The sequence below is a fragment of the Borreliella valaisiana VS116 genome (assembly GCF_000170955.2).
GTDB lineage: Bacteria > Spirochaetota > Spirochaetia > Borreliales > Borreliaceae > Borreliella > Borreliella valaisiana.
The window spans coordinates 1-57,503 of record NZ_ABCY02000001.1 but is presented as its reverse complement, the minus strand read 5'-3'; the positions used below and the strand labels follow the sequence as shown (position 1 = coordinate 57,503).

Sequence of the window (57,503 nt, the reverse complement as noted above, 5' to 3'; positions counted from 1 at the left end):
GATTTGAATTTATTGGTAGAAAATATTAAATTTGAACATCTTAGTGTTTTTTATGATTTTATTTTATCTGTTTTGAATGCTCTTTCTATTAGCGATTTTGAACTTTCAGTTATTCTTTGTGATAATATTTATATACAAAAATTGAACAATAAATTTAGAAACAAGAATGAGCCAACCGATGTTCTTTCTTTTAATTACAATGAACATAATGAACTTACCGGAGATTTGGTTGATGGTATAAATTATAAAATACAAGGAGATCTTATAATATCTTTTGAATATTTAAAATTTAGTGCTCAAGAGTTTAATGTTGAAATTTATGAAGAACTTCAACGTGTCACTATTCATGGGATTTTACATTTAATGGGATATAAACATGAAACTAATGATTTTAAAAAGGAAGGTATGTTGATTCTTCAAGAAAATATCTTAAGAAAAAATAAAAGGGTATTTTAAATGTTGGGATTTTTAAATTTTAAAAACAAAAAGAAGGAAAAAGGAAGCCCAAAAAATGATCTTGAAGATAAGTCGAATATTGAAACTTCTTTGATAAAAAATTTTAATTCCCTTAAAGAGACTATTGTAAAAGAGATTATGATTCCTAGGATAGGGGTTATATTTGTTGATTATGCTAAGAGCAAGGACGACCTTTTAAAGGTTGTAACATCTAGCACTCATTCAAGATTTCCTGTGTATCATGGTACTATTGATAATATTGTTGGAATAATTCACACAAGAGACATACTATTGCATATGTGTAAAAAGGATTTCTATGAAATAGATTTAAAAGATATTATGCGAAAGGTGATGTTTGTCCCCGAAAGCAAAAAAACAGATTCTCTTTTGAAAGAATTTCAAGAAAATCATGTTCATATTGCAATTGTAGTTGATGAGTATGGTGGAGTTTCAGGGCTTGTAACTCTTGAAGATATTCTTGAAGAGATAGTAGGTGACATTCAGGATGAATTTGATAATGAACTTGATGAAATAGTTCGTCTTGATGATGGGTCTTATCTTTGTGATGCTAGAATTTTAATAGAGGATTTAAATGAGAAGCTTAATTTAAATTTGCCAAATGGAGACTTTGATACTCTTGGTGGTTTTGTTTATGATCTTTTTGGGAGGATTCCTTTGAAAAATGAAAAGGTTGAATACAATAATTTAGTTTTTTCGATTAAAAATATGCATCAAAGAAATATTAAGGTGATAAAGATTTCCGAGAAGGAAGGTTTATGAATTTTAATCGATTTTTAACGTTATTCCTTTTTAATTTTAGTGTTCTATTAGGCAGTGAGACTACAGCATTGGGGCATTATCAAAAAGCTCATGAGTATTATTTATCTAAAAGATATTATGATGCTATTGATGAGCTTGTTGAAGCTATAAAAATTAATCCAAATTATTATGAAGCTTATAAATTTATTGCATCAATTTATTATTCTCTTAAAATATATACTCAAGCGCAATTTTTCATAGAGAAAGCTTATAAAATGTCTAACGAAGACACTGAGTATAAAATTCTTTATGCAAATATATTATTAAAGAATGATAAAATTGATCAAGCAAAAAAAATCTATTCTGAGGTATTAGTTAAACAGAGAAATAATATTGATGCTTTGGTTGGACTTGCTTCAATTTTTGAAAAAAATGGATTATTCATAGCTGCTGCTAATTATTATTTATCTATTCTTGATTATAGTCAAAATAATTATAGTGCGTTTGAACATCTTATTGATATTTATCAAAGGTTAGGAATGCATGACAAGATTAGACATTTAATAAATAAAGTCAGGGTAAATTTTTTATCTTTTCCAGATTTTCATAAAAGAGTAGCTGAATTTTATATTAGCATTAATAATTTGGGTCTTGCCGAAAAGTATGCTTTAAATTATTTGGCGTTAATTGAAAGTTCTTATAAAGATCTTGGAGTTGTAGATGCATATAGGTTGCTTGCGCTTGTTTATCTTCATGAATTTAAATATGAAGATGCAATAGAAACATTACAGAAAGCTATTTTGGTTAATAAAGATTCTGATGAGCTATATTATTTGTTGGGGTATTCTTACTTAAAATTTGGGAATGTTGAAAAGGCTATTTTAAATTTGGAGCGAGCTAAAAATCTTAAAAAAGATTTAGAATTTTATAATATTGCTCTTGAAGAGAGTTTTTTTGTATCTAATTTTAGAAATTTTTCGAAAAATAGTTCCAATGTTAAAATTTCCAAACATTATGAAAATGAGGGTTTTAAAGCTTTCAAATCTTTAAATTTAAACAAAGCATTGTTTAATGCAAAAAATGCTGTTGATATTTGGCCTGATAATGATAGTGCTAGATTTTTGCTTTCAAAAATATATAAGCTTATGAATTTAGATGTTATGGCTTATGAGCAGCTTTTTTATTTAGTAAAACAAAGAAATTCTACTGATTCTAGAATTTTGGATTTTTATGATGTTGTGTCTTTTGATGTTAGAAAGTCTTTATTTTATAAATACGGATATAAAAGTATTTCCGATTTTAATAAACTTTACGATGACAGAATGGTTTATAAAATAGCTATTTTTACTCAAAGCGAGAATAAGTTTTTCGGAGCAAATGATTTGATATTAAGATGTGCTGAAAGGGTGCTTGAGCGTAATTTAAATATAGAAATAGTTAATTATAATTTTGATTACAATAAAAATAAAGACTATCTGATTAATAATTTTTCTGAAGGATTTTCTTATTCAAGAAATAATAATTTAGATTTATTTTTAATTTTTGATTTTAAGGCAGATATTTTGAAAAACACAGTCACTTTGGTATTGAATATTTTTTCAGGTAAAACGGGGATTAAGGTTGGTTCTTTTTCTTATAATGTGGGGGGTGTTAATTATTTAAGCAATGCTTTAAATTCTTTTTCTAAAGATTTTCATGATTATTTGCCTAAAAAAGGGAAAATACTTCAAATTAAAAATGACGATGTTCTTATTAATCTTGGACAGGTAAACGGTGTTGTAAAGGGTGATGTTTTTTTGATTCTTAAAGAGGGTGCTTTAAGTAGCGATGCTAAAGGTTCTAGTTTTATTGTTTACAAAAGATCAGATATTTTGGGGGAGATTTTAATTGAGGATATAAGTGATTATATTGCTAGAGGCACTATAAAATCTTCTACTTTTTTAAAGGATTGTATTCAAGAAGGAGCTACTGTGCTTGTAAAAAGATAGTTTGACACTTGTTATTAGTTTATGATTTAATAATTCTAGTAAGAATAAAATCAAAAAAAATCGGAGGATTTTGTATGAAATTAGCTATTAATGGTTTTGGTCGTATTGGTAGAAATGTTTTTAAGATTGCTTTTGAAAGAGGAATTGATGTTATGGCAATAAATGATTTAACAGATCCTAAAACTCTTGCACATCTTTTAAAGTATGATTCGACCTTTGGAGTATATAATAAAAAAATTGAGTCAAGAGATGGCGCTATTGTTGTAGATGGAAGAGAAATAAAAATTATTGCTGAGAGAGACCCAAAAAATCTTCCTTGGGGAAAGCTTGGAATTGATGTTGTAATTGAATCAACAGGTGTTTTTTCATCAGCAACTAGTGATAAAGGAGGGTATCTTGATCATGTAAGTCATGCTGGGGCTAAAAAAGTTATTTTAACAGTTCCTGCTAAGGACGAGATTAAAACAATAGTTCTTGGTGTAAATGATCACGATATTAATTCTGATTTAAAAGCTGTGTCAAATGCTTCATGCACAACTAATTGCTTAGCTCCTCTTGCAAAAGTGCTTCATGAATCATTTGGAATTGAACAAGGACTTATGACAACTGTTCATGCTTATACTAATGATCAAAGAATTTTGGATCTTCCTCATTCTGATCTTAGACGAGCAAGGGCTGCTGCACTTTCTATTATTCCAACTTCGACTGGTGCTGCAAAAGCAGTTGGACTTGTTTTGCCTGAACTTAAGGGAAAATTGAATGGGACTTCAATGAGAGTGCCTGTGCCAACAGGTTCAATTGTTGATCTTACAGTTCAACTCAAGAAAAAAGATGTTACAAAAGAAGAGATTAATTCTGTTCTTAAAAAGGCATCAGAAACACCTGAGCTTAAAGGTATTTTGGGTTATACGGAAGATCCAATTGTATCTTCAGACATAAAGGGGAATTCCCATTCTTCTATTGTTGATGGTTTAGAAACAATGGTTCTTGAGAATGGATTTGCAAAGGTGTTGTCATGGTATGATAATGAGTTTGGATATTCTACAAGAGTGGTTGATCTTGCTCAAAAGTTGGTAAAATAAGTAGAAATGTTTGTAAGGTAATAAAATGTCAATAAAAACAGTAAAAGACTTTGATAGCTTTGCGGGTAAGCGAGCTTTAGTAAGATGTGATTTTAATGTTCCCCTAAAAGAGGGGATCATTAGCGATGATACTAGAATTAAGTCTGCATTGCCCACAATAGAGTATCTAAAAGAAAGAGGTGCTAAAATTGTACTTGTAAGTCATCTGGGTAGACCTGAAGGCAAAAAAAATCTTAAATATTCCCTTAAACCCGTTGCTAATAGGTTGTCAGAGCTTTTAGACCAGGATGTTAAGATGCTTTCTGATTGCATTGGAAGCGAAATTGTAAATAATACTTTGCAAATGAAGAATGGCGATGTTGTATTGCTCGAAAATGTAAGATTTTATGCAGAAGAAGAGAAGAACGATAAAAATTTTGCAAAAAAACTTTCTGAGAATGGAGATGTTTTTGTAAATGATGCCTTTGGTGCGGCTCATAGGGCTCATGCTTCAACGGTAGGGGTTTCTGATTATTTGCCATCTGTTGGTGGATTTTTAATGGAAAAAGAAGATAAATTTCTTGGGGGAGTATTAAAAAATCCTGAAAGGCCGTTTGTTTCAATTATTGGTGGGTCTAAGGTTTCTTCAAAAATTGCGGTACTGGAATCACTGTTATCAAAATCAGATGTAGTTGTGATTGGTGGCGGGATGGCTTATACTTTTTTGCATTCCAAAGGATATTCTATAGGTAAATCTCTTTTAGAAGGCGAATATATTGATGTAGCTTCTTCTTTTTTAAAGAAAGCAAAAGAATTGGGTGTTAAGGTAATTTTACCACTTGATCACATTGTAGCGAGCGATTTTGACAAAAATTCTACTCCTGAGTATATTGATTCCTTTAATATTCCTGAAAACAAGATTGGTATGGATGTTGGAGGCAATACTTTAAAAGAAATTGAAAATGTTGTAAAAATCGCTAAAACTATAATTTGGAATGGTCCTCTTGGTGTATTTGAATTTGATTTATTTTCAAAAGGAACTGCTAAGGTTGCTGAAATGGTAGCATCCTGTGCAGGTTTAACTGTTGTTGGTGGTGGGGATTCTGTTGCAGCTGTTAATAAATTTAATTTATCTGATAAAATTACTCATGTTTCAACAGGTGGCGGTGCGTCACTTGAATATCTTGAAGGTAAGATTTTGCCAGGTATTAAGGTTTTGGAGAAGTAAAGTGAGAAAAACGTTTTTAGCGGGAAATTGGAAAATGCATTATACAAGTGAAGAAGCTTCTATTGTTGCAAAAAAAATTGCAACCGAAGTTAAATCTTTAAAGGATGATTGTGTAATAATGATAACACCCCCATTTACGGCTTTGTCTAAGGTTTCAGAGTGTATTAAGGATAGTAATATTCTTCTTGGCGCTCAAAACATGTCTTATATGGAAAGTGGAGCAAGGACAAGCGAAATTTCACCTTTAATGCTTTTAGAATTTGGAGTAGAATATGTTATACTTGGTCACTCTGAATGTAGATTGTATTTGACAGAAACAGATGAAATAATAAATAAAAAGATTCTTACGGGCCTTAAGCATTCTTTTAAATACTTAATTCTTTGTGTTGGAGAAACTCTTGATGAGAGAGATTCTGGAAAAACTTTAGATGTTGTCTTAAATCAGGTTAAAAAGGGATTGAAAAATGTTTCTGAATCGGATATTAAAAGAATAATTTTAGCTTATGAACCTGTTTGGGCAATCGGAACGGGTAAAACGGCAACCAAAGAAGAAGCGGAAGAGGTTCATAAGGCAATTAGGCTTGAGATTATGAAGCTTTATTCAAAGTCGGCTTCAGATAATATTATAATTCAGTATGGAGGCTCTGTTAATTCAAGTAATGTAAAAGAGCTTATGAATGAACCCAATATTGATGGCGCGCTAATAGGTGGAGCATCTTTGAAGGCCGAATCTTTTTTATCTATAATTAATAATGCTCGTTAGTTAGAGAGGTTTGTTTTGGATTTAGTTAGATTTTGTATTTTTATATTTTTTTTTATTGTTTCAATTTTTATTATCCTTTTAGTTTTAATTCAAGATGAGCAGGGTGATGGAATAGGCGGTGTTTTTGGAGGCGGTAGTTCTTCTATTTTTGGGGCAAAGTCTTCAAGCGTTGCTGTAAAAATTACTGGATTTTTTATAGCATTATTTTTTATCTTTGTAATTTTGTTATCTTTTATGAATACCAGAAGAGCAGATAATAGCTTTCTAAATGATATAAAGACAGAAAATAAGGATAGTTCAACTTTCTGGAATAATGAGAATAATGAATCAGATACTAATGTTAATGAAATTGAAGAAAAAAATTTGAAAGAAAAATAATTTAAGTTGCTTACTGTTGTGCTGTTTTATGCAAGTATTTGCGTAGAGAATTTTTTCTTTAGGTAAAATAATTTTAAATTATAACTATTATTAAATTTATCAATTTTATTGAAAGTTTATTTTACTTTTATTGTGCTTTTTTAAATAATGTAAAGCAGCGCTAAAATGATTTGATCCTAAAAATCCATTGTTTGCTGAATATGGGGATGGATGACTTGTTTCGAGAATTAGATGATTTGAGGGATCAATGAGCTTTTTTTTACTTCTTGCGAAATTGCCCCAAAGCATGAATACAATATTTTTCAAATTTTTAGAGATTATTTTTATTACTTCGTCTGTGAAAATTTCCCACCCAATGGCTTTGTGAGAAGAAGGTTTGCCCTCTTCAACTGTTAAGATTGTATTTATTAGAAATACACCTTGAATTGCCCATCTTTTTAAATCTCCGTTTGGGATGGTTTTTATGTTTAAGCTTTTTTCTATTTCTTTGAATATGTTTTGCAAAGACGGTGGGATTTTGATTTTTGAATCTACAGAAAAAGCAAGTCCATTTGCTTGGTTTTTGCCATGATATGGATCTTGTCCAATTATTACCACTTTTATGTCTTTAAATGGTAATGAATCAAAAGCATTGAATATAAGTTTTGGGGGAGGAAATATTTTCCCTTTTTTTGTTTTATATTCATGTTTTATAAACCTCACAAGTTTTTTAAAGTATTCTTTGTTAAATTCATTGTTTAAAACTTTTTTCCAAGATTCTTCAATTTTTACTTCCATTTTTGTATTATATAAAAAATAGTTTGTAATTTAAAATCTATTGAAGGATTGTTTTACTATTTTTGAAATTTAATTTTTATTATGAATGATGATGTATTAAAAAGAATAGGCGTTTTATCTGAGTTTATTACGGATGAAAAAAAAGCTAGAATTGAGGAAGTATTAAATCGCCGTACTAATTATTTAACATTTGCGCTTGAAGATATTTTTCATTCTCAAAATGCAAGTGCTACTGTTAGAACAGGTGAAATTTTAGGATTTAGCAATATTCATGTTATTGATAAAAAAAATAATTACACTTTAAATCCAGATATTACTTTAGGATCTTCGCAATGGATAAATTTAAATAAGTATAAAGATTCTAAGTTTGCAATTGATAGATTAAAATCTGATGGATATAGTATAGTGGCCACATCTTTGAATGAGCAATCAATAAATCTTGAAAATTTTCCAATTAACAATAAAATGGCGGTATTTTTTGGGACAGAGTTGACAGGGCTTAGTGCAGAAGTCTTGGGGGCTGCCGATTTATATGTAAAAATACCTATGTATGGATTTACTCAAAGCTATAATATTTCTGTAGCTGTTGGGATAGTTATGTATTCTTTATTGATTCGCTTAAGAAAAAGTGGCATTGATTACTTGTTAAATGAAGTTGAGAAGTCAAATTTGAGATTAAAATACTATAGACAAGTTGTTAAAAATTATCAATTTATTGAAAATATTATTAATTCTTAAACTTCTCTTATTCTTTTCCAAGAATTTAAAAATAGATAAAAAATGCTATCTATTATAATTATTGTTAATGTTAAAATTAGAGAACCTTTTGTAAGTTCGATATTTTTTGTTTCGGGGTAGTATTTAAATATTGTATTTATAGATATTGAAACTAATAAATTAGCAACATACCCAGAAATTAGCCTTGATAGAGGATGAATGATCCATAAAGATTTTATTTTTATTTGTTTAAAATAATTGTATAGCAAGATGTTTATATATTGGGATAGAAAAAACACATACGTTCCAATTAATATTGTTAAAATATATGTAAAGTTATTGAACAATATTTTAAAATGAATATCTGAGGTGTCTAATTTATTATTATTAAACATTATCATAAAATTAATCATAATTGTGAAAGTTATGTTTAACAAAAGACTCAATATTACGGAATTCGTTGCTTCTTTTTTGTTGTATTTTTCCACCATTAAGTTTAAAGAGAACAATGCCGATAAAAAAGTAATACCTGATAAATTTAAGGACATTTCAAATGCTTTTAGATTTCTTAATATTATAATATTTGATATTGTTGAAATGATTGCGTTGAAACAAAAAAGACCAGATTTCCCGAAAAATCGGTAAAGAATTCCCAATGTTGTATATGTAAAGATAAGCATTCCTGCCCACAAGCTTAAATCAAACAAATCTTTATTCATAGCATTTAATTGTACCAAATTAATTATCTTAGATAAAGTTAAAGTTTTTTATTTATAGAAATTAATTTTTTTATTTTTGAAGTTTTATATATTTTGCAAAATATATAAAAGGTGTTCCTAAAATTCCCGCTAAACCTTTAATTAGGTATGTGGAAATTACTATATCTAGGAAAGCTTGCTTTGGAAATACTTTAAAATAGGTTGCTATGCTTACAAAAATTATTGTATCTATTAAGCCACTTATTAATGTTGATCCATTGGTTCTGAAAAATAAAAACCTAGGAAATTTTTTTTTAATAAATTGATATAGGTATACATCGTTTAATTGGGATACTAAGTATGCAACAAGAGAGGCTAATAGTAAAGCTGGTATTGAAGAGAAAATGTTTTCTAAACTTTTAAAATTTTCTTGAGTTCTATTTGACATAAAGTGAATTTGGGTATTTGTTAATACTGCAAAGACAATGAAACTGATAAACCCAATATAAACGGCTTTTTTTGAAATTTTTTTTCCGTAAAATTCTGAGAGAATATCTGTTGCAATATATGATGATGCATAAATAATGTTGCCCAATGTTGCATTAATTCCGAATATTGTGATTTGTTTTAAAACTTGAATGTTTGATATAATAATTGCTACTGCAACCCACGCAAATAATCCGTTTTTTTTAAAAAAAAGGAATATAATAATCAAAAATGAATAAGTGGTAATTAGCATGGCAAACCATAAAATTTCATTAAACATAAAATTCTCTTTTATTAATATTGGATTTACTATTATAAAATTTTAGCTTGGTTTTTGCAAATAAGGTAGTATTGTTGTTTGCTTGAAACTATGATAAAATAGATTTAATTAGGGGATGTTTTGGATTTGACTAAAAATGCTAATATTATAAGTCGCAAGCAGAGGGAATCTCTTAAAACTTCTAAAATAAATGCAAAAAATAATAACTTTACAAGCTCAAACCTTGTAATGGCTGCTTAAGTTAGCAGAGGGTTTTGTTGAATTTGGCTTTGAGGTTCACTTATACTCTTTTAGACATCGAAGCTTGCTTAAAAATGTTTTCAAGTTGGTTTTTAGGGACTTTTATACTTGGTAGCAATTTGGCGGTTTGCTAGTATTTCCAAACCATATTGCTTAATAAAATACTAGATAAGCTTGTAGAAGCTTGTAGTATTGTTTTTAGGACGCGGGTTCAATTCCCGCCATCTCCATTTATTTCATTCTTTTTCTTATTTAAAAGTATAATTTTAAAAAAATCAAAAGCATTGCTAAATTTAGAAATTGTATAATCATAAGCATTATTTAAAGCGTCCTATCGGAATCGAACCGACATCATTAGCTTGGAAGGCTAAGGTAATAGCCATTATACGAAGGACGCGAGTTAATACTTTACTTATATAAAAAAAATCAATTTATGTCAATAAGATTTATTGTAATGTTATTTTTGGCTAGCAATTTTTTTTTTAAATAAGTACAATTAATTTAACTTAAATGTATTCAAGTATAAAAACTTGTGTGGAGGAAATTGATGGGAGAGAGAGGGGAAGTATACTCTGAGAAACTGTTTACAGAGTCTGAGAGAACTTATTTTTTTAATGTCAAGGAAAATAGAAAAGGGGATTATTTTTTAAATATTGTAGAGAGCAAAAGAAGTCCAAGTGGAGATTTTGAAAGACATTCTATTTTTGTATATGAAGAAAATATAGGCGAATTTGAATCTAATTTGCTTAAGGCAATAGCGGTTATTAAGCAGAAAGTGTCTACAGGATCTATTGGTTCTTCTGCAAGGCATAATAAAGGGTATGAGGAATATGGAGAGAGATCTAAATTAGACGATTCTAGATTTCAGAATAAATCTCATTTATCAGGTGGGCGATTTAAAAAGAAGGATTATTAATTTTTCTAATTCTTTATTTTTTTTAAATTAGTTTAAAATTTTTTCTATGAAGGCTTAAAACCCCATATTTCTTTATTGCATTTTTATGTTCTTTTGTGGGGTATCCTTTATTTTTTTTGAGTAAATATAATGGATAAATTTTATCGTATTCATCCATCAGTTTATCTCTTTTGACTTTAGCAATAATTGAAGCAGCTTTTATTTCGTCTATTATTGAATCCCCTTTGATTATTGCTTTAACAGTTTTTGCTGTTATTTTTGGGACGAATTTACCATCTACAAATACTAAACTGCAATTTAATTTTAAGTTTTCGTATGCAGTTTGCATGGCAAGAAGAGACGCGTTGTGAATATTTATTTTTTCTATTGTTATATTTGAAATCTCAGCGAATGCATAATATGAGTTTTCAAGTATTAATGAGTATAGATATTCCCTTTTTTCTTTTTTTAGCTTTTTAGAATCATCTAATTCTTTTACAAAACTAGGTTTTTTTTTGAAAACTACAGCAGCACTTAGAATAGGTCCAAAAATACAACCCCTTCCAACTTCGTCTATTCCGCAAATCATAATTTACCTTTTTATAAAAATATTTTTATTTATTATAATATGAAATTATAGATTTACCAGTAATTGATTTTTTAATTTTAATTGGGAGTTAGTTTGGTTTTAAAAAAAATAGTACTCTTGGGGTTTAAATCTTTTTTAAATAGACAAGAGTTTGAAATAGGTGAAAATTTAAGTTTTATTGTGGGCCCTAATGGATGTGGGAAGAGCAATCTTATTGATGCTGTCCGTTTTTGTATGGGAGAAGATAATTTAAAATTTTTAAGGGTTGAAAATATCTCCGATTTAATTTCTGTTTCAAAATTAGGAAAATCAAATTTTGCAGAAATAACCCTTTTTTTTAGCAATATTAATGGTGAAAAATCAACTTTAGGTGAATTTGGAGAAAATTTTTATATTCGCAGGCGTCTTTATAAGGACGGTTCAAGTGAGTATTATTTTAATAATAAAATTTTAAATTTTCAAGATTATAATAGACTTTTGAACAGGTTTCAGTTTAAAAAATCGCCTTATATGTTTATAACTCAAGGTAGGGTTGAAGACATTTCTTTGGGAAGAAATGTAAATCTCAAATTTTTAATTGAACAGGCAAGTGGAATAGATGTTCTAAAAATTGAAGAAGAAGAGGCTCTGAAAAATTTTAAACAATCTAATCAAAATTTATCATCTTTGTTGGCTTTACAAGAAAATTTAAGGCAAAAGTACGATAACATAAAGAATGTTTACCTTTTGAGAAAGAAACATCAAGATTTAAGTCAAAAGTTAGAAACTTTAGAAAGAACAATAACATTAAAAAAGCTTTTCAATATTAATTTCGATCTCAATGTATTAAAAAGCGAATTAAATTTAGATGGTTTGAGTAAATTTTTATCTTATAGTTTTAAGGAAAAGTTGGAATTTTATTCATTTAGAGAAAAAAATGTTGTTAACAATATTCAAGCATTAGAAAAGGATCTTGAGCTTACAAAGTCTAAAATTCTTGGATTAGAGTTTAAGATTCAAAAATTAGAGCAAGAAAAGACGGTAAAGGTGAATTTGGAAGATAAGTTTGTAAAGAGTAAATCTAAGTCTGAGGAGAAAAAAAATTCTATAAATAACGATTTATGTCAATTAAATAGTTTGCTTAAAGAAAAGAAAAATGAATTTTTTTCTTTAAGTGACGAAATTAATAGATATACTAAAAGTTTTTTTGAACTTGTTGATTTAATTTTATCTGTATTAAAGAGTGCCAAATCAGAAGAGCTTGTTTTGTTAAAAGAGAATATATTAAACTCTCTTAAGCTTTTTGAAGAATCATTAAGTATCAAATATATTAAAGAGATTAGAGTAAATTTAATCAAATATATAAGTAAAGATGAGAATCTTTTGGCTTTATTGAAGGATAAAATTGAACCTATTTTTGATCAAAATGTTAATTTAAAAAAGTTTTTGCTAGAAAAAAATGCTTTAAAAACAAATTTTGCTAAAGAGATAACAAATATCGATAGATTAATCGAAGAAAAGACCCTTCAATTAAATGATGTATTAGGAGAGCTTGAGTATATAGAGCTTTCTAAGTTTAAAAATTTGGACGAAATTAAACTTATAGATGGTAATTTAGAATTTTTATTTGAATCCAAGAATAGTCTTAATGAAGAGCTTAAAGGTTTGTATTTAAAGCTTGAAAATTTAAATTTAGAAAAGAGAGATATTCAACTTAAATTAAGCAATCTTATTGGTACTTCAAAGTCCAGCAATGAGCCTTTTAAGGAGAAAGATTCGAGTTCTTTAGTTTTTTTAAATGATTTTAAAAAAACTAATTATTATGAATATATAAAAAAACAGACAGAGTACGAATTTCTTTTGAACTCTAATGTAGGCATTAAGAGTGAAATAGAAAGTTTCAATATTTCTAATGCAATGTCTGGTAAATTTGAATTGGAAGAGGATCTTGTAACCAGAGAGCTATTATACAAAGAAATTGATGCAATCAATCTGGGTGATTATGTATTTTTCAATATTGATAAAGAATTTGATGAAACTAAGGATCGTTTTGAAAAAGTAAGCTTACAAGTCGAAGATTTAAAGCTTTCAAAATATTCATTACAAAAGCTTCAAAAAAAAATAAAAAATGAGATTTATAAAAAATTTAGAGAATCATTTGATGAGATTAATAAAAATTTTTCTTACTTTTTTAAAAAAATTTTCAAAGGAACCGCTATTCTTTTTTATAATGAAAATACCGATAATGTTGAGATTAGAATAAATTTTTCAAACAAATTTGTCAAAAACAATAATATGCTTTCAGGAGGTGAGAGTACTTTGGTTAGTATGGCTTTTTTATTTGCACTTTATTATTATTCTCCCGCTTGTTTTTGCATGCTTGATGAAATAGATGCAGCTCTTGATTTTGAAAATAGCAAAAAACTTTCTTTACTTTTAAAAGAATTGGGGAAAAAAATCCAACTTTTAGTAATAACCCATAATGTATATGTTTCTGAGGGTAGTGAAAATTTGATAGGCATTACACTTGATAATGGTGAAAGTAAGGTGTTTAATATATAATTGATATAATTGAACTAGATTTAAGGAAATTAACATGCAAGGTGGAAAGTTTAGTTTTAGAAAATATTTTTTGATTTTAATATTTTTAATTTTTATTGTTTCAGGTATCACTTATTTTTATTCAATGCAAATGTTAGAGAAATCTCAGAAGTTTGTTGAGGACAATTTAGACGCTAAAGTTAAATTAGTTGATATGGAAGATTTTTATTTTGATTTAAATGAATGTTTAAATATGGATGATTTTTTTATTCCGAGGCCTCATTTTTTAAATGAAGATTTAAATAAAAATTTAGTTGTTGATGGGTTGATTAAAAATAAATTCTCTGATGAAAATTTTTTCAAGGATCTTTGGATTAAAAAGGAAAATTTATTTAACATTGATATTGAGAAGGAGAATGAAAAATTAATAGATAAGATTTTAGAAATTTCCAAATGATTAAAAAATATTTGATTTATATAAGTTTGCTATTTGTTGTTTTTGAAGTTTTTCCTGAGCCAGCTTTTATAAGTCAGGGTGATTCATATGAGCTTGATTTTAGTAGTAGGGAAGTAGATATTATTGTAAATACTAATTCAAAGTTTAATCTTTATTTTAAAGATGAATCTTGGATTTATATCAAAAGCAATGAAAATGAAGCTTTTGTTAAGTTAATTGGAGAATCTTATAAGAATGGAGCTGTTTTTGCTTTTCAAACTTTTAAAAAAGAAGGCAAAATTAAGTTGATTTTCAACTACCAAAATGTTAAAGATTCTAGTGAATTTAATAAGATAATTATTTTAAAAATTACAAAAAAGTTTGAAGTTGAAATTCCATATGGTGTTGGTTTTGACGAAGATAAGGACATTAAAAGTAATAATAACAGAAGAGATAATATTAATGTAACTTCTTTAGAGGTGATTTCCCGGGCTTTAAATTTATCTTACATAAATGATTACAAAGGAGCAATAGATTTGCTTAATAAGTATAATTTTAATGATGATAAATATATTTTATTGAAGGCGGAAATTTATTATAAAAATAGAGATTATTTGAAGTCTTATGAAAATTATTTGAAATTGAAGAGCAGATGCTTTCAAAACATTGTTTTTGATCTAATTAAGCTTGGTATAGAATTAAATATTAAAGAAGAGGTCTTGGAGGGCGCCAGATATTTAGTTGAAAAGAATATTGATTTTTCTGAGAATATTTATCTTAAGATCTTTGAATTTTTAGTAATAGGGGGAGAGTATGAGTTTGCTTTAAATTTTAGTTCTCTGTACTTTCCTAAGTATATTAATTCAAGTTTTTCAGATAAATATAGTTATTTTTTGGGAAAGCTTTATGAATCTGAAAGTAAATATAAAAATTTTTTAAAGGCTTTGTATTATTATAAATTAGTTATTGATAATTACCCTTTTAGCGATTATTATGAAAAAGCCAAGATAAGATACTTATTTTTAAAGCGGTTTTTTTAGGAGATATAATATGATACGAAGAAGGCTTACTAAACAACTTGAAATAATAAAAGATTATCTTTGGGATATGAAAGAATGTGTGCTTAAAATTATAGAGGACTCTTTAATAGCCTTAGAATCTAAAGATAAAAGTTTGGCTAAAAAAATAATCAATGAAGATGAAAAAATAATAGATGATTATCAATACGATATTGAGGATTTATGTGGAAGAATAATTGCGACTGAGCATCCTGTTGCCACAGAACTTAGAGAAATTTTAGCAATTATTAAAATAATAAGTTCTCTTGAAAGGATTGCAGATCATGCTACTAAGATTGTAAGAGTTGTTCTTCTTCTTGAATCAGATTCGGGTGATTTTGATTTTCTTAATTTGTATTTTAAACCTTTAAGAGAAATGGCTGATACAGCCAAAGAGATGTTGTCTGATATTTTTGACGCATATTTTGATGGAGATTTTACTAAAATATTAAAGATAGTTAAGTATGACAATATAATAGATAAATTATTTTCAAAGCAAAAAAGTATTGTTATTGAGGCAATGAAAAAAAATCCTGAAAATTTGGATTATCTTTTAAATATATTATTTTTGAATAGTTTCTTGGAAAGAGTGGGCGATCATGTAGCAACAATTGGTGAATTGCTCTATTTTATTAGAATAGGTGAGAAAGTAAACTTAACTTAGAGGCAGTATTTTAGACTTTTTAATCTAAATAAATTTTATATAATAGAAAATTTATTATAAAAAGAATTAATGATCGCTATCATTAATTCTTTTTATAAGTAGCAGGCATTATGTATTCAAGATTTTTGTTTCCCCGGATTGTTTCTGAATGTCCGATTAAAAGGTAAGAATCATTTTTAAGATAGTAGTTAAATTTATTGGTAAGATCGTTTCTAGTTTTTTCATCAAAATAGATCATGACATTCCTGCAAAATATTAGGTCAAATTTTTTACTAAATGGAAATTTTTCATCCATTAAATTTAATTTTTTAAAGTGAACCATTTTTTTTAAAGTTTCTTTAACTTGAAATTTATCATCTTTAAGTTGATTTAAATATTTATTTTTTAAATATTTGGGCAAATTTATTATACGATCTTCAGGATAAATTCCTTCATGAGCTTCTTGTAGCACACTAATTGAAATGTCTGTTGCTAAAATTTTGACTTTAAAATCTACTTTATTATTTTCCATATATTCTTTTAGTATCATTGCAATTGTATATGGCTCCTCACCACTTGAGCAGCCGGCTGACCATATTCTAATTTCTGAGTTTTCTGATTTTAATATTTTTTCAGCAAGTTTGGGTAATATTTTGTTATTTAAAAAATCAAAATGTTTAGATTCTCTGAAAAAATAGGTATGATTTGTTGATATTTTGTCTACTAGTTCAATTAATTGAATACTTCCAGTGCTTTTTTCTAAAAAGTCAATGTATTCAGTAAAATTTTTAAATCCTTTAACTTTTAGAAGAGATGATAATCTACTTTCAATAAGCAGCTTTTTTTTTTCGTTGAGATTGATTCCAAAATTGTTGTAAACTATTTTTATTAGTCTTAAAAGTTCGTCCTTAGTTATATTTATATTGAGGTTTAATTTGTTGTGATTCACATTCATATACTCTTGATTTCATTCTCCTTTCTGATCCAGAGTGATTTGTTTTTATGCTAAAAATGTAATATGTTCTTTTTTACTTCTATAATACTTAAGCGTACAGCTTAAGTTAGATATTTCAATTGCAATAATTTTCCAATTGTGATAATTTAGTAGTTAAATTATTAGTATGCTTACTTATTAAAGGTTGTGTTATGCAAAAAAGAAGTAGAAAAGTCAAAGATGATTTAGCTGTGCTTGATTCTAAAGAAAAAAAAGTTGGTGTATGGGGTATTTTTACTCTTATCTTAATTGTTTTTGGATTTATTATTGCACCTTTACTTCCAGGTATGTTTGATAATGCTAATTCATCTAGTTTAAAATTTGGTTCTTATAAAGGTCAACCTATTTACTATAAAAAAGATAGTAAGTTTGCCAAGTATGTTAATTATTATTCAAATCTTTACTCTAGATTACAAGGGAATGCTAAAAATATTAATATAGATTACAATGTTTGGTATTTGGCATTTATGAAATATGTTGAGGATATTGCCTTTTTTGACTTAATAAAAAAATATAATTTTTATATTTCTAAGGAAATGTTGAATAAAAATTTACTCAGATCCCCTGAATATTTAGATTCTAATGGAAATTTTAGTTCTAAAAGATATAATAAAGCCTCTGATTATCAAAAAGTTAAAATTTATGATGATATGGTAGAAAATATGCTGTTTTCTAATGTGAAAATTTTTTTAAATAGTAATTTAATATTTCCCGATTCTCTTTTTAATACGATTAAAGATATGAGTACTGTAGAAAGGCAAATTTCATATCTTTCTCTTTCTTATCAAGATTTTTCTAATAAAGAGGCAATATTTTATGCTGAGAAAAATTTAAATTTATTCAAACACTTATCGCTTGCGTCCATTCGTTTTAAAAATATGAATGATGCTCGCAATGCTTATGATAAGCTAGTAAACAAAACTCCATTTGAAGAGCTTGCTAAGCTTTATTCAGATGATATAGCTAATTTCAAAGGTGTTGTTTCTTTGGATAAGTATTATTTTGATTTAGATCTTAATGTTGAAAAGAAAGAAGATCTAAATTCCATCTTTTCTTTAAGAGAAGGTGAATTTAGCAAGCCTATTAAGATTAAAAATAAAAATGAATATCAAATATATAAGGCGTTTGGTAATGTTCATGATTTTGATAAAAATTCAGATCGAGATATTAATTCTGTTAAAGATTATATTGAAACTTATGAACCAAGTGTTATTGAAGGTTATTTGGAAAATAAGCTAAATGATTTTCTTAATGATGTTAAGCTTAACAGTTTAAGTCAAGCTCTTGAAAAATATCGGTTTAGTTTAAAAGAAGAAATTGTTAATTTATCTTATAATGTTAATATATATCCCAATACTTTAAAAGAGTTGGTTGAGTTTAATAATAGTAAGTCTTTTTATGATATTGTTTTTGGATTAAAAGAAAATTCTTGGTCTAAGCCTTTTGTAGCGAATAAAAAAGCTTATTTGTTTTTCCTTAACTCAGCTAAAAAAAGATCTAACCAGCTCAAAGAAGAGATCGAAAATGAAAAACTTCTTGACAATTTTAACATTGCAAATAGCGGTTTGATCACAGATTTTTTATTGAATAAAAAAGATTTTGTTAATAATTTTAATGAGTCGTTTTTTGCTTTACAAAACTTTAGTCAAAATTAAGAAATGAATACTATGATAAAGGTTTTGGGTGCTAGTGTAATTAATTTTAGTAAAGAATTGATCCGGTTTTATAATTATTTTTATAGATTTTTGTTTTTATTCTTTTTTTTTATATTATTTGCTTGTTCCAAAGTAAGCAAAGATTTTATTGTTTTTAACAAGGATGTAAAATCTACTCCCAAGATCGAGAATTTAAGTTCTAATGTTTTGGAAATTAACAAAATGGAAGATTTTTTTGGAGATATTATAGATTTAAAAGGTTATAAGATTCTTGTGGTTCAGCAAGAAAATTTAAATTTAGACGTTTATTTTGAACAGGTAGTTTTAGCTCAAAATTTTTCAAATCTTAATGCGTATTTGTTTATCATTGGTTTTGATCCTAAAATTAAGGTTGGAACGATTCTTTTTAAAACCCAAATAGATATTGACCCAAAAAATTCTTATAATATGTATCTTGAGGATATTACGGGCGATTATGATTTTAATATAGTTGTTCAAGGATTTTTAAAAGATAAATCTGTTTTGTACGTTTTTCAAAAATCTGTTTTAAATGATGTGTCTTCTTATAAACCAATATTTTTTGAAAAAGTTAATGGCACTGTTATTATTAATAAGTATACAAGATCTTCAGCTTACGAAGAAAACAGATCAAGAGAAAGCTATCCTATTTCTTTAGAAAAATATGAAAAGGTGGGAGAAGATTTAATAATCAGCAAAATTGAAAAATATGAATATTCTCATGTTCAGGGTAAATATTATCTTTCTTATGTGAGTGAAAAAGTTGGAAAAATTGATAATAATATTTATAAAACTTTGAAAAATTTAAGCAAAGATGAAGTTTATAGATTTTTGCATGGAGTTTGGTACGACTTCCATGATTATAATAAAAAACAGGGCAAAGATATTGATGATGTTTTATTTTTGTCTTTTGAAAAGCAATCAAGTGAGATTAATCTTTTTAGAAAAAATTCTCAAGAAGTTGCAAAGATTGAATATATTTCAAAACCGGCTTACAACACCCTTAATGTTAGCGCGAAGTCTCTTTTTTCAGATTTGATAGTCTACAATTTTTGGATAAAAATTGTAGATAAAGAAAATATTGAAATCAAAATTGACACTAGTACAAATTCTTATGATAACAGTGGATTTTCAGGTGCATTTAAGAGATTTGATGAAAATATCTTAAACGTTAAAAAAAAGGATAATAATATTTATTTTATTCCTAGTGGAAATTACGTGTATAAGGACAAAATTTATGATTTTTCTTACCCCCATTTAACTTATATTGATGAGAATAAAATTTATTATGGAATTTTTAATATTTTCCCTTTAAAAAATAATTTTGTTCTTGAATATGAAATTGATATGGGTAGTTATAAGATTGTTGAATCTTTTTTTCTTGAACATAACGAGAGAGTTGTTCAAAAGCAAAAATTTTCTACAATCATTCTTAATCCTATTAAAATTTTAAAAGATGATGTAAGCTTAGTTAAAGGGCAGAAATTAAAACTTGAGCGAATAGAAAAAATAGGATAATAGTTTTTATGAAAATATTGAGAAGTGTTATAGCTTATTTTAATGTTTTATTGTTCTTTTTGATTTTAGTTTTTTTTTTATTTCCTTTTTACTTGGTTTGTAAAATTTTTTTACTTGAGCGTTATGTTATAAGATTTAGTTTTATTATGATGCGGGCTTGCATTAAGATTGGTTTATGGCTTGCTGGAATTAAAATTATTGTTACGGGTTCTGAAAATATTCCCCAAAAAAGCAATGTAGTAATAATGGGAAATCATATTGCGGCTATGGATCCTTTAATTTTTATTTATACTTTTAATAATCCATTTGTAATATTGGCAAAACATTCTTTGCTAAGAGTTCCTTTTGTAAATATTGGCTTAATTGTTATGGGCGCTATTTTCGTTAATAGAAAGAGTATAAGATCTGCTGCTGCTGCTGAGGCTAAGGCAATAAAGGTTATGAGAGAGGGTAGATCTATTGGAATTTTCCCTGAAGGGACTAGAAATAGAGGGGGAGATACTAAAGTTTTTAAAAAGGGTGCAATTAAGATGGCATTAAAGACAGGAACATCTATTCTTCCTGTTACTCTTTATAATACTAATAACTTTTTCATTAAAAATATCATTTTTAATTCTGGACTATCTGTTTATATTCATGTCCATCCTTTGATAGATATTTTAAAATTAAGTGAATATGAAAAAGAAAATCTTACTAGTATTATTAGAGATAAAATAGTTAAAAAACTTGAAACTATTAAAGTTTAATTTATAAAGCAAGGATTTAGATGAAGACTCAAAATTATGATGAAAGTAAAATAATCACTCTATCTTCCCTTGAACACATTAGATTAAGATCTGGTATGTATATTGGACGTTTAGGAGATGGTTCTAATATTGATGATGGTATTTATGTTTTAATTAAAGAGATAATAGACAATTCAATTGATGAGTTTATTATGGGTTATGGAAATGAAATTTTTATAAGAAAAGAAAATAATCTTATTGCTATTAGGGATTATGGAAGAGGAATTCCTCTTGGAAAAGTTGTTGAGAGCGTTTCAGTTATTAATACCGGAGCCAAGTATAATGATGATGTTTTTCAATTTTCTGTAGGGCTTAATGGTGTTGGAACCAAGGCGGTTAATGCCTTAAGTTCAAAATTTCTAGTAAGGTCAACAAGAAATGGCAAATCTTTTGAGGCGTTGTTTTCTAAGGGAAACTTATTGGAATCTAAAGAAATAGAATCTTCTGATAAAGACGGTACTTATGTTGAGTTTTTAGCAGATTCAGAGATATTTGGAAAATATTCTTACAGTGAAGATTTTCTGAAGAGAAGATTTTTTCATTATGTTTGTTTGAATAAAGGACTTATAATAAACTATAATAATCAAATTTTTGAATCCAAAAACGGTCTTTTAGATTTTTTGAATTCAGAAATTAAAAGTGATGATTTGCTTTATGATATTGTTTACTATTCTAGTAAAACCTTAGAATTTGCTTTTTCTCATACAAATAATTATGGGGAGACTTATTTTTCATTTGTTAATGGTCAATATACCAACGATGGAGGCACCCACCAGACTGGTTTTAGGGAAGGCTTTGTAAGAGCTATTAACGATTTTCTTAAAAAAACATATTCGTCAACAGATATTAGGGAAGGGCTTGTTGCAACTCTTTCTGTTAAAATTAAAGACCCAATATTTGAAAGCCAAACTAAGAATAAGCTTGGAAATATTGAAACTAGAGGTAATGTTGCAAAGGAAGTGCAAAAGATAATTTCTGAAATTTTGTACAAAGATAAAATACTTGCAAAATTGATTGAGAAAAAAGTAGTTGACAATGAACGACTTCGGAAAGAGCTAAGTAGTGTGAGAAAAGAAGCAAGGGAGAGAGCAAAGAAAATATCTTTTAAAATTCCTAAACTTAAGGATTGCAAGTTTCATTTTAATGGCAGCAGTGAGCAGTCAGAACAAACCATGATCTTCTTAACAGAAGGTGATTCTGCAACGGGTTCAATGGTATCTTGTAGAGATGTTTATACTCAGGCTATATTTTCTCTTCGAGGGAAGCCTCAGAATATGTTTGAAAAAAATAAATCTGAAATATATAAAAATGAAGAGCTTTATAATATGATGGTGGCTCTTGGCATTGAAGAATCAATTGAAAATTTAAGGTACAATAAGGTTGTAATAGCAACCGATGCAGATTTTGATGGATTTCATATTAGAAACTTGTTGTTAACTTTTTTCTTGACTTTTTTTGAAGATTTAATTTTAAATGGCCATATGTATATTTTAGAAACTCCTCTTTTTAGGGTTAGGAACAAAAAAAACACTATCTATTGTTATTCTGAGGAGGAAAAACAAAAAGCTATTCTTGAGCTTAAGGGGGGATGTGAAGTAACAAGGTTTAAAGGCCTTGGTGAAATTTCTCCAAATGAATTTAAAGGTTTTATTGATATTAAGAGCATTAAACTTACAAAAGTGGATCTTTTTAATATTAAAGAAATAAAAGAGAAATTGAGGTTTTATATGGGGCAAAATACTCCTGAGAGGCGGAATTTTATTATGGAGAATTTGATCTAATGGATATTAGAACTGTACTTAAAGATAATTTTTTGCAATATTCATCTTATGTTATTAAAGATCGTGCTATTGCTAGTGTTGTTGATGGATTTAAACCAGTACAAAGAAGAATTATACATTCTCTTTTTGAAATGCATGACGGTAATTTTCATAAAGTTGCAAATGTTGTTGGTAATACAATGAAATATCATCCTCATGGTGATACGTCAATTTATGAGGCTCTTGTTAATATTGCCAACAAAGATTTATTTATTGAAAAGCAGGGCAATTTTGGTAATTTGTTTACAGGTGATCCCGCTTCTGCTTCTCGATATATTGAGTGCAGATTAACACCTTTAGCTTTTGATGTTCTTTATAGCAAAGAGATAACAATTTATGAATCTTCTTATGATGGAAGAAATAATGAACCTTTGCTTTATCCTGCAAAAATTCCTGTTATTTTAATTCAGGGAGGTGAGGGAATTGCTGTTGGAATGGCAGCTAAAATATTGCCTCACAATTTTAATGAAATTTTAAATGCAGTAAAGAGCGAGCTTCTTGGAGAGACTTACGATATATATCCTGATTTTCCAACAGGAGGAATAGTTGATGTTAATGAATATGCTGATGGTAACGGTAAAGTTTTAGTTAGAGCTAAAATTGAAACTATAGATGAAAAAACAATTGTAATAAGGGAATTACCTTTTGGTGAGACTACTGAGAGCTTGATATCTTCAATTGAGAAAGCAATTAGAAAAAATTATATTAAAGTTTCAAGTATTAATGATTTTACTGCTGAGAATGTGGCCATAGAACTATCTTTGCCGCGAGGTGTTTATGCAAGCGAAGTGATTGAAAAGTTATATCATTATACAAATTGCCAGATATCAATTTCTGTTAATTTATTATTGCTTAGTGAGAGGTATCCTGTTGTTTATACCATTAAAGATCTTATTAAATTTCATGCAGCCCATCTTCAAAAAATTTTAAAAATGGAACTTGAATTACAAAGAAGTAAAATTCTTGAAAAAATATTTTATAAAACACTAGAGCAAATTTTTATTGAAAAAAAGATTTATAAACTTCTTGAAACAATTTCTAAAGAAGAAAATATTGTAAATATAATATTGTCGGAGGTTTTAAGCTATAAAGAATCTTTTTCAAGGGAAGTTTTTAAAGAAGATGTTGAAAATTTGCTTAAGATTCCAATTAGAAAAATAAGTCTTTTTGATATTGATAAAAATTCCAAGGATATTAAAATTTTAAATAAAGAATTAAAGAGTGTAAATAGCAGTATTTCTTCAATAAGGGGATATTCAATAAACTTTATTGATTTATTACTTGCAAAGTATTCTAAAGAGCATCAAAGGAAAACCGAAATTTCTTTAATCAAATCAAAGAGTGTAAAAGAAATAGCTACAAAGAATATGAAAGTTTATTTGAACTTGGCAGAAGGTTTTGTAGGAACTAGTCTTTTTGGTGGTGAGTTTATTGGAAATGCTAGTTATTATGATAAAATATTGATTTTTAGGGAAAATAGCTATGTTCTTAAAAATATTGAAGATAAGGCATTTATAGATAAAAAAAATGTATGTGCTTTGGTTTATGATGTAAATAATTCAAAAGAACAAATATTTTCAATAATTTATCTTAATAAGCTTGACAATTTTTATTATGTTAAAAGATTTAAAATAGATAAATTTATTACAGATAAAGTCTATGAATTTTTGGGAGAAAATGATGAATTTGTAGATTTTTCATTAAGCCCTAAATTTGTAGAATTTTCTACAAATAAAGACATTGTTAAAAGAATTGAAATTACGAATTTTATAGTCAAATCAAGAAGCTCTATTGGGAAGCGAATTTCAGGCAACAATTTGAAAAAAGTTAAATTTAAATAGTTTTAAAAACCTTTTTTAAATTTCATTAATATGCTAACATAGTACCAGTTTTAATGAAGGGGTTTTTATGAATAAATTTTTAATTTTTGTTTTGGTAACCTTTTGTGTTTTTTCTAGCTTTGCTCAAGCTTATGATTCTAAAAGTGATTTTAATCTGGGGGCGGGAGAAAAACTTTTGGCTTATGAAACTAACAAGAAAGATCCTATTGTACCATTTTTATTGAACCTTTTTTTAGGGTTTGGGATAGGTTCTTTTGTTCAAGGAGATATTCTTGGGGGTTCTCTTATTCTTGGATTTGATGCAGTTGGTATAGGGTTAATACTTACGGGAGCTTATTTAGATATTAAAGCTTTAGGTAATAATGCTAAAAAAGTTGCTTTTAAATGGACTTGGGGTAAGGGAATGATGTTGGCAGGTATGCTTACTATGACTGTGACAAGATTAACAGAAATTATTCTTCCATTTACATTTGCCAATAGTTATAATAAGAAGCTGAAAAATAGCCTTAATATAGCTTTGGGAGGATTTGAGCCTAATTTTGATGTCAATATAGGTCAAGCTAGTGCTCTTGGGTTTGAACTGTCTTTCAAGAAAAGTTATTAATTTTATTTTATTATAAAAATGAGTGATTGCAATTTTGTATTGTGATTACTCATTGTAATTGAAAAATCAGAGTTTTTATTTATATTTTATTTCTCTACTAAGCTCTTTTTTCATGCTTTTTTGTTTTAGTATTTCTCTTTTATCATGCAATTTTTTTCCTTTGCATATTCCTATTTCTACTTTAATTATCGATTTTTTTAAATAAAAGCTAATAGGAATTAAAGTGTATCCTTCTTTTTCTTTAAATTTTTTCAGTCTTTGTAATTCCTGTTTTCTTATTAGAAGTTTTCTGGGTCTTAATTCATCATGATTGAAGATATTTCCTTCTTTATATTTTGATACGTGCAAGTTTTCAAGCCACAATTCTTCTTTTTTTATGCTTGCAAAGCTATTATTAAATGATAATTTCTTTGCTTTTATTGATTTCACTTCGGTTCCTTGCAGTACTATTCCACAACTTATTTTCTCTTCAATAAAGTAATTGAATTTTGCCTTTTTGTTTTCAAGAAACAAATCGTTTGTCTTCAAATCTATTCCTTTGATACAATCAATCTAAAGCCAATGTTTGGAGAACTCCAATTCTTCAAAAAAGAAGCTTTAGTTGATGGATTGAGTAAGTTATTATTTTGATGAGAGTATGTTCTAATTTCTGTTATTAATGAATAAAAATTTGAATTTTCGTTATAAAAATTTTTTTCATTTTTGAATATTGCAATATCGTTAAAAGACGAATTTTGCATTAAATTCCAAAATCCAACTTTTTTTGATATTTCATTGATATTTAATGGTTTTTTGTTTGGTTCTTTTTGATATAATTCCCATTCTTGTGATATGGGAAGTCTTGCTTTGAATCCGTCGGGAAGTTTTTTAGAGTACCAGTTGGCATATTCTAATGCTGAAAAATAAGATATTCCCGTGATAGCTTCATTTAAGCCTATTTGATTAAAATTTTTAAGATAATTTTCATCCACAAGCTGTTCTTTTATTAAACTTTCTTTGTTATTTAATGTCCATTTTGGATTTTCTTTTAAAAAATCTTGATATTCATATTTTGTAACATTTTGCTCTTGAATAAGAAATTCTTTTATATTGTAGGTAGATTTTAGTGAAATATTTTTTGAATCTAATTCATAATTTTGAATTTTCTCGATTTTATTTGAGTTTATTTTTTTAAATCCAGGTAACTTTATGTTAATTTTTTCATTTTTGGAAATTAATTGAATATTTTCATTGTCTAGAGTTTTGGTTAATGTTTTAACCCAAGGCTTATCTTTTGTTAGTATTTTCAGATCTTTGTCTAAATTTTCTAAAAACCAAAAGATAGCTCTATTTTCTAAATCAAAATTTGTTTTTAGAGAGTTCCATATTTCTTGATTACTATTGTTTTGATCTATTGAATACACTAATTTGTATGAGTTTAGAAAATCTTTAAACATTTCGATTGAATTTAAGTGAGGTATTGAGTCTTTTAGAAATTTTTTAATGTATTGGGGATGTTCTTTGAGCTCACTAGATATTAATGAAAATACAGGAATTAATTTTGTATTTTCATTAATATTTTTTATTCTCACCATTATAGAGAGCTCTTTTTGTCTTTGTTTAATGATCTTTTCAGGATCAACCAGCTCTAAATTTATTTGTAAATTGTAGCTTCCAAAAAATTTATTGTGAATTTTTATGTTTTGTTCGTAGGTTTTAAATCCCATCCTTTTTGCTTTAATAATTCCTTCAGTGGCATTTATATATTTTTTAAGTGGAGTTCTGCCGATATATTTTTCGTTTAAATAGATGTAAGTATTTTCAATATTAGAATTTATTTTTAAATATGCTCCTGGATTTTTAAACTTAGGTATGATTATTAAAATTGATATTAAACTTAAAAGTAGTATTATCGTTGTAAGAAATACGTAAACTTTGGGCGATATTCCTAGAATTGGTTTTAATTTAACTTCAAAAAGCTCAATATTTGAATTCTCATCACTTTCTTTCATCTTTTAAAGTATAGAAAAGTATTTAAATAAGTGTCAATATTTTGTATGATTTAATTCTTGAGGTTAGATTATGTATTTAAGAAAATTGGATAAATTTGCATCTTTTTTGGTGTATTTTGTTGAAAAATACTTAACATATCGAAAAAGAAAAAAGTATTTTTGCAAATTAAGGGCTAAGAAACGAGGATTTTTGCTAAACTTTTTATTTGATTTTGTAGCGGCTGCAATTTTTGTCTTGGTAATAAATCAGTATTTTATTCAAGCTTATAAAATACCATCGGGTTCAATGGAAAATACTCTTCAAATAGGGGATTTTTTGTTTGTAGATAAATTTTCTTACGGCCCGGAACTTTTACCAGGATTGTTTAAGATTAATGGTTTTAAAGCCCCAGAAGAATCAGATATTATTATTTTTGAAAATCCAGAGTATAAATCAAAGGGTGTTTTTTTTGATATTTTTCAAAGAATACTTTACATGTTAACGCTATCTTTTATTGATCTTGATAGAGATGAATATGGCAATCCTAATGTTAGATTCCTCGTAAAAAGAGGCTTATTTGCAGATGGTAAAATTGTTAGATTTAACAACGGTAAGGCTTATGTTAAAAAAGAAGGCGAAGAAAATTTTATTTTAGAAGATTCTTATCGGGATTTGGTTGATCAAAATTTTAATATTAAAAAAATTGTGGAAAATGAGGACTATGGGATTTATGGTGATTTTGCTATGTTTATTGCTCTGAGCCAGTTAAATATAAATTTAAGTAGTGCTCCCGATTTTTCATTTTTTGATGTTAGAGTGATTGATAGGTTTGAGCTTGAAAGGTTGGAATATAAGTATTTATCTGCTTTTATGCCTTATGTTGATTATTATATAGAAAAAGCTATAATGAGAGATTATGGAATTTATGTTCCTTATGGATATGTTTTGCCAATTGGGGACAATAGGGATAATTCTCATGATGGTCGGTTTTTTGGAGTGATCAATAAAAATAAAGTACTTGGAAGAACCTTGATAATATATCTTCCATTTTCTAGGGTAGGATTTATTTAAAGTGGCTCCATACTTAACTTTTGAGCAAAGGCTTTTAAGAAAAAAACAAAGAAAAATTTTTTTTAAATATGTTTTAACATTTTTAATGTTAAATTTTTTTTTCACAAAGTTTGTTTTGCAAATTTTTATTATTAAAAGTAATGACATGTTGCCGACAATAACAAAAAATTCTAGTTTATTTTTTGTTGCAACACATCTAACATCTTTTTTTATTCCTTTGAAAATGAATGATATTGTTCTTTATGAAGATTTTAGGTTAAGTAATAATTTTTTATTAACTTTAATAAAAGATTTCTTTTTTTTAAATAAAATCTTTAAAAGAGCAAGCTATAAGGTCTCAAGAATAGCAGCCGTTCAGGGTGATTCTGTATATGTTAGAGGTTTGAATGTTTTGGTAAACAAAAAGGATACAGATTTTTTTTATTTGAATGGCAATTTGGTTAGCTATTACAAGTTGAATAATTTTTTTAAAACAGATGAAGTGATTAAGTGTTTTATTTTGAAAAAAAATGAAATTTTTTTATTAAATGACAATTTAAGTGTTTTAAATGATTCTAGAATATTTGGGCCTATTAATAAAAACACTATTGTTTCTTTTTTAGCATTTAAGGTAGTGGACTATAAGATTGTTAAATAAAATTTTTGTTGATGCTGATTCTTGTAATTTTAAGATAATAAAATTTTTACAAAAATTTATATTGCACAATAAATCAAAGCTTATTATAGTTTCTAATAAGTTTTTGAGTTTGGAAAAAACAGAAAATGTTGCTTTAGAAGTGGTAGACAATGTTGATGTATTTATTTTGAATTTAGCAGATAGGTACAGTCTTGTGATTACCCGAGATATTTTTTTTGCTAAACTTCTTTTGGATCTTGAGGTTAAGGTTATGAATGATGAGGGTCGAATTTTTAATATAAATAATATAAATTATTTATATTTTAGATCTAAGATTAATTTCAATTTGAAAATTAAGGTTAAAAAATATTATGATGTAGATTTTAATAAATCTAGATATGAAAAATTTATAACAAATTTTTATTCTTTATTCTTTAGTTAATTTTTTGTTTTCCAATTTCCACAAACCTTTACCCTGAGTTAATATGTAAATTGTGTTGTTTGATACGGGAATAATATCGTTAAGACCTGTTTTGCTTAGCTGGGAACCATTATAAGCCCCAGGCGCTACAGATTTTGAGGGTGCTTGTAAAGCAAAAATTCCTTCTTTGTTTTTTGTAAATTCTGCAAATCCATTATTACTTCCGATTAATATTACATCATTAAATTCTCTTGCAAAGTAGCCGTTAAATTCGCCTACTTCTTCTTGAATAAATATTGGTGTTGTGTAACTATTTGCATTTGAATATACTTTGAATTTTGTGTCTAAATTATTATAACCACCAGTCATCACTAAAATTTCAGAAAAACCCCTAATGCTTGTTTTAATGATAGGCATTATTTCTTTGGCTTGTTGATAGTCTATGCTTCTATATGTATTGTTATTCATTTGCCATATTTTAAGTGAATTTCCTGTAATTAAGTTATCCTCATTTGATACTTGATAAAATTTGTCGTTTTCAGTAGCTTGCGATGGTGTTTTGTCAATTCCTTGTAGATCAAAAATTCTCTCTTGATTGTTTTTATCTATAGCTAAAATATATGCTTCTTTTATGCCATCTTTTCCTACAGATTTTAAGAATTTATATGCTTTTAGTGATTTTTTAAATTTCAATGTCCATTCTTTTCCATTTAGCTCACAAACTTCTAGTTCCGCTTGTTTGTTTTGTGCTAAAAGATAGGTTTTCCCAGATACATTTACAATGTCATTTATAAACTCATAAGAATTGCTCAAGTCAATTTTTTCTATTTTGCCGTTTTCTTTTTTAAATAAATGCATAGCTGCAATATAGAGAGTTTCTCCTACCAGAGAAATTCCTCTTGGACTTGAACTGCCTAAAATATTATGTTCATGGTTTATTTTTTGTAGATTTCCTAGTTGGGAAAATATGGATTCGCTTGAGCATGCTATTAGTAAAAATATTAATAGGCTTAAAATTAATCTTTTTTTAAAATAGTTTTCATATTTTTGTTTCATTTTTATCCTATAATTTATTTACATTTACTGTAACTGATAATGATATAAGTGCAAAATGTGCCATTTTAGCAGAATTTCCAAATTCAAACATCATCCACCAAGATGCTGTTGCTCCAAAAGACCATTTATAGTTAAAGTTCCATAAAATTCCAGATCCAAAAGAGATTGTAGGAAGTGCATCAAAAGTTCTTAAATTTGTAATATTGTTATTTCTGTCCCCATACGTATTAAGAGAAAACCCTACATTTGTGAAAATTGGAATTTGGAATAATTCTCCTATATCAAATATATAGTTTATTGAAAATGTAATAGGCACACTATAAAAAATTTTACCTACACTTGAATCTGGATTTAATATATTAAAAGAGTGGTTAATGTCAAAGTTAAACATATATCTTAGTTCAAGCCCAATTGCTAAATTATTTAAAATATGGTATTGATATTTTATTGCCCCAATACCCCCCGGATATAAATTGGTAGAATAAGCTCTTGATAAGTCGTTGTAAAAAATAGGCATTCCAACACTTAAGTCTATTCCCAAAGTAGAGTTTGTATGTCTATCAATATTGGCTGCGGCCTCAATTTTTTTTATGTTTACACCAATTAGTAAGAATGCAATTAGTGTTATAAAAAGATACCTTTTCATTATTCTCCATTCTTTTAAAATTATTATCCTTGTTTATTATAGTTTAAAATAAATTTAATTACAATTTGAAATTTAGTGGTTTATCTTTCCTTATATTGACAATCTAAGTATAATATTAAGGTAATCTTGTTAAGTTTAAGAGGCATATTTTGAATACTGTTTTTAATGGGAAGGATTTTGCGAGTAAGTATTATTTAATGCTAAAAGAATTCTTAAAACAACACGACTTGAAAGATAAAATTGCATTAAAAGTTATTTTAGCAAATGATGAGTCTGCAAGCAAGCTTTATGTTTCAATTAAGAATCGAGTTGCAAAAGATATTGGCTTAAATGTTGAAGTAATTAAATTTTCTACAAATTTTGTTCAAAGCGATATTTTAGAAGTAATTGATAGAGAAAATAAAAATTTAAGTACAGATGGAATTATTGTTCAATTGCCTCTTTTGAAAGGTATGGATTTGAATTCTATTTTAAATGGTATAGTTTATTCAAAAGATGTTGATGGCTTATCTTTTATTAATTTAGGTAAAATGATTTTGGGTGATAAAAAAGGGTTTATTCCTTGCACGGCTCTTGCTGTATTAAAGATTTTGCGAGATGAGGGAATAAAAACATCGGGAAAAACGGTTGTTGTAGTTGGTAGAAGTCCTCTTGTGGGAAAACCTATTTCAATATTACTCTCATCAAAGCCTTATGATGCAACTGTTATTGCTTGTCACAGTAAAAGCATTTATTTAGATGTTTATTTAAGACAGGCAGACATTGTCATTTCTGCTGTTGGTAAGCCTAAGTTGATAGATAAAAGCATGTTATGTGGAAAACCTTATGTGATTGATATTGGTATTTCTGAAATTGAGACTAATAACGGAAAAATTCTCTCGGGTGATACAGATTTTGACAATATTAAAGATTATGTTAAATTTATTACCCCTGTTAAGGGAGGAATAGGGCCTGTTACGGTTCTTATGTTAATGTTTAACACAATTAAAGCTCATTTGATTAATAATAATAAGTTTGACATTTTAGATCGGTTGGAAAAATTGGTGGAGGTGTAAATGTCTGGTCACAGCAAATGGTCAACAATAAAGAGAAAAAAAGGTGCTCTTGATGCAAAACGTAATAAGCTTTTTACAAAGCTAATAAGAGAAATAACTATTGCAGCTAAAATAGGTGGGGGAGATATTGAGTCTAATCCGAGACTAAGGGTCGCTGTTAATAAGGCTAAGGTTGCCAATATGCCAAAAGATAATATTGAGAAGGCAATAAAAAAGGGTATTGGTGGTAATGAAGGAGTTGAATATTTTGAAATTACTTATGAGGCTTATGCTCCTTATGGAGTGGCTCTAATGATTAACTGCTTGACAGACAATAAAAACAGAACTTCTAGTGATGTAAAAAGTGTTCTTACAAAAGGTGGAGGATCTCTTGGAACCCCAGGTTCAGTCTCATATATGTTTTACAGAAAGGGTCTTATTGTTTACAATTTAGAAAAATATCTTGAGGATGAAATAATGGAATTTGCATTAGAAGTTGGTGCTGAGGATATTTTAGTTTCAAATAATGAAGCGGAAGTTATTACAAGTCCTGATGATTTTGATAAAGTCTTATCTTTTTTGAAAACTAAATTTAAAGAAGAGATGGCAGAGATAGCTTTAATTCCGGAAAATAAAATTTTTTTAAACAAAGAGCAAGCAGAAAAAATAATTCTTCTTGTTGAAAAGCTTGAAGACTTTGATGATGTTCAAGAAGTAATTCATAATTTGGAGATTCCAGAAGAATTAAGCTGATTTTCTAATTTTATTTAAATCTTTTCATAGTAGACTCTGTAAATTTTATTTCCAAAATCATCTGAAAAAAGAATTGAACCGTCATAATATGTGATTATATCAACAGGGCGCCCAAATTTAGAGTTATCGAACTTTAAAAATCCATGTAAAAAAACTTTGTAATTTTTTGCTATTCTGGTTTTGGGATCAATATCCAGTGTAGTTATTTTGTAGCCAATAGGGGATGATCTGTTCCATGAACCATGTTCTGCTATGAATAATTTATTAATATATTCTTTTGGAAAGCTATTTCCTTGATAAAAGTGTATTCCAAGTGGGGCTACATGTGCAGGAAGTTCATAAATAGATGGGATAAATTTAGTATTTTTGGGTGCTTTGTTATAAAAATTATAATTTTTTTGGTTTTTTCCAAACACATAGGGAAATCCAAAATGTTCTTTATGTTTGATTATTAGGTTTATTTCGTCTGGGGGAATGTTGTCTCCCAATCCGTCTTGGCCATTGTCGCTAAAATACATTTCATTGCTAATTGGATGAAAATCAAATCCAACTGAGTTTCTTACTCCAAAGGCAACTATGTCTTCGTTTTTTGTTTTTAAATCGAAGCTAAGAAGTATTGCTTCTTTTTTTGGGGGGATTTTAGCATTATGTTGGGATCCTATGTTTACTATTAATTTATTATTTTTAGGATCTACTTTAATATAACGTCCGGAGTGCATGTTGGAAGTATTTTTGGGTAAAAGTGAAAAAATTTGCATTTTCCATGTATAGTCTTTATTTGATTTTATGCTTTTATTAATTTCTTCTTTTACATTTTCAACTACATATATTTTATCGACAGAAGATATATACAATTTATTATCCCAATAAGCAATACCAATAGGTTTTTTTAAGGTTTTTGCTATGGTATAAATTTTTTTGTTTTTTGTTACAAAATATGCAAAATTGCTTCCAGACCCTATGAATATGTTCCCATCTTGATCGCTTGTAATTCCCCTTGGTTTTTCAATTGTGTTGTTTAAAAAAATTTCGACTTTAAATCCATTAGGAACTTTTAGTGTGTTTGTTGTTTCTTCTGCTGCTATAGTTATAGATGAGATTAAAAAAATAGTTATAATTAATTGAAAATAGCTATTTAGAAATTGGTTTTTCATTTATTGTCCTTTTTTTTATTTAGTGCTTTTGCTTTAAATTGGATGTTTCTGTGTAATATAATTTAATTATATGATAAATAAGATTCATGGTAAAGTTGTAGAAAAAAAAGAATCTAGTTTGGTTTTAATGACTACTGTTTTTGAATTTGAACTTTTAGTTAGTGCATTTTGCCTTGCTAATTTTAAGTTGTCAGACAAAGTTGAACTTTTTACCTATCTTTATACGAGAGAAAATGAATTGAAACTTTTTGGATTTTTGAATTCAGATGAAAGAGAAACTTTTAAAGGACTTATTGGAGTAAGTGGAATAGGTCCAAGGGCTGCTTTAAGAGTGCTCTCTAATATAAGGTATAATGAGTTTAAGGACGCTATTGATAGGGAAGATGTTGAACTTGTTGCTAAAATCAAAGGCATTGGTAAAAAAATGGCTGGTAAAATGTTTTTACATCTTCAGGGTAAACTTTTGATTAATAATGAGCTTGAATCTAATCTTTTTAGATTTAAAGAATTAGAAGAGTCGATTATTAGCATGGGATTTGACAGAAAAATTGTTAATAGTAAGCTTAAGGAAGCTTACAATTTAGTTGAATTTTCAAATTTAAAAGACTCTGAAAAGGAGCAGTTTTTATTTAAGGAGGTTTTGAAAAGAATTTCGAATTAATAGTTAGTTTTTGGTAGTTATAAAATAGTCTTTAAGAGGTGTTTATGAAAGACGAAAATAGTATAAACTTTTTAAGTTCTAGTGAAAATTATTTATATGATAAAGGTGAGAATGAGCTTAGACCCAAAGTTTTTGAAGATTTTAAAGGTCAGGCTAATGTTAAAGAGACGCTTAGTATTTTTATAAGAGCTTCTAAAGAGAGAGATGAAGCTTTAGATCATGTGTTTTTAAGTGGTCCACCAGGTCTTGGGAAAACTACTCTTGCAAGTATTATTGCTTTTGAGATGAATGCTTCAATTAAGATTACGTCAGCTCCGGCTTTTGACAAACCTAAAGATATTATTGGGATTTTGACAGGTCTTGATGAGAAGAGTGTTTTATTTATTGATGAAATACATAGACTTAGACCAATAATAGAAGAAATGCTTTGTATTGCTATGGAAGATTATGAGCTAGACTGGGTAATCGGGCAAGGAGCTAATGCAAGAACTGTTCGAATGCCACTTCCAAAATTCACATTGATTGGAGCTACTACTAAACCGGGAAAAGTAACATCTCCACTTTATGCGAGATTTGGAATTACTGCAAGATTTGAACTTTACAGCGAAATAGAGCTTGTTGAGATAATAAGGAGAAATTCTGTTATTTTAAATATTGAAATAGAAGAGGATGCTGCTTTTCTTCTTGCAAGAAGTTCAAGAGGAACCCCCCGCATAGCAAATAGATTGTTAAGGCGAATAAGAGATATTGCTCAGGTAACTGGAAGTTTGGTTGTTACAAGTGATATTGTTTCAATTGGGCTTGAAATGCTTAGAATTGATGGAGAAGGTCTTGATGAGCAAGATAGAAATATTTTAAGGAGTTTAATATTGAAGTTTAATGGAGGGCCTGTAGGTGTTGATACTTTAGCTATTTCTGTAGGGGAAACAGCAGATTCTCTTGAAGATTTTTATGAACCTTATTTAATTATGAAAGGATTTATTAATAGAACTCACAGAGGTCGTAAAGCTACTGAATTTGCGTATCTTCACTTAAACTTAGAGATGAAAGAGGATAGTCTTAGTGAAAACCAAAGAGTTTCATTTTAATTTACCCCATTCTTTAATAGCTCAATATCCAAGTGAAAAAAGAGGATCTTCAAGGTTAATGGTGCTAGATCCCAAATTGCAAAAAATTTATCATGAAAATTCTGTAAACAATATTTTAAAATATATAAATAGCGATACTTTTATTATTTTTAATAACTCAAAAGTTAGAAAATCAAGAATGTATGCAGAATCAGAGATTGGTAGTAATGTTGAATTTTTGATTTTAGATAGAATTGGTACTGCTATGTTTACTGCGTTGATTTCTAAGTCCAAAAAGCAAATTGTTGACAATGTTTACAAATTTCCCGAAGGATTAATCGGTAAAATTTTGTCGAAAAATGGTAGTGAGATTGTTTTAAAATTTGATGCTGATGTTGGAGAAGATTATTTTGAAAAGCACGGTTTTGTTCCTATACCCCCTTACATTAAAAGAGATTATGATAAAATAGACGAAGATCGATATCAAACTGTTTATTCTAAGTACATTGGTTCTGCAGCTGCTGCAACTGCAGGATTGCATTTTGGCAAAGATTTGTTTTCTGTTTTTGAAAAGAACAATATTGAATATGATTTTGTTACTCTTCATGTGGGGCTTGGCACTTTTCTTCCTGTAAGATCAAAAAGGATCGAAGAGCATAAAATGCATTTTGAAACTTTTTTAATAAAAGATAGTGTGGCTGATAGATTGGAGAATGCAAAATTTCTTGGTAAAAAAATTTTATCAATTGGCACTACAACGCTTAGGGCTTTGGAGTCATCTTATGATCATAAACTTAGGAAGTTTAAAACAGGTCAGCAAAGTACAAATCTTTTTATTTATCCTGATCAAAACTATTGTTTTAAGTTTGTCGATATGCTTTTTACGAATTTTCATACACCACAATCTACTCTTTTGATGTTGGTTTCTTCATTTGCAGGCAAAGATTTTGTGTTTAACTCTTATAAAGAAGCTGTAAATCAAAGTTATAAATTTTTTTCTTATGGTGATGCTATGTTAGTTTTAAATCATATATAGATATTAGTTGTGAATTATTTTATATTTAAATTATAATAGAGGCTTAATTTAAATAATTAGGAAATTAGGAGGAAAATGTATGAATACTTCTCTTTTTCAGCAAGAAAGGCAAAAATATATTCCCAAGTTGCCAGATATTTTAAAAAAAGATTTTAAGAATATTAGTTTAGTTTGTGGAGAAAAAACTGAAGCAATTCAAGATAGACAGGCTTTAAAGGAATTTTTTAAAAATACTTATGGGTTGCCAATTGTAAGTTTTACTGAGGGCAAGTCTAATTTATTTTTTTCAAAAGCTTTAAATATTGGTATTATTCTTTCTGGAGGACCTGCTCCCGGGGGGCATAATGTTATATCTGGTGTTTTTGATGCAATAAAAAAATTTAATACAAATTCAAAGCTTTTTGGATTTAAGGGAGGCCCTTTAGGCTTGTTGGAGAATGATAAAATTGAACTTACTGAGAGTTTGGTAAATTTTTACAGAAATACCGGAGGTTTTGACATTGTATCTTCTGGAAGAACAAAAATAGAAACAGAAGAGCATTATAACAAAGCTCTATTTGTTGCTAAAGAAAACAATCTTGATGCAATTATTATTATTGGTGGTGATGATTCGAATACCAATGCTGCTATTCTTGCAGAGTATTTTAAAAAGAAGGGAGAGAATATTCAGGTTATTGGAGTTCCAAAGACAATTGATGCTGATCTTAAAAATGATCATATTGAAATTTCATTTGGGTTTGATTCTGCTACGAAAATTTATTCTCAGATGATAGGTAATTTATGTCGAGATGCCATGTCGACTAAAAAGTATTGGCATTTTGTCAAACTTATGGGTAGGAGTGCATCTCATGTTGCTTTGGAATGTGCTTTAAAAACTCATCCAAACATTTGCATTGTGTCTGAAGAGGTTTTGGCTAAAAAGAAAACTTTGGCTGAAATTGTTGATGAAATGGTGTTTGTTATTTTAAAAAGATCTTTAAATGGGGATAATTTTGGAATAGTTATAGTTCCTGAGGGCGTGATTGAATTTATTCCAGAAGTTAAGTCTTTAATGGTTGAATTATGCAATATTTTTGATAAAAATGAAAATGAATTTAAGGGGCTTCACATTGAAGAGATGAAAGAAGTTTTCGTTGCCAATCTTAGTGATTATATGAAGGCAGTTTATTTGTCTTTGCCTTTGTTTATTCAATTTGAGCTTGTAAATTCAATTTTAGAAAGAGATCCTCATGGGAATTTTAATGTTTCAAGAGTTCCTACTGAAAAATTGTTTATTGAGATGATTCAATCAAGATTAAGCGATATGAAAAAAAGGGGAGAATATAAGGGAAGCTTTATTCCAGTTGATCATTTCTTTGGTTATGAAGGTAGAAGCGCTTTTCCTTCTAATTTTGATAGTAATTATTGCTATAGTTTGGGATATAATGCAGTTATTCTGATTTTAAATGGCCTTACAGGCTATATGTCTTGTATAAAAAATTTGAATTCAAAACCAACGGATTGGATTGCAGGAGGAGTGCCCTTAACAATGTTGATGAACATGGAAGAGAGGTATGGAGTGCAAAAGCCTGTTATAAGAAAAGCTTTAGTTGATTTAGAAGGAAGACCATTTAGAGAGTTTGTTGAAAATCGTGATAAGTGGGCTTTGAATAATTTGTATTTGTATCCAGGTCCTGTGCAGTATTTTGGTTCTTCTGAGATTGATGAAATAACTGAAACTTTAAAGTTAGAATTATTGAAGTAGAAAATTTATGTTTATTGGAAGCTTGTTGTTGTTTTTCAGTGTTTTGAATGTTTATTCAAATTCACTTGATCATTTCAAGCTAAATTTTAATTATTTAAAGTTAAGTATTGCTAAAAGTTTGCCATTGCAAGATAAATTAACTTCCAGTGGCAATTTTGCTACTCATGAAAAAAATAATATTACTGTTGTTGATAAGGATGATTCTTTTCTTTATAAAAATATTCAAGAGAATAAAGCCTTAAATATTGAAAATGATCTTGAGTCAAAGTCAGCAAAAGATTTGTTTAGATTTTCAGCTATTAGCATTGGATCTTTTCCAATAGTTTTATTTTTGAGCTTGTTTTTTTTTGATGTAGGATACTATTTTTATAGTGGAATGAATGCAAATTACATTCCATATCCTTTTTCAAATGGTCCTAATTTTTCAAAAGATGAAATTTATAAAAAATTTATTATTTCAGCTTCCATTGGGGCTATAGTCGCTATAACTATTGCTTTGATTGATTATTTTCTTCAGTGATATGATAAGACTTAAGAGAGAATTTACTGTTAAAGAAAATGCTTTAAGATTAGATCTTTATTTATCAAGCAATTTGGAAGTTTTGACTAGAAGTCAGATTAAAAGAAGAAATGTAGAAGCGTTTAAAAAGAGTAATGGAAAATTTTTAAAGATAAAACTGTCTAAGCCTGTTTTTAAAGATGATGAAATTCTGATTGAATTTGACGAAGAAATTAGTCAAATTGATTGCCTTAGGCCTAACAATATCCCTATTGCTATAATTTATGAAGATTCTAATATTATTGTTTTGAATAAACCACAAGGAATTTTAAGTCATCCTGGAATATCGCATTGGGATGATACTGTTGTGAATTTTCTTTTATATCATATAAAAAGCTTGAAAATTGATTTTAATGGAGAAAAAATTAGACCTGGTATTGTTCATAGATTAGACAAAGATACCTCTGGGGTGTTAATTTGTGCAAAAAACATTAGCACTTTGAGGTTTTTAGCTCAACAGTTTAGAGATAAAAGGACGAATAAAGTCTACATTGCAATTGTTAAGGGTAATTTTAATAGTTTTTCTGGAAGTATTGAATCTTTTATAGATAGAGATAAACACAATAGGAAAAAATTTGCCGTTTCTAAAGATAGAGGTAAGAAATCATTAACAGAATATAGATTGTTGCTAAATTTCGGGGGATATTCTCTTTTAGCTTTAAAACCTAAAACTGGTCGTACACATCAATTAAGAGTGCATATGAAATATCTTAATTTTCCAATATTGGGAGATGAGGTTTATGGCAGAGTGGATGGCAGTTTAAAAAAAATAACTTTGATGCTGCATTCTTATAAGCTTGAAATTGATGTTGGAAAAAATTCTTTCGAGAAATTCATTTCTGAATTTCCCAAAAGATTTGTAAATTTTTTTGGAAATTTTTACAAAAGCGATGAATTGAATTTGATTATTGATAATTTGGTTCTCTTTTTAAAAGATTTTTAATTTAAAATTTCTTGTTTTAATGAGATTGAGTTAGCTATTATTTTGCCCCCAGTGATTTCGTTAGTGTTAATAACAGTAATAAAACAATTCGGATCAACTTTTTGTGATATATACTTAATTCTTGACAAACGCATTATTGGAACTACTATAAATACTATAGTTTTTTCTGTTCCTGCCCAAGCTCCTTTTCCGTCTATTAATGTGGCGCCTAATTTTAACTTGTTTGTAAGAAGATAAGCAATTTCTTTTCCTTTATCTGAAATTACTAATATTGCTTTTTGATTGCCAAATCCAGTGCTTGTTTTGTCTGTCATTATAGATGTTACAAATGATGCTATTAGTGTGTAAAGAGCAATTTCAATATTAAAGAAAAAGGTTGCAAGTATTAATACTGCTAGATTAACTATAAAGTTTGTTGTTCCAATACTAATTGAATATTTTTCTTTAATGATCATCGCAATTATATCTGATCCCCCCGAAGATCCTTTACCTTTAAATATTAGTCCAAGTCCAAGTCCAGAAATAAGTCCGGCTAGTATTGATACAAGCATCATATCGTTAATATGTATTTTATTTTGTAAAAATTGGGAATAGTTTATGATAATGGAATATAATCCCATTGCAATCCAACTTTGAATGATGAATGTTATATTTAAAAATTTTATTCCAATAATAAACAATGGGATATTTAATACAAATATTGTCCATCCTAAATTGAAGCTTAACAGGTAATGTAGCATTAATGCAATACCCCCAATCCCCCCACTAAGAAGTCCATGAGGGATATATAAAACATTTGTGGAAATTGCCATTAGTGCAGAGCCCAAAGTTATTTGTATTGTACTATTAAATATTAATTTGGGATTTTTAGTTATAGTTTTTAATTTTTTTGCTAGTATTATGAATAATAGCTTGAATTTTTTTTTAATTCTACGATAGTGAATCTTTTTTTTCTTTTTCATCTTAACTCTAGAGTTACTTTTAAGCTATAAGTTAATAATTTACTTGAATTTTATATTAATTTTGCAAAAAAAACAATTTTATTCCCTTTTTTTATTTTTTTTGATATTATGTTCATGAAAACTATGGCGATGAATTATGCAAAATTTATAGTATTACTAGTTCTGCTTTTTTTTTATATTTGGTTTTTTATTATCCTTAGGATGAAAAGGATTAATCTATTTTTACTGGAAAAAATCAAAAATGGAGCAAAAATTTTGGATATTCGATCTCCCAAAGAATATAGTAAATCTCATTATTTTAAATCGATTAATATTCCTTTTAATAATTTATTTGCTAAAAAAGATAAATTGGGTGATTTTGAATCCCAAATAATTGTTTATGGTAAAAGTTTTAATAAGTCTTATGAGGCTAAAAAAGTTTTAAAAAGCATGGGGTTTAAGAATGTGTTTGTGGCTGGTACTTTGAAAGACATGCCACAAATGGAAAAAAAGAAGTTGATTGATGGCTAAGATTATTGGGATATCTGGTGGTTCTGGAAGCGGAAAAACTACAGTTGTGAGTAAGATTAGTGAGTTTATTCCAGAATTTGTCCTTATTTCTCAAGATAATTACTATAAAAGTGTGGGCGATTATGAACATGAATTTTCTAAAGTAAATTTTGATCATCCGGATGCTTTTGATAATAATTTGTTTTATAAACATTTGAAAAATTTAAAAGAAAATAACCCAATAGATATGCCTCTTTACGATTTTATTAATCATAAAAGACAACTTAAAACGGTTTTGGTTGTTCCAACCCCTGTTGTTATTGTTGAAGGTATTATGATTTTTGTTGAAGAGAGAGTAAGAAATTTAATAGATCTTAAAATATACATTGATACTCCAAACGATATTAGATTTATTAGGCGTTTAAGGAGAGATATTTCTAAAAGAGGTCGTACTTTGGAGTCGGTTATTGAGCAATATTTGAGCACTACTAGATGGGGTTATTATAGGTTTATTGAGCCCACTAAAGAATATGCTGATCTTATTATTCCCGAAGGGGGACATAATGATAAAGCGCTTTATGTGCTTTCAACGTTCCTTAAGTCTTTAAGTAAAGAAGGACTAGATTTCATCTAAATTAATGATATTGGATAATAATCTATTTCAATGTAAACAGTATTTGTTATTTTTACCTTTTCTCTTGTCTTGTTAACTAGTTTTTCAAGTAAGCTATAGGATTTTGACAAGTATATTATATTATATCTGTAATTTTTAGATATTTTCTTCATAATAGCTTCTGATGGACCCAAATGCTCAATTCCTTCTTGTAAAAATTCTTTAGATTTTTCAAAAAATTCCCAACATTTTTGTTTAACAGCTTCTTCATTTTTGCTTCTAAATATTATTCTAATAATTTTGTTAAACGGAGGATAGTTTAATTTTTTTCGTATATCTAGCTCTTGTTCGTAAAATTGTTCATATTGGTTCTTATAAGCATACTTTATGGCATAATAATCGGGATTTTTTGTTTGTATGATAATTGTGTTGTCATCTTTAAATCTTGCGGCTCTTCCCATAATCTGTGAGAGTGTTGTAAAAATTCTTTCGCTGCTTCTGAAATCAGGCAATCCTATTCCAATGTCTGCGTTGATTATACCTAATGTTTTTATATTTTCAAAATTGAATCCTTTTGCGATGATTTGTGTTCCGATAAGTATATCTATTTCTTTGTTTTCAAATTTACTTATTGAATCTATATTTTCTATTTTTGTAATATCGGAATCTATTCTTGCAATTTTTGCATTTGGCAAAAATTTTTTTAATTCTTTTTCAACAAGTTGAATTCCATAAGTTTTGTATTTAATGTCTTTTGATTCGCATTGAGGGCAATGACTTGCTGTTTTTGTTTTGTAACTACAATAGTGGCATAAAAGTTTGTTTTCTTTTTTGTGGTAAATCAGGCCAAACGAGCAATTGGGACAATAAATTGTATGTCCGCATTCGTTGCATTCTAGATTTTTTAGATACCCTCTTTTGTTAATGAAAATTAAAGATTGTCTTTTTTCATTTAAACTTTTTTGTATACTGTATAATAGTTCTGATGAAATTGTGCTAGGTTCTTTTTTCATATTTATTATTTTTATATCTTTTATTTTGCTTTGAGAGAATTTGTTTTGCATTAATATTTTTTTTATTTGGTTATGTTTCATTGCGTGGTATGCCTCAAGAGAAGGTGTTGCGCTTCCCATTATAAATTTAGCATTAAATTTTTTTTGCAAAAAAAATGATATGTGTCTTGAATGGAATCTTGGAATATTTTCCGATTTGTATGTAGTTTCGTGTTCTTCGTCCATAATGATTAATTTTAATTTGGTAAAAGGTAGCATTAGTACGCTTTTAATGCCAATAACAACTAGGCTTTCTCCATTTTTGACTTTATTCCATATTAAATTTTTACTAGAATTTGGAACTTTAGAGTTATATTCATAAATCTTATTATGGTGCATATTTAATGCATGTTTTAGTCTTTTTATTATTTGATATCCTAATGATATTTCAGGAATCAAGAAAAGCACTTGTTGTTCTAGTGTTAAGTAATATTCACACAATTTGATAAATATTTCAGTTTTTCCAGATCCAGGTATTCCAAAAAGATAAAAAATATTAGTTTCTTCTGATTTAATAATTTCTTTGTAAATATTTTGTTGTTCATTGTTTAGTTGAAGGCGCTTGTTATGATCCGGATACAGATACTCATTTATTGAAGGCAATGTTTGATTTTTTTTAGATTTTGAATTTTTGGGCAACCCAAAAAATAAAGTTTCTCCAAAGCCCGAGAATGTTTTTTTACTAATCCAATGTGCTAAATTAATGTTATGTTCCGTTATTATTTTAGTTTTATCTATTATTTGAATAATTTCTTTTATTTTGAATTCAAATTTTTCTTTGAATTCGTTTTCAAAATATTTTTTAATAATTATTCCAATTTTATTAGAGCCATTAAAATTAACCATTACTCTTATTCCAATTTCTAGATTTAAGTTAAACTTGTAAAAAAAAAGTTTATTTAAAGGAATATTTATTGCAATTTCATAGTAATAAGTTGAATGATAATGTTCAACCATATTTTATTATGCCTTTTATTATTTTTAAATCTTGCCATATTTCTTTTTTTAATTCTGGATTTTTTATTTGGTTTGTAGGAAGGTATGTAAAAACTAACGGAATACCTTTAAATCTTAGTTCTATTCCTCTTACAATTTGAATTCTTAACGGTTGATTTAAGAAAAAATCTATTTCTTCGCAAGATAAAATTGCTTTAAGGTTTTTATTGCTGATTTCTAAGTTAAGCGATTCAATAGTGTCTATTATTTTATAATTGTTTATATTTATGCTTTTGCACCATTTTGTTATAATATCCCTTGAAGGTTCGTCGAGATAGTTTCTGTTTATATATATTATGATATGATTGTTGTTGATGCTTTTTTCTTGTAAACTATTATTTGGTAATAGGTTTGTTAAATTTTTGGTTTTTATAGACATTTCTTTAGGTTGTTTGATATTTTCATTTTTTTGATAAATTTTAACACTTTTAGCTTTTTCTATTTTTTGTTTAATATCATTCTCTATTTTTTCAAAATTTTCTGTAATTTTACCTTCAATATTATTTGTCAATATTTTAAGTAAAAAAAGTTTTTTATTTAAAATATTATTATTCATAGTAAACCTTATCTAAAAATAAAGCATTTGCGGGTGCAGTTGTTCTTGCAAGGTTTCTATTTTTTGATTTTAGTATTGTTTCAAAAATAGAAATTGATTCGTTTTTTATTTCGATATCCAGCATTGTGCCTATTATTGATCTTACCATTTTCCACAAAAAAGAAGATCCTATTATTTCAAAAATAATATATTTCCCTCTTTTTTTAAATTTAGCAAAATGTATATGCCTAAATTTGGATTTGCTTTTATCTTTTATGCATGAAAATGTGGTAAAATCATGGTTTCCAATTAATATTTTAGCCATTTGGTTTAAATTGCTAATATTTAGTTTTTTGTTTACATAGTGAGCTTGATAGCCTTCCCAGGGATAGTAGTTATTGCTGTTTAATATACAGTAACGGTATTTTCTTTTTTTAGCGTTAAAACGTGGATGAAATGAATTTTTTACATATTTGAGTTTTAGTATTTTTATACTGTTCTTTAATAATATTGCATTTAAAGCTTTTTTTAAATTGTTTAGCTGAATATTGATATTTATATCAAAAGTTATTATTTGTCCTTTTGCATGAACTCCTTTATCTGTTCTTCCAGATGAATGAATTTTTATTTTTTTTTTGTTGATTTTCATTAGAGCTTTTTCAATTTCTCCTTGAACAGTAGGCTTTTTTGGTTGTATTTGAAATCCATGATATATAGATCCGTCATAAGCAATCTCAGCTAATATTTTTCTCATTTATTTAAGATTTTTCATTTCCTTTGATATTTTAAAGTAAACTTCTTTGATTTTGTCTAAAAGTATTGAAGGCTTTTCTTTTGAAGATTTGCCCATTCCTGCTATTTTAGAAAGAGTGGTTTTTATGTCATTTAATTGTTTGTATCTGTATTCTTTATTCTCTTTATTTCCATAAAAGTATTCTAGAAGACCTGATAAGTAGAGAACACTGTCATAGCCGTAATTTTTATCTGTGTCTGGGCCAAATATAGTTGATGCACTAATAGGTTCTGAATTGTCTTTGTCTTTTTCTATAACTAGTTTATAAAGATATGCAGCTTTGTGGTAAAATATTTTTTGAAGATAATTATAGTTTTTGTTTGGTTCTTCTTTTTCAAGGTCTTCAAATGTCCAAGCAGCTCTTATTGCTGATTTTGCTTGATTTAACGTAGGGCTAGAATTCTTTTCAAGATGCTCATAACACAGCATAGCAAGAATATAGCTTGCAGCTCCTTCTTTTAATGTTCTAGATTTGCTGAAGTTGATCGTGTTATCAAAAATCGCATTTATTTTTTTTCTTTCGTATTTTTTATTTTGCAAAATTTCTTTTTTGTTTTTAGGGATTGAATTAAATTCGCTTGGGAATGCTGCAAAGTAGCATTTTGGACATACTGTTACAGAATATATTCTAGGATAAATGTTGCCATATTTGTTGTTTTTTATATATTCTCTTTTTAGATCAATTTTTAACTCTCCAGCTATTAATCTACTACTTCCAGTAAAAAGTTCTTCTTTTTGAAATTTAAAATGACATATAGGGCATTCAATTTTTTCTTTTGTAAAATATGATATTTTTTTCATGAATTAATTTTCTACCATTACAAATGCAATAGCGTACTCCTTTTCATGGGATATTGTTAGGTATAGCTTTAAATTCATGTTTATTGCAAATTTTTCAATTTCATTATGCAAGCAAAATTTTGCATTTCCTTTTAAAGATTTTATTACCTCAATATCTTTAAGGCCATAACGTATTTTATATTGCAACAGTGGACTTAATGCTTTAATTAAAGATTCTTTAGCTGCAAATTTTCCAGCTAAACTTTCTAAAATGCTACCGCCTTTTAATTTAAAATTTTCAATTTCTTTATGTGTAAAGAATCTTTCCATTTTTTTTTTATTTTCTAAAAAACTTTTGAATCTTTCGACTTTTATTATATCACATCCTATTGACTTCATGGTTTGATCTCTGAGCTTTCGATGATTTCTAGTTTTATTTTTTTAGGTTCATAATCATATATTTCTGTTTCATTGATATTCTCTTTAAGAATTATATTTGTGGCAATGTTGTAAATCCCCGGGGTTTTTACATTTGCTAAATCAAAGGCAAGGCTTATATTTTGATTGTTTATATGGGTTTTAATTTGTTTTTCAGAAAGTCTTGTTTTTATTTTTACAAACATTTTGTTTTCTGAGTTTATTATTTTTTCCTTATCTTTAATCTCAAGACCATTTTTTAAATTATTAAAAATAAGATTAGGAAATTTTATTGTTGTGTTTGAATATTTTTTGTTTAAATAAATATTGATTACCACATGACTTTTTTCAAGCATAACTAGAGGGGTTGGAGGAACTACTTCAAGATAATCTGATACAAATAGGGTTCTTGTATCAAACTCTTTTACGTTGGTTTGAATAGTGTTTATTTTTTTAAGTTCTTGTTCAGGACCACATACTAATAAATGTTCAGGCAGTATATTGTATTTTGCAATAAAATATTCTCCTTTGCCATCTTTTTCTATAAGTTTAAACTTAGGCTCTATTTTAACTGATTTAGAGACTTTGTTATCAAGATTTAGCAATACATTTGTTTTTGAGAGCTTATATTCTGCAATGTGTATTGAATTAAGATTTTTTATTTTTATTGGCAGCTTATATTTGCCAGGAATCTTTATTTTTGATGCTTCAATAAATAATATTATTTTATTAAGATCAAGGTATTTTAAATCATCTTTGTTGACTTTTATTGTAATTTTGACTTTGCTAAAGTCGGGAATTTTTCCGAGAGCTATTTGATCATTTAAGACAATGTTGAATTCTTTTTCAGTTGTTATTGATTCTATTTTATTGAAATGAAATGCCACAAACATTAGAATAGCTATTAAAATGGAAATGGCTTTATTTTGCCAATCATCAAATAGTAACTTTATTATGTTTGTTATTTTTTTACTTATTTTCATTATTTTATTCTATTAGCTCGAGATTCAATTTATTTCTAATTTCGTTTAAGCTTAAGTTGTATTCCAATTTTGCATTGGTTGTGATGGAAATAGATCCAGTCTCCTCGGAGGTAATTATTGTTATTGCGTCAGAATTTTCGGAAATCCCAAGCCCTGCTCTGTGTCTTGTTCCAAATGCTTTGCTAATAGAATCAACATTAGATAATGGTAAAAATGAGCCCGCATATTTTAATTTATTTTTACTAATTATTACAGCTCCGTCGTGAAGAGGGGTTTCGCGCTCAAATAGTGATATTAGCAGTTCACTAGATATTAGCGCATCAATTTTAGTTCCTTTGTTTATTATTTGCTCCAGCTGTATTTTTTTTTCGATGCATATTAGGCTGCCAGATTTGTTTTCAGATAGGTGTTTAACTGCTTTTAGAATTTCAGAAATAACTTTTAAAGTTTCTTCTTTTTTATTTGAAAGCTTAAAGGCTAAATTGAAATTTCCAATTTGCATTATTATTTTTTTTATTTCCTGATTAAAAAGTATGACTATTGCTATTGGTAATATATTGGCGATATAATTTAACAGCCAACTAATGGTATAGAGATTTAAATAATAGGAGATAATTCCTATAGAGATGAGGATCAACATTCCTTTTAATAGATTTGTAGAATAAGAATTGATTACGTTTTTATATATGTAGTATACCAAGATGCTAATTAAGCTTAGATCTAAAATTCTTGAAAAAGTATCTTTTATTTGATTTAAATCATTTATGTCTATCATAAATTTTATATTCAATCTCAATGCTAAAACAACTGTACTTATTAACCTATATTAGTATAATATAAAATATATAAATAAGCACAATTTATAATTAAATTAAATTGTTTTTGAATTTATGAATGAAAGAGAAAATATTGTAGCTTTAATATTTGATTTTGATAATACTCTTATTTATGGTAATATGCAGCAAGTTTTGTTTGATGAGTATTGTGTTGATTCTTATTCCTTTTGGAAAGAAGTTGAAAATTTAGAATATGTTTATAAGCAGAATGGTTATAATATCATTTCTAATGAAATGATATATTTATCCCATTTTTTAACCTATGTAAGAGAGGGTTTTTTTAAAAGTCTAGATAATAGAGTGTTATTTAATTTAGGTGCTAAGTTAAGCTTTTTTGAAGGGGTTGTTGGTTTGTTTGATGAGATATTTGAAATAAATAAAAAGTTGGAAAATAATAATTCGCAGGTTAAGATTTATATTGTTTCAAGCGGGTTTAGACAAATGATTTTGGGAAGCAAAATTGCACCTTATGTGAGCAAAGTGTGGGCATGTGAGTTTATAGACTCGTATTTGATGCCTTTTTATGAGCTTAGAGATGATAAATTTTCTAAAAATAAGGTTTTAAGCAGTGTTTGTTACTTTGTAGATCATACAATAAAAACCAGGGTTATTTTTGAAATCAATAAAGGATCTTATGATAAGGTTAATGAGAGAGTGCCAAAGAGTAAAAGGCAAATTCCTTTTAAAAATATATTTTACATCGCAGATGGATTTAATGATATTCCGGCATTTGAAATCTTAAATAATATTTTAAATCATTGTAGAAATACCTTGACAGTGTATCATGGAAATGATAAGAATGCAAAAAAATTGTTTTATGAGAATAGAGTGGGAGATTTTGCTGAGGCCAATTATAGTAAGGGCACTAAATTGTATAATTGGATAATGGAGAAAATTTGCTTGAGTGTTTAAATTTATTTAATTTATTTTACTTACTTTTGTTTAGTTGATAGAAGCAGTAAAAAAACTAAAAGAGGGAATATGTTTAAAGATTTAAATACAAATCAAGGATTAAGGCCTTGGAGAGTAGAATATGTTTTTTATTTTATTGTCATAGTTTTAATATTTATTGGGGTTTTTAAAATAGCAGAAGCTGTATTTAAACCTTTGGCTATTTCCATAGTGTTGGTGTTTTTGGTTTATCCCGTTTATACTTTTTTGGAAAAATTCAAAGTTCCAAAATTTTTAATAGTTTTTCTTATATTTTTTTTATTATTTTCTTTTTCTTATTTGATTTTTAATTTTGTTTATTACAGTGTTACTGTTTTAATAAAACAATTGCCTTACTATCAAAATCAATTGGCATTTATTATGAAAGATGTGCTTAGTCGTTATAAAATTGATAGTTCTGTTATTAATAACATGAATTTCTCTGGTTACATTTATCCATTTTTAACAAGAGCTTCTAATGAGATTATTGGATTTACAAGTAGTTTAGTAGTAGTCTTTTTGTTGTTGTATTTTTTGCTTTCAGAAATACATGTTTTTGGAATGAAACTTGATAAAGCTTTTAAAAAGCCAGTATCTACTAGATTTATTGGAGCTCTAGATACGATTAATAATCAAATTGGCAAATATTTGGGAATAAAGATTCTTGTTAGTTGCTTAACAGGTATTTTGGTGTTTATTGGATTGACTTTGTTTGGGCAAGACTTTCCTCTAGTTTGGGCAGTTCTTACCTTTGTTTTCAATTTTATTCCTAGCATTGGGTCTATATTGGCTGTGTTTTTTATTGTAATAACATCTTTAATTCAATTTTATCCAAACTTAAACATAGTGCTTTATATTTTTATATACAATACTTCTGTTCAAATGTTAATTGGGAATATTCTTGAGCCAAAAATGCAAGGAAAAAGACTTGATATTTCACCATTTTTGCTATTATGTTTTTTGTTTTTTTGGGGATGGCTTTGGGGTATTGTGGGCCTTTTAATAGCTTATCCTTTTACTGTGATTGTAAAGGTAATAGTTGATAATATCAGTTGGTTAAAGTCTTTTTCTGTATTTTTAGGTGGTTCTGAGATTTTAAGCAATATTAGTCATATTGCAAGCAAAGATAAGGAGATTTGATTTTGAAAAGAAAGGTTATGCTTACGGGAGATAGACCTACTGGCGCTCTTCATTTAGGGCACTATGTAGGATCTGTAGTAAATCGGTTAAAATTTCAAGAAGATTATGAAACATATTTTATTATAGCTGATTTGCACACTTTAACTACAAAACCCGATTTGAAAAGCATCAATACAATACCTTATAATGTTAGGGAAATGGTTTTAGATTATCTTGCTTGTGGGATTAATCCTAATAAGGTTAGTATATATTTGCAATCAGCCATACCCGAACTCTTTGAGCTTTATTTAATATTTTCAATGATTGTTACTGTTGCGCGTTTACAAAGGATTCCAAGCATAAAGGATATGAGTATTGCGGCTGGACTTAAAGAGATTCCTTATGGTCTTTTAGGATATCCCGTTCTTATGAGTGCAGATATTTTAATGGCAAAGGCAAATTTAGTTCCCGTTGGACGTGATAATGAATCTCATATTGAATTTACAAGAGAACTTGCAAGAAGGTTTAATCATTTGTACAAAGATAATTTTTTCCCAATACCCGAATCTGTTTTCACAGATTCTCGTCCTTTGGTGGGTATTTACGGTAAAAATAAAATGAGTAAGAGTCTTAATAATGCAATTTTTTTAAACGATTCTGAAAATTTGTTAGAAAAAAAAATTATGTCTATGTATACAGATCCAAATAGAATAAGGGCAGATATTCCCGGCAATGTTGAAAATAATCCTGTTTTTATTTATCACAGTATTTTTAATAGTAATCATGAAGAAGTTGAAGATCTTAAAAGTAGGTATAAGAAGGGCAAGGTGGGTGATGTTGAGGTTAAGAAGAAATTGTTTTTAGCTTTGAATAACTTTTTAAAGCCAATTAGGGATAAAAGGAGTTTTTATGAAGCAAAAAAAAAAGATTACGTTGATGAAATTATTTTTGATGGTACCAGCAAGGCAAGGTTTATTGCAAATAAAGTAATAAAAGATGTTAAAGATTTAATAGGCCTTTCAAAAACTTGGAATGGAATAAAATATAGTGCTAAAAAAACAAAAAATGAAGAATGAAAATTATTGATTTTATGTTAAACTTATAGTGGTGATAAACTTATTATTTAAATCAAACAATATTAATAATTATTATGGTAGATTTGCCTTTTTGATTAAGTTTTTATTAAATTCTAGTAGTTTGAACAAAATGCTTCTTTTTTTATAAATAACTTCGCTGAGCACCCTTGTTACTGGTTCTGTTTTTGAGATTCTCATCCATAAGGTTGCAACAATTTCTTTATTGGTTTTTAATAGTACTTTTAATCCTCCAGAGGCATCTCCTGTTCTAATCTTAGATTGTCTTTTGCCTTCATAGTTAATGATTTCATAATCAACTATTGATAATTCTTGAAATAATTTATTGCTTTTTATCTCTTTAATCAATAGATTTTCATAATTGCTTTTTAAAATTTCTTGATTTTCTATTTTAAGATTTGTTAAATTGGCTTTATTAGATGATACCATTACATTGCTATAAAAATTTATTGTATTTAAAATATCTTTTAAATTATAGTTTTCTTTATAGTAGTTTTTAGATAATTTACACCATATTTGGTAAAGTTCTTTCATTTTTAATAATTTTACGATACTAAGTAAGGTAGTAATTGGGTCTCTTACCCTTGAAGGATATATTATGCAACCTCCGTTTGATCCCTCTCCTGAAATTTTTACAATCAATCCTTGGCTTCTTAAATCATCTGCCATTTCTGTTAGATTGGCTTCTCCAACTTCTACTCTATAAACTTTGGCGTTAAAAAAATCTGCAATTTTTTCAATATTTAGAGATGTTGCATCATTGGTTACTATTGCTATGTTATTTTTTATTCCTGTATAATAAAGATAGCTGAGCTCTGAAATTACTACAAGTGCAAATATTTTTTGTGCTTCTATGATGGTTGCAGTTTTTGTGGCTTTGTCTATAAATACTAGGTTGCCCCTATCTCCATCACAATCTGGTACATATCCTAGTTCAAAAGAATTGTCTTGTATATATCTTTTTTGTAGAAGCTTTTTACATTCATTTAAAGATTTTCCTTCTGGGATAATATTATGCTTAAAAATACCTATTTTGTCATTATATAATTCTATTTTCAATCCCAAAGATTCTATTAATTCTTTATCTATTGAATTAATTCTAGAACTTCCATTCATTTCTGCTATTATTCCAATTGGATTTTTTAATATTCTTTTTTTTAAAATTTCGATATTTTTGTTGTTAATATCGTTTTCATGTGCTATTTTATGTATTAAGGATTTATATGCCTCGTAAGATTGGTTTTTATTTTTTCTTTCTAATATTATTGTTTTGTTATAACACTCTAAATGAGATTTGTCTTCATTGAATTTATTTAGAATGTTAATTAAATGGTTTATTAACTTTTCATTTTGACTATTATTTTTAATTTGTTTTATTATTTCATGAGTTTTAGCAGAATTTAGTACACCGCCATCGTTTAATCCCATTTTTATTCCGTTGTACCCTATTGGATTATGACTTGCAGAGATATAAATGAAACCTTTTAAATCTTTGCTGTTTTTTGTACAAGCTAAAATTTCAGTTATTGGAAGTATACCAAAAAATTTAATCTTTTCTTTATTTGCTATTAATATTTTGATTGTTATTTCTGCAATAATATTGCCAGTGGGTCTTGAATCCAATCCTAATCCAATATAGGGATTGGACTCATTTTTAAAATAATTTGATATTGTAAAGATTATTAGTGCTATTAGTACTTTATCTTCATTACCTATTTCATTTTCTGTTGAATCTTTGTTTTTTGATTTTGCAAAGATTTTTCTAAATCCTGAAGGAGAAAATATCATCTCGTCAAAAGCTTTTTTTAAATTTTTTATGTTAAGTGAATATTGTTTAAGCATGTAAATTTCTTCTCATTGATATTCCAGCCATATTGTTGCTATAATTAATCAATAATATAGCTATTTATATTATTATACTTGAAAATTTGTTTTTTTGCTTATATTAAAAGCTTTATCTTAAGGGGTTTAGTTCTTACTGATGAATATTAAAATTGATAAAATTTTTTCTGAAATGATACTTGAAAAACTTAATTCTGGTGAGATAGGAATTAATAATTTTGAATCCATTAAATATTTTCCTTATGATAATCATGAAAATATTTTTAATATTTCGGACAAAATTTTGAGGTTTAAACTTAAGAAAGGTTTGGTTGAAAATAATTTAAAGAAATATTTTTATGATTTTTCTAAGTTTTTGCATTCAGAAGAAGGCGATTGTTATATTTTTTCTTCTTATGATCTTGAAAATTTGGGACTAATTCTTTTTCCGTATCTTTCTTTTGGAATTTTAAATGGAGGCTCTGCAACAAGTTATTTTGATTTAGCTAAAAATAAGGGAGTAAATGAAGATTTATATATACGGTATGAATCTAAAATACTTGAATTTAAAGAAAAATTTGGAGAATTTCCAAAGGGTATAACTCCAGCTTATATCAATAAAGACGGTAGTTTTGGATTTTCCTTTTTAGCTTTGAAAATCAGACATCTTTTGATGGTTGCCAAAAGATATGAATCTTTTTATGGTAAAAGGGTTAAGCCTTCAATATTTCAAATGACTAGTTGCAAAACGGATGAATTTATTTCAAAATTTTTGGATGATTTATTTGTAGATGATTTGATTAAAAGTGTAAATTTTTGCAATTTTAAAAAAGAAGATATTTTTACAGCTGTTCAACCTTTGGTTTATTGTTATGAAAAACTAAATAGTTCTAATTATCAATATTTTACTATCAAGAATAATAAAAATGATAATTCGATTTTAGCTTTGCCTGCCGGTCATGGTCAAAATTTTAAAATTTTAAAAGATATTTATTTACAGCTTTATGAATCTGGAAAAAGATTCATATATATTGGTAATGTTGATAATATGGGCTTTACAATCAATTTTAAAGCACTTGCTGTAATGGCTTTGACCGATTGTTCTTCTGGATTTGAATTTAGTTTTAAAAGTAATACAGATTTTAAGGGAGGGGTGTTGGCAGTAAATAGTGAAAATCGTTTAACTTGTGTTGATATTGGTGGGGGAATTTCTTTAGAGATTATACAAGAATTTGAGAACAAGGGTAATAAGCTACTATTTAATTGTGCTACTGGGCTTTTTAATTTAGAATATTTGATAAAAAATATTGATGAAATAATAGAAAAAATGCCCATTAGAATTATAGAGCAAGATAAGGAAGTTGGCAAATATATTTCGGTTGAGCAAATAACTTGGGAAGTTTTAAAATTAATGAAAAACCCATTAATTTTAACGGTTGATAGAAGCAAAAGATTTCTTCCCGCAAAGTTATTTATCGATATGTTGCTTAATAGCAACTATCTTGAAGATGGGTATGAATATTATTGTGAAAAGAGAGTTGATAATTATTATGCTACTAAAGATTTGGATTGTTCTCTTTCTGCTTTGTTATTAAAAGATTATGGTTTGTTGCGTGGGTGTTATAGATGGACTTTTTGAAAGCTTTACCTTTTATCTTTGTTTGTTTAAATTTATTTGCGATAGAATCTTTACCAGAAATAGATTATGAATATTTTAATAAGGATAAATCAGATCTTGTAGATTTGATGAAATTTTTAGGTGAATTTGATTTTCAAACTATTTTAAAAGATAGAAACTTACTTATTGGGATTAGAAATTTAACAAATTTAAAGAATGTTCAAGGGCTTGACATTGATGATATTGATAGAATAAAAAAGATTAATCCCGTTGGTGTAATTTTATTTAGAGAAAATTTAAAAGATGCTGAGCAGACAAAAGGATTGATTAATGCAATAAAAAGTCATATTGGACATGATATTTTTATTGCTATTGATGAAGAGGGGGGGATAGTTAGTAGAGCTGGTGAAAATAAAAAAATGGGAGTTTATAATTTTCCAGCTATGGAGTATGTGGGGAGTGTTAAAGATTTGCATCTTATTTATAAAATTGGTGAAGTTCTTGCTAAACAATTGCGCAGGTTGGGTATTAATTTAAATATGGCCCCAGTTGCTGACATAAAATTTGTGCCACATACCCCTTTACTAAATAGAACATTTGGAGGATATTCTGCCTATGATATTGGACTTATGGTAGAAGCTTTTATTGACGGTATGCAGAATCATGGAGTATTTTCGGCAATTAAACATTTTCCTGGATTAGGGGGAACAACCATAGATACACATAAATATTTGGCGGTTTTGCCTTATAGTAAAAGCTTTTTAATGCTAAATAATTTCATACCGTTTGTTTTTGGTAGGGCTGCTAAATTTATCATGATTGGCCATGTAAATGTTCCTAAAATTTCTAAAGATATAACTAGTATGTCCAAAAGTATTGTAAATATTATAAGGGAAAATTTAAATATTACTGGTATTATGATGACAGATTCTTATGATATGGAAGCAATTACAAAAAGTTTTTCTAATATTAAAAATGCTATTAAAAAGTCTTTAAATTCAGGTATGAATATAGTTCTTATCCCTTTTATTGATAGCTAAAAATGACCCTGAGAACTTTAAATATTTACTTTACTTGGAATATTTTGATTTTGATATTTTAATAAAGAAAAAATTAATAAAATATTAAATCTAAATGTAAAAGATGAATTTTTTAAAGAAAAAGAAAATGAAAGTAATTTTATTGTAGCTAGTATTTACTCATTAACCAAAGAAGATTTTAGCATTTTGCTTGGTAATTTTGAAGCATTAAAAAAACAAAAAAAGGAGAAGATTATATTTCGTCTATAATAAGAGCTTATGTTCGATTACGATAAAGACTACTGCTAATAATAATATATAGGGGTTGAAGTTATGAGCAGTAAGAATATTTTTATTAACTCAAAAATTAAACCAATCATTGCTAGCGGCTGTTATCAGATGATGTATTATTTTACTTTCTAATTTAGAAGATGATGACTTTTTTATAACTCCTATTTCAGTACAGTAGTAGCAAGATGAGATATTTGGAATATAAAATGGACCAATAACTGAAAAATCATTAAGATATCCAATATTTATAAGTGGAATAGAATTTTCAATATAAAGTTTATTAACCAAAGGCAAACAGAATATTAGTAAATAAAAACTATTAAGCCCTTCTTTCTTTATTAATAATTCAGTTACATCGGGTATGGGTTATTATTGATATTATGTTTTATTTTGACAATAAATATGAAAAAATTTTAATTTTTTAAATAAACAAATAGATATATTTTTATCAATAAAAATTGCTTGTCAGTATAAATAAAAAGGTTGATAAAAAAATTGAATAGAGTTATTTAAAATAAATAACTCTAAAAGTTAATGATAACATTATTAAACTTTAAATTTTAATAATGTTATCATTTTTTAATGAATAAAAATAATATCTTTGATGTTTCCTTTCTATCACAAGTCTTATTATATTTGAAGAATTTGTTTTTTAAAATATTAATGAAATGAAATGGGGAATTATGATTACTAATACCAATTTGTTTATTTGTATTCGTATGTTTACTATTTCGCTTATCAGATATTGTGGAGCATGGACATTTAAAAAAAAATTAAACATTCAAATATTTTTTAATTTGCTGAGGTACAACACTAAAAAATTCCTAAAAACGCCTATAACATTATTTATTTTAGTATTATTAATAATAAGTTTTAGTTTTTCAAGATCAGATTAAATAGGGTTTGTTTAATTTCCTTTCAATATACCTACTATTTATAGCATTTGTAATTAGTTAAAACTTAACATATAGCTAACGCTAAAAATGAAAATATACGAGATATTGTACTATTAGTAGAAGTTATAGTTCCTAAAACCTTTGAATCTATATTTTTTTTAAATATTCCAAATTATTAGAATAAATAGAAATTAAAATTATTAAAAATATAATTATAGTAATAAATATGTAAATATGTAAATATGTATGTAAGTAAATATGTGAAACTATTTTTATAGAACTTGATAATAATAATATATTATATCTATTGGGGTTTTTAG

The 57,503-nt window shown here is 27.4% G+C and carries 57 protein-coding genes, 1 tRNA gene, 1 other RNA gene and 1 pseudogene (1 of these 60 running past the window's edge); 39 read left to right on the top strand and 21 right to left on the bottom strand.

Going from position 1 to position 57,503, the window contains the following annotated elements; genetic code table 11:
* The 7 genes from ybeY to secG all read left to right on the top strand — a co-directional run.
* Positions 1-456, top strand: the 3' portion of a protein-coding gene (ybeY, locus tag BVAVS116_RS00290) for an rRNA maturation RNase YbeY (RefSeq protein ID WP_006068488.1). It extends 12 nt beyond the left edge of the window; the window shows 456 of its 468 coding nt (coding positions 13-468); its start codon lies off the left edge, out of view; its stop codon occupies positions 454-456.
* The gene (locus tag BVAVS116_RS00285) at positions 457-1,236 is read left to right on the top strand and encodes a hemolysin family protein (protein ID WP_006068776.1); all 780 of its coding nucleotides are present in this window, start codon (positions 457-459) and stop codon (positions 1,234-1,236) included.
* Positions 1,233-3,203, top strand: a complete 1,971-nt coding sequence (locus BVAVS116_RS00280) for a tetratricopeptide repeat protein (RefSeq protein ID WP_006068289.1) — start codon at positions 1,233-1,235, stop codon at positions 3,201-3,203. The genes BVAVS116_RS00285 and BVAVS116_RS00280 overlap by 4 nt, the downstream gene beginning before the upstream one ends.
* 74 nt (positions 3,204-3,277) lie before the next feature.
* The gene (gene gap / locus BVAVS116_RS00275; protein ID WP_006068595.1) at positions 3,278-4,285 is read left to right on the top strand and encodes a type I glyceraldehyde-3-phosphate dehydrogenase; all 1,008 of its coding nucleotides are present in this window, start codon (positions 3,278-3,280) and stop codon (positions 4,283-4,285) included.
* Between the two features lie 25 nt (positions 4,286-4,310).
* Entirely contained in the window at positions 4,311-5,492 is a 1,182-nt protein-coding gene (locus BVAVS116_RS00270; protein ID WP_006068932.1) for a phosphoglycerate kinase, read from the top strand.
* 1 nt (position 5,493) lies between these two features.
* Positions 5,494-6,255: a triose-phosphate isomerase gene (tpiA, locus tag BVAVS116_RS00265; RefSeq protein WP_006068825.1), complete on the top strand. Its 762-nt coding sequence runs from the start codon at positions 5,494-5,496 to the stop codon at positions 6,253-6,255.
* A gap of 15 nt (positions 6,256-6,270) precedes the next feature.
* Positions 6,271-6,633 carry a preprotein translocase subunit SecG gene (gene secG, locus BVAVS116_RS00260; protein WP_006068717.1) on the top strand — a complete coding sequence of 121 codons (363 nt, stop codon included), beginning with the start codon at positions 6,271-6,273 and terminating at the stop codon, positions 6,631-6,633.
* 105 nt (positions 6,634-6,738) lie between these two features.
* Here secG and ung read toward each other — a convergent pair whose 3' ends face one another.
* Positions 6,739-7,410 carry a uracil-DNA glycosylase gene (gene ung, locus BVAVS116_RS00255; RefSeq protein WP_006068613.1) on the bottom strand — a complete coding sequence of 224 codons (672 nt, stop codon included), beginning with the start codon at positions 7,408-7,410 and terminating at the stop codon, positions 6,739-6,741.
* An 81-nt stretch (positions 7,411-7,491) separates the two neighbouring features.
* Here ung and BVAVS116_RS00250 point away from each other — a divergent pair, with 81 nt between their 5' ends.
* On the top strand, positions 7,492-8,148 hold the full coding sequence (locus tag BVAVS116_RS00250; RefSeq protein ID WP_006068739.1) for a TrmH family RNA methyltransferase: 657 nt from the start codon (positions 7,492-7,494) through the stop codon (positions 8,146-8,148).
* Here BVAVS116_RS00250 and BVAVS116_RS00245 read toward each other — a convergent pair.
* Positions 8,145-8,846, bottom strand: a complete 702-nt coding sequence (locus tag BVAVS116_RS00245; RefSeq protein ID WP_040351355.1) for a queuosine precursor transporter — start codon at positions 8,844-8,846, stop codon at positions 8,145-8,147. The genes BVAVS116_RS00250 and BVAVS116_RS00245 overlap by 4 nt on opposite strands.
* 70 nt (positions 8,847-8,916) lie before the next feature.
* On the bottom strand, positions 8,917-9,591 hold the full coding sequence (locus BVAVS116_RS00240) for a queuosine precursor transporter (protein WP_006068386.1): 675 nt from the start codon (positions 9,589-9,591) through the stop codon (positions 8,917-8,919).
* A 111-nt stretch (positions 9,592-9,702) separates the two neighbouring features.
* On the opposite strand from BVAVS116_RS00240, the gene ssrA reads away from it, so the two are divergent.
* Positions 9,703-10,064, top strand: a transfer-messenger RNA (tmRNA) gene (ssrA, locus tag BVAVS116_RS06195).
* A gap of 92 nt (positions 10,065-10,156) precedes the next feature.
* Here ssrA and BVAVS116_RS00235 read toward each other — a convergent pair.
* A tRNA-Gly gene (locus BVAVS116_RS00235) sits at positions 10,157-10,228 on the bottom strand.
* A 150-nt stretch (positions 10,229-10,378) separates the two neighbouring features.
* Between BVAVS116_RS00235 and bpuR the strand changes: the two genes are divergently transcribed.
* Complete coding sequence (gene bpuR / locus BVAVS116_RS00230; RefSeq protein ID WP_006068392.1) at positions 10,379-10,747, top strand: transcriptional regulator BpuR; 369 nt, start codon at positions 10,379-10,381, stop codon at positions 10,745-10,747.
* A gap of 22 nt (positions 10,748-10,769) precedes the next feature.
* Here the strand turns inward: bpuR and BVAVS116_RS00225 are convergent, their stop codons facing one another.
* Positions 10,770-11,315 (bottom strand): ribonuclease HII, encoded by a 546-nt coding sequence (locus BVAVS116_RS00225; RefSeq protein WP_006068731.1) that lies wholly within the window; start codon positions 11,313-11,315, stop codon positions 10,770-10,772.
* Positions 11,316-11,408: 93 nt separating this feature from the next.
* Between BVAVS116_RS00225 and BVAVS116_RS00220 the strand changes: the two genes are divergently transcribed.
* From BVAVS116_RS00220 to phoU, 4 genes are read left to right on the top strand one after another with little or no spacing between them, the layout of a single operon-like run.
* Positions 11,409-13,856, top strand: a complete 2,448-nt coding sequence (locus tag BVAVS116_RS00220; protein WP_006068399.1) for an AAA family ATPase — start codon at positions 11,409-11,411, stop codon at positions 13,854-13,856.
* A 34-nt stretch (positions 13,857-13,890) separates the two neighbouring features.
* On the top strand, positions 13,891-14,292 hold the full coding sequence (locus BVAVS116_RS00215; RefSeq protein ID WP_006068614.1) for a hypothetical protein: 402 nt from the start codon (positions 13,891-13,893) through the stop codon (positions 14,290-14,292).
* Positions 14,289-15,311 carry a tetratricopeptide repeat protein gene (locus BVAVS116_RS00210; RefSeq protein WP_006068724.1) on the top strand — a complete coding sequence of 341 codons (1,023 nt, stop codon included), beginning with the start codon at positions 14,289-14,291 and terminating at the stop codon, positions 15,309-15,311. The genes BVAVS116_RS00215 and BVAVS116_RS00210 overlap by 4 nt, the downstream gene beginning before the upstream one ends.
* 10 nt (positions 15,312-15,321) lie before the next feature.
* Complete coding sequence (gene phoU / locus BVAVS116_RS00205) at positions 15,322-15,993, top strand: phosphate signaling complex protein PhoU (protein ID WP_006068828.1); 672 nt, start codon at positions 15,322-15,324, stop codon at positions 15,991-15,993.
* Between the two features lie 82 nt (positions 15,994-16,075).
* Here phoU and BVAVS116_RS00200 read toward each other — a convergent pair whose 3' ends face one another.
* Positions 16,076-16,927, bottom strand: coding sequence for a protein-glutamate O-methyltransferase (locus BVAVS116_RS00200; RefSeq protein WP_040351323.1), 852 nt, complete (start codon positions 16,925-16,927; stop codon positions 16,076-16,078).
* A gap of 191 nt (positions 16,928-17,118) precedes the next feature.
* Here BVAVS116_RS00200 and BVAVS116_RS00195 point away from each other — a divergent pair, with 191 nt between their 5' ends.
* The 6 genes from BVAVS116_RS00195 (at position 17,119) to BVAVS116_RS00170 (ending at position 25,207) form a co-directional block, all read left to right on the top strand.
* Positions 17,119-18,621, top strand: a complete 1,503-nt coding sequence (locus BVAVS116_RS00195; protein ID WP_006068719.1) for a peptidylprolyl isomerase — start codon at positions 17,119-17,121, stop codon at positions 18,619-18,621.
* 12 nt (positions 18,622-18,633) lie between these two features.
* Positions 18,634-20,157: a pallilysin-related adhesin gene (locus tag BVAVS116_RS00190; RefSeq protein ID WP_006068977.1), complete on the top strand. Its 1,524-nt coding sequence runs from the start codon at positions 18,634-18,636 to the stop codon at positions 20,155-20,157.
* Between the two features lie 8 nt (positions 20,158-20,165).
* Entirely contained in the window at positions 20,166-20,903 is a 738-nt protein-coding gene (locus BVAVS116_RS00185; RefSeq protein WP_006068897.1) for a 1-acyl-sn-glycerol-3-phosphate acyltransferase, read from the top strand.
* A 20-nt stretch (positions 20,904-20,923) separates the two neighbouring features.
* Complete coding sequence (locus BVAVS116_RS00180; protein ID WP_006068375.1) at positions 20,924-22,723, top strand: DNA topoisomerase IV subunit B; 1,800 nt, start codon at positions 20,924-20,926, stop codon at positions 22,721-22,723.
* Complete coding sequence (locus BVAVS116_RS00175) at positions 22,723-24,603, top strand: DNA topoisomerase IV subunit A (RefSeq protein ID WP_006068208.1); 1,881 nt, start codon at positions 22,723-22,725, stop codon at positions 24,601-24,603. Before BVAVS116_RS00180 ends, BVAVS116_RS00175 begins: the two co-directional genes overlap by 1 nt.
* 67 nt (positions 24,604-24,670) lie before the next feature.
* Entirely contained in the window at positions 24,671-25,207 is a 537-nt protein-coding gene (locus tag BVAVS116_RS00170; protein ID WP_006068514.1) for a P13 family porin, read from the top strand.
* A 75-nt stretch (positions 25,208-25,282) separates the two neighbouring features.
* Here the strand turns inward: BVAVS116_RS00170 and smpB are convergent, their stop codons facing one another.
* Together smpB and BVAVS116_RS00160 are read right to left on the bottom strand one after the other, a co-directional pair.
* A complete protein-coding gene (gene smpB / locus BVAVS116_RS00165; protein ID WP_006068810.1) occupies positions 25,283-25,735 on the bottom strand; it encodes an SsrA-binding protein SmpB in 453 nt (150 codons plus the stop codon).
* Positions 25,736-25,737: 2 nt separating this feature from the next.
* On the bottom strand, positions 25,738-27,198 hold the full coding sequence (locus BVAVS116_RS00160) for an SUMF1/EgtB/PvdO family nonheme iron enzyme (protein ID WP_006068937.1): 1,461 nt from the start codon (positions 27,196-27,198) through the stop codon (positions 25,738-25,740).
* Positions 27,199-27,268: 70 nt separating this feature from the next.
* Between BVAVS116_RS00160 and lepB (BVAVS116_RS00155) the strand changes: the two genes are divergently transcribed.
* Genes lepB (BVAVS116_RS00155) through BVAVS116_RS00145 form a run of 3 tightly spaced genes read left to right on the top strand, consistent with a single transcriptional unit; the run spans position 27,269 to position 29,307 of the window.
* Positions 27,269-28,249: a signal peptidase I gene (gene lepB, locus BVAVS116_RS00155; RefSeq protein ID WP_006068655.1), complete on the top strand. Its 981-nt coding sequence runs from the start codon at positions 27,269-27,271 to the stop codon at positions 28,247-28,249.
* A 1-nt stretch (position 28,250) separates the two neighbouring features.
* On the top strand, positions 28,251-28,886 hold the full coding sequence (lepB, locus tag BVAVS116_RS00150; RefSeq protein ID WP_006068771.1) for a signal peptidase I: 636 nt from the start codon (positions 28,251-28,253) through the stop codon (positions 28,884-28,886).
* Positions 28,876-29,307, top strand: coding sequence for a DUF188 domain-containing protein (locus tag BVAVS116_RS00145; RefSeq protein ID WP_006068604.1), 432 nt, complete (start codon positions 28,876-28,878; stop codon positions 29,305-29,307). Before lepB (BVAVS116_RS00150) ends, BVAVS116_RS00145 begins: the two co-directional genes overlap by 11 nt.
* Here BVAVS116_RS00145 and bamB read toward each other — a convergent pair.
* Positions 29,293-30,342, bottom strand: coding sequence for an outer membrane protein assembly factor BamB (bamB, locus tag BVAVS116_RS00140; protein ID WP_006068477.1), 1,050 nt, complete (start codon positions 30,340-30,342; stop codon positions 29,293-29,295). The two genes, BVAVS116_RS00145 and bamB, sit on opposite strands and share 15 nt — an antisense overlap.
* A gap of 7 nt (positions 30,343-30,349) precedes the next feature.
* Entirely contained in the window at positions 30,350-30,988 is a 639-nt protein-coding gene (locus BVAVS116_RS00135; RefSeq protein ID WP_006068205.1) for a BB0027 family outer member beta-barrel protein, read from the bottom strand.
* 149 nt (positions 30,989-31,137) lie between these two features.
* Here BVAVS116_RS00135 and BVAVS116_RS00130 point away from each other — a divergent pair, with 149 nt between their 5' ends.
* Complete coding sequence (locus BVAVS116_RS00130; RefSeq protein WP_006068327.1) at positions 31,138-32,043, top strand: bifunctional 5,10-methylenetetrahydrofolate dehydrogenase/5,10-methenyltetrahydrofolate cyclohydrolase; 906 nt, start codon at positions 31,138-31,140, stop codon at positions 32,041-32,043.
* A complete protein-coding gene (locus BVAVS116_RS00125) occupies positions 32,044-32,775 on the top strand; it encodes a YebC/PmpR family DNA-binding transcriptional regulator (RefSeq protein ID WP_006068984.1) in 732 nt (243 codons plus the stop codon).
* Between the two features lie 14 nt (positions 32,776-32,789).
* Here BVAVS116_RS00125 and BVAVS116_RS00120 read toward each other — a convergent pair whose 3' ends face one another.
* Entirely contained in the window at positions 32,790-33,929 is a 1,140-nt protein-coding gene (locus tag BVAVS116_RS00120; RefSeq protein WP_006068697.1) for a PQQ-dependent sugar dehydrogenase, read from the bottom strand.
* 70 nt (positions 33,930-33,999) lie between these two features.
* On the opposite strand from BVAVS116_RS00120, the gene ruvA reads away from it, so the two are divergent.
* The 6 genes from ruvA to BVAVS116_RS00090 all read left to right on the top strand — a co-directional run bounded on the left by ruvA (position 34,000) and on the right by BVAVS116_RS00090 (position 39,939).
* Positions 34,000-34,590: a Holliday junction branch migration protein RuvA gene (gene ruvA, locus BVAVS116_RS00115; RefSeq protein WP_006068737.1), complete on the top strand. Its 591-nt coding sequence runs from the start codon at positions 34,000-34,002 to the stop codon at positions 34,588-34,590.
* 44 nt (positions 34,591-34,634) lie between these two features.
* Positions 34,635-35,678 carry a Holliday junction branch migration DNA helicase RuvB gene (ruvB, locus tag BVAVS116_RS00110; protein ID WP_006068487.1) on the top strand — a complete coding sequence of 348 codons (1,044 nt, stop codon included), beginning with the start codon at positions 34,635-34,637 and terminating at the stop codon, positions 35,676-35,678.
* Complete coding sequence (gene queA, locus BVAVS116_RS00105) at positions 35,653-36,693, top strand: tRNA preQ1(34) S-adenosylmethionine ribosyltransferase-isomerase QueA (RefSeq protein ID WP_006068588.1); 1,041 nt, start codon at positions 35,653-35,655, stop codon at positions 36,691-36,693. Before ruvB ends, queA begins: the two co-directional genes overlap by 26 nt.
* 79 nt (positions 36,694-36,772) lie before the next feature.
* Entirely contained in the window at positions 36,773-38,437 is a 1,665-nt protein-coding gene (locus BVAVS116_RS00100; RefSeq protein ID WP_006068752.1) for a diphosphate--fructose-6-phosphate 1-phosphotransferase, read from the top strand.
* Positions 38,438-38,444: 7 nt separating this feature from the next.
* Complete coding sequence (locus BVAVS116_RS00095) at positions 38,445-38,957, top strand: hypothetical protein (RefSeq protein ID WP_006068645.1); 513 nt, start codon at positions 38,445-38,447, stop codon at positions 38,955-38,957.
* 1 nt (position 38,958) lies between these two features.
* Positions 38,959-39,939, top strand: a complete 981-nt coding sequence (locus tag BVAVS116_RS00090) for an RluA family pseudouridine synthase (RefSeq protein ID WP_006068884.1) — start codon at positions 38,959-38,961, stop codon at positions 39,937-39,939.
* On the opposite strand, the gene BVAVS116_RS00085 is transcribed toward BVAVS116_RS00090, so the two are convergent.
* Positions 39,936-40,901, bottom strand: coding sequence for a YitT family protein (locus tag BVAVS116_RS00085; protein WP_006068326.1), 966 nt, complete (start codon positions 40,899-40,901; stop codon positions 39,936-39,938). The genes BVAVS116_RS00090 and BVAVS116_RS00085 overlap by 4 nt on opposite strands.
* A 129-nt stretch (positions 40,902-41,030) precedes the next feature.
* Between BVAVS116_RS00085 and BVAVS116_RS00080 the strand changes: the two genes are divergently transcribed.
* Both BVAVS116_RS00080 and udk read left to right on the top strand, forming a co-directional pair.
* Entirely contained in the window at positions 41,031-41,411 is a 381-nt protein-coding gene (locus tag BVAVS116_RS00080; protein WP_081581225.1) for a rhodanese-like domain-containing protein, read from the top strand.
* Positions 41,404-42,024, top strand: coding sequence for a uridine kinase (udk, locus tag BVAVS116_RS00075; protein WP_006068424.1), 621 nt, complete (start codon positions 41,404-41,406; stop codon positions 42,022-42,024). Before BVAVS116_RS00080 ends, udk begins: the two co-directional genes overlap by 8 nt.
* On the opposite strand, the gene priA is transcribed toward udk, so the two are convergent.
* The 7 genes from priA to cdaA are packed head-to-tail and all read right to left on the bottom strand — an operon-like array spanning position 42,021 to position 48,334.
* Entirely contained in the window at positions 42,021-44,012 is a 1,992-nt protein-coding gene (priA, locus tag BVAVS116_RS00070) for a replication restart helicase PriA (RefSeq protein ID WP_006068227.1), read from the bottom strand. The two genes, udk and priA, sit on opposite strands and share 4 nt — an antisense overlap.
* Positions 44,005-44,607, bottom strand: a complete 603-nt coding sequence (locus BVAVS116_RS00065) for a uracil-DNA glycosylase family protein (RefSeq protein WP_006068534.1) — start codon at positions 44,605-44,607, stop codon at positions 44,005-44,007. The genes priA and BVAVS116_RS00065 overlap by 8 nt, the downstream gene beginning before the upstream one ends.
* Positions 44,600-45,340, bottom strand: a complete 741-nt coding sequence (gene truA / locus BVAVS116_RS00060; protein ID WP_006068630.1) for a tRNA pseudouridine(38-40) synthase TruA — start codon at positions 45,338-45,340, stop codon at positions 44,600-44,602. Before truA ends, BVAVS116_RS00065 begins: the two co-directional genes overlap by 8 nt.
* Positions 45,341-46,180 carry a DUF2225 domain-containing protein gene (locus tag BVAVS116_RS00055; RefSeq protein WP_006068749.1) on the bottom strand — a complete coding sequence of 280 codons (840 nt, stop codon included), beginning with the start codon at positions 46,178-46,180 and terminating at the stop codon, positions 45,341-45,343. It abuts the gene before it with no gap.
* A gap of 3 nt (positions 46,181-46,183) precedes the next feature.
* On the bottom strand, positions 46,184-46,558 hold the full coding sequence (locus tag BVAVS116_RS00050; protein WP_006068682.1) for a holo-ACP synthase: 375 nt from the start codon (positions 46,556-46,558) through the stop codon (positions 46,184-46,186).
* Positions 46,555-47,559: a YbbR-like domain-containing protein gene (locus BVAVS116_RS00045; protein ID WP_006068764.1), complete on the bottom strand. Its 1,005-nt coding sequence runs from the start codon at positions 47,557-47,559 to the stop codon at positions 46,555-46,557. The genes BVAVS116_RS00050 and BVAVS116_RS00045 overlap by 4 nt, the downstream gene beginning before the upstream one ends.
* A 4-nt stretch (positions 47,560-47,563) precedes the next feature.
* Positions 47,564-48,334 carry a diadenylate cyclase CdaA gene (cdaA, locus tag BVAVS116_RS00040; RefSeq protein ID WP_040351322.1) on the bottom strand — a complete coding sequence of 257 codons (771 nt, stop codon included), beginning with the start codon at positions 48,332-48,334 and terminating at the stop codon, positions 47,564-47,566.
* 115 nt (positions 48,335-48,449) lie between these two features.
* Between cdaA and BVAVS116_RS00035 the strand changes: the two genes are divergently transcribed.
* The 3 genes from BVAVS116_RS00035 (at position 48,450) to trpS (ending at position 51,520) form a co-directional block, all read left to right on the top strand.
* Positions 48,450-49,307, top strand: a complete 858-nt coding sequence (locus BVAVS116_RS00035; RefSeq protein WP_006068908.1) for a hypothetical protein — start codon at positions 48,450-48,452, stop codon at positions 49,305-49,307.
* A 69-nt stretch (positions 49,308-49,376) separates the two neighbouring features.
* Positions 49,377-50,465 (top strand): AI-2E family transporter, encoded by a 1,089-nt coding sequence (locus BVAVS116_RS00030; protein ID WP_006068555.1) that lies wholly within the window; start codon positions 49,377-49,379, stop codon positions 50,463-50,465.
* Between the two features lie 2 nt (positions 50,466-50,467).
* The gene (gene trpS / locus BVAVS116_RS00025) at positions 50,468-51,520 is read left to right on the top strand and encodes a tryptophan--tRNA ligase (protein ID WP_006068238.1); all 1,053 of its coding nucleotides are present in this window, start codon (positions 50,468-50,470) and stop codon (positions 51,518-51,520) included.
* A 72-nt stretch (positions 51,521-51,592) separates the two neighbouring features.
* Here trpS and BVAVS116_RS00020 read toward each other — a convergent pair whose 3' ends face one another.
* Positions 51,593-53,380 carry a phosphoglucomutase gene (locus BVAVS116_RS00020; protein WP_006068664.1) on the bottom strand — a complete coding sequence of 596 codons (1,788 nt, stop codon included), beginning with the start codon at positions 53,378-53,380 and terminating at the stop codon, positions 51,593-51,595.
* A gap of 139 nt (positions 53,381-53,519) precedes the next feature.
* On the opposite strand from BVAVS116_RS00020, the gene BVAVS116_RS00015 reads away from it, so the two are divergent.
* The 3 genes and pseudogenes from BVAVS116_RS00015 to BVAVS116_RS06575 form a co-directional block, all read left to right on the top strand.
* Positions 53,520-54,998: a UTP--glucose-1-phosphate uridylyltransferase gene (locus BVAVS116_RS00015; protein ID WP_006068766.1), complete on the top strand. Its 1,479-nt coding sequence runs from the start codon at positions 53,520-53,522 to the stop codon at positions 54,996-54,998.
* The gene (locus BVAVS116_RS00010) at positions 54,986-56,017 is read left to right on the top strand and encodes a glycoside hydrolase family 3 N-terminal domain-containing protein (RefSeq protein ID WP_006068818.1); all 1,032 of its coding nucleotides are present in this window, start codon (positions 54,986-54,988) and stop codon (positions 56,015-56,017) included. The genes BVAVS116_RS00015 and BVAVS116_RS00010 overlap by 13 nt, the downstream gene beginning before the upstream one ends.
* Positions 56,004-56,292 (top strand): annotated as a pseudogene (locus BVAVS116_RS06575) (hypothetical protein); the annotation flags it as partial. The gene BVAVS116_RS00010 and the pseudogene BVAVS116_RS06575, both read left to right, overlap by 14 nt.
* A gap of 64 nt (positions 56,293-56,356) precedes the next feature.
* Here the strand turns inward: BVAVS116_RS06575 and BVAVS116_RS00005 are convergent.
* Positions 56,357-56,581, bottom strand: coding sequence for a hypothetical protein (locus BVAVS116_RS00005; RefSeq protein WP_040351321.1), 225 nt, complete (start codon positions 56,579-56,581; stop codon positions 56,357-56,359).
* Positions 56,582-57,503 lie beyond the last annotated feature (922 nt).

What these genes read in the sequence shown, in the direction of transcription:
- BVAVS116_RS00185 (WP_006068897.1), top strand. Translation starts at nt 20,166, where the DNA reads ATGAAAATATTGAGAAGTGTTATAGCTTATTTTAATGTTTTATTGTTC.
- BVAVS116_RS00050 (WP_006068682.1), bottom strand. Translation starts at nt 46,558, where the DNA reads ATGAAGTCAATAGGATGTGATATAATAAAAGTCGAAAGATTCAAAAGT.
- priA (WP_006068227.1), bottom strand. Translation starts at nt 44,012, where the DNA reads ATGGTTGAACATTATCATTCAACTTATTACTATGAAATTGCAATAAAT.
- BVAVS116_RS00065 (WP_006068534.1), bottom strand. Translation starts at nt 44,607, where the DNA reads ATGAATAATAATATTTTAAATAAAAAACTTTTTTTACTTAAAATATTG.
- BVAVS116_RS00170 (WP_006068514.1), top strand. Translation starts at nt 24,671, where the DNA reads ATGAATAAATTTTTAATTTTTGTTTTGGTAACCTTTTGTGTTTTTTCT.
- truA (WP_006068630.1), bottom strand. Translation starts at nt 45,340, where the DNA reads ATGAGAAAAATATTAGCTGAGATTGCTTATGACGGATCTATATATCAT.
- BVAVS116_RS00090 (WP_006068884.1), top strand. Translation starts at nt 38,959, where the DNA reads ATGATAAGACTTAAGAGAGAATTTACTGTTAAAGAAAATGCTTTAAGA.
- BVAVS116_RS00020 (WP_006068664.1), bottom strand. Translation starts at nt 53,380, where the DNA reads ATGCTTAAACAATATTCACTTAACATAAAAAATTTAAAAAAAGCTTTT.
- BVAVS116_RS00080 (WP_081581225.1), top strand. Translation starts at nt 41,031, where the DNA reads ATGAATTATGCAAAATTTATAGTATTACTAGTTCTGCTTTTTTTTTAT.
- BVAVS116_RS00135 (WP_006068205.1), bottom strand. Translation starts at nt 30,988, where the DNA reads ATGAAAAGGTATCTTTTTATAACACTAATTGCATTCTTACTAATTGGT.
- BVAVS116_RS00210 (WP_006068724.1), top strand. Translation starts at nt 14,289, where the DNA reads ATGATTAAAAAATATTTGATTTATATAAGTTTGCTATTTGTTGTTTTT.
- BVAVS116_RS00270 (WP_006068932.1), top strand. Translation starts at nt 4,311, where the DNA reads ATGTCAATAAAAACAGTAAAAGACTTTGATAGCTTTGCGGGTAAGCGA.
- BVAVS116_RS00225 (WP_006068731.1), bottom strand. Translation starts at nt 11,315, where the DNA reads ATGATTTGCGGAATAGACGAAGTTGGAAGGGGTTGTATTTTTGGACCT.
- BVAVS116_RS00085 (WP_006068326.1), bottom strand. Translation starts at nt 40,901, where the DNA reads ATGAAAAAGAAAAAAAAGATTCACTATCGTAGAATTAAAAAAAAATTC.
- BVAVS116_RS00215 (WP_006068614.1), top strand. Translation starts at nt 13,891, where the DNA reads ATGCAAGGTGGAAAGTTTAGTTTTAGAAAATATTTTTTGATTTTAATA.
- lepB (WP_006068655.1), top strand. Translation starts at nt 27,269, where the DNA reads ATGTATTTAAGAAAATTGGATAAATTTGCATCTTTTTTGGTGTATTTT.
- BVAVS116_RS00250 (WP_006068739.1), top strand. Translation starts at nt 7,492, where the DNA reads ATGAATGATGATGTATTAAAAAGAATAGGCGTTTTATCTGAGTTTATT.
- BVAVS116_RS00055 (WP_006068749.1), bottom strand. Translation starts at nt 46,180, where the DNA reads ATGAAAAAAATATCATATTTTACAAAAGAAAAAATTGAATGCCCTATA.
- BVAVS116_RS00195 (WP_006068719.1), top strand. Translation starts at nt 17,119, where the DNA reads ATGCAAAAAAGAAGTAGAAAAGTCAAAGATGATTTAGCTGTGCTTGAT.
- bamB (WP_006068477.1), bottom strand. Translation starts at nt 30,342, where the DNA reads ATGAAACAAAAATATGAAAACTATTTTAAAAAAAGATTAATTTTAAGC.
- BVAVS116_RS00240 (WP_006068386.1), bottom strand. Translation starts at nt 9,591, where the DNA reads ATGTTTAATGAAATTTTATGGTTTGCCATGCTAATTACCACTTATTCA.
- BVAVS116_RS00175 (WP_006068208.1), top strand. Translation starts at nt 22,723, where the DNA reads ATGGATATTAGAACTGTACTTAAAGATAATTTTTTGCAATATTCATCT.
- cdaA (WP_040351322.1), bottom strand. Translation starts at nt 48,334, where the DNA reads ATGATAGACATAAATGATTTAAATCAAATAAAAGATACTTTTTCAAGA.
- BVAVS116_RS00245 (WP_040351355.1), bottom strand. Translation starts at nt 8,846, where the DNA reads ATGAATAAAGATTTGTTTGATTTAAGCTTGTGGGCAGGAATGCTTATC.
- BVAVS116_RS00200 (WP_040351323.1), bottom strand. Translation starts at nt 16,927, where the DNA reads ATGAATGTGAATCACAACAAATTAAACCTCAATATAAATATAACTAAG.
- BVAVS116_RS00285 (WP_006068776.1), top strand. Translation starts at nt 457, where the DNA reads ATGTTGGGATTTTTAAATTTTAAAAACAAAAAGAAGGAAAAAGGAAGC.
- BVAVS116_RS00120 (WP_006068697.1), bottom strand. Translation starts at nt 33,929, where the DNA reads ATGAAAAACCAATTTCTAAATAGCTATTTTCAATTAATTATAACTATT.
- ruvB (WP_006068487.1), top strand. Translation starts at nt 34,635, where the DNA reads ATGAAAGACGAAAATAGTATAAACTTTTTAAGTTCTAGTGAAAATTAT.
- BVAVS116_RS00160 (WP_006068937.1), bottom strand. Translation starts at nt 27,198, where the DNA reads ATGAAAGAAAGTGATGAGAATTCAAATATTGAGCTTTTTGAAGTTAAA.
- BVAVS116_RS00190 (WP_006068977.1), top strand. Translation starts at nt 18,634, where the DNA reads ATGATAAAGGTTTTGGGTGCTAGTGTAATTAATTTTAGTAAAGAATTG.
- BVAVS116_RS00280 (WP_006068289.1), top strand. Translation starts at nt 1,233, where the DNA reads ATGAATTTTAATCGATTTTTAACGTTATTCCTTTTTAATTTTAGTGTT.
- ruvA (WP_006068737.1), top strand. Translation starts at nt 34,000, where the DNA reads ATGATAAATAAGATTCATGGTAAAGTTGTAGAAAAAAAAGAATCTAGT.
- BVAVS116_RS00125 (WP_006068984.1), top strand. Translation starts at nt 32,044, where the DNA reads ATGTCTGGTCACAGCAAATGGTCAACAATAAAGAGAAAAAAAGGTGCT.
- BVAVS116_RS00095 (WP_006068645.1), top strand. Translation starts at nt 38,445, where the DNA reads ATGTTTATTGGAAGCTTGTTGTTGTTTTTCAGTGTTTTGAATGTTTAT.
- BVAVS116_RS00015 (WP_006068766.1), top strand. Translation starts at nt 53,520, where the DNA reads ATGAATATTAAAATTGATAAAATTTTTTCTGAAATGATACTTGAAAAA.
- phoU (WP_006068828.1), top strand. Translation starts at nt 15,322, where the DNA reads ATGATACGAAGAAGGCTTACTAAACAACTTGAAATAATAAAAGATTAT.
- BVAVS116_RS00180 (WP_006068375.1), top strand. Translation starts at nt 20,924, where the DNA reads ATGAAGACTCAAAATTATGATGAAAGTAAAATAATCACTCTATCTTCC.
- gap (WP_006068595.1), top strand. Translation starts at nt 3,278, where the DNA reads ATGAAATTAGCTATTAATGGTTTTGGTCGTATTGGTAGAAATGTTTTT.
- udk (WP_006068424.1), top strand. Translation starts at nt 41,404, where the DNA reads ATGGCTAAGATTATTGGGATATCTGGTGGTTCTGGAAGCGGAAAAACT.
- BVAVS116_RS00035 (WP_006068908.1), top strand. Translation starts at nt 48,450, where the DNA reads ATGAATGAAAGAGAAAATATTGTAGCTTTAATATTTGATTTTGATAAT.
- BVAVS116_RS00010 (WP_006068818.1), top strand. Translation starts at nt 54,986, where the DNA reads ATGGACTTTTTGAAAGCTTTACCTTTTATCTTTGTTTGTTTAAATTTA.
- BVAVS116_RS00045 (WP_006068764.1), bottom strand. Translation starts at nt 47,559, where the DNA reads ATGAAAATAAGTAAAAAAATAACAAACATAATAAAGTTACTATTTGAT.
- BVAVS116_RS00030 (WP_006068555.1), top strand. Translation starts at nt 49,377, where the DNA reads ATGTTTAAAGATTTAAATACAAATCAAGGATTAAGGCCTTGGAGAGTA.
- bpuR (WP_006068392.1), top strand. Translation starts at nt 10,379, where the DNA reads ATGGGAGAGAGAGGGGAAGTATACTCTGAGAAACTGTTTACAGAGTCT.
- ung (WP_006068613.1), bottom strand. Translation starts at nt 7,410, where the DNA reads ATGGAAGTAAAAATTGAAGAATCTTGGAAAAAAGTTTTAAACAATGAA.
- BVAVS116_RS00100 (WP_006068752.1), top strand. Translation starts at nt 36,773, where the DNA reads ATGAATACTTCTCTTTTTCAGCAAGAAAGGCAAAAATATATTCCCAAG.